The sequence below is a fragment of the Erwinia phyllosphaerae genome (assembly GCF_019132875.1).
GTDB classification, from domain to species: Bacteria; Pseudomonadota; Gammaproteobacteria; order Enterobacterales; family Enterobacteriaceae; genus Erwinia; species Erwinia phyllosphaerae.
The window spans coordinates 281,533-336,819 of record NZ_JAHSPF010000002.1 but is presented as its reverse complement, the minus strand read 5'-3'; the positions used below and the strand labels follow the sequence as shown (position 1 = coordinate 336,819).

Here is a 55,287-nt window from a genome sequence, read left to right as displayed (position 1 = left end):
GAATCATTGCTCAGTACGTTAAAAACGCGCGTGCTGGATTTGGTTATTCCCCTTATTGCCTGGTCAATAATCTATATTATTTATAATAAAGAGGTGAATGCCGATACCACGCCGGTCAGCCTGCTGGAGCTGCTCAGCAAGCCCGCCTACCCGCACATGTGGTTTATTTATACAATGATTTTGCTTTATCTGGTCACGCCGCTCCTTAATACATTTATTCAAAACGGCAGCCAGCAGCGCGTTAACTATACGGTTACCGTCTGGTTTGTGCTGGCTTCGGTCTATGTATTATTTGATAATGTGAAGGCTAACCTTCTGGAACACAAGGCTATTCCTGTGGCCAGCAATATCGATATGGTGGTGTATTTGTCGGGGTTTTATATTATAGGCGGGGTGGCAAGACGTTTTAATATTAATCCTAAGGTCGTTATTTCGGGCGTTATCTTTATTCTTTCTACCGTATTAACGGCGGTCATGACCTATTCGCTTTCCATCAGTACATTTGCGCCAAACGAGGTTTTCCTGTTCTACTCTGCCCCGACGCTGGTTGTCGTTTCGCTGGCAGGCTTTTTTATGCTGCTGAATGCGCCTTTCCAGTACGGCAAGCGAGCTATCAGAGTGGTGCATGGATTGTCCAGGCTGAGCCTCGGCATCTTCTTTGTGCACATGATGGTGCTGGAAGCAGTTCTGCGTTTACTGCACATGGAATTTGAAAGCTACTATTCTGCGCTGACGATCCCGCTTATCGCCCTGCTCTGCTTTCTGGTTTCTGCGGCGATTGTCTGGCTGCTACGCTTAATCCCCTGGCTGAGGCGCATTACCTGAATAGTCGAAAACGGCCGCGCATCCAGGCGGCCGCTCTTCCGGTAAGGCACCGGAACGCCACGGGCTGTCAGTATGCTGCTGCAGCAAATCTGTGTGGCTGATTGATTGCTCTGCGTGCAATCCAGTAAAGCAGGATCCTCTCTTCATCGCCGTCCTGATCCGCCATCGCTAATAGCTTGAGCGCCAGCGTAGCTTTGTTAACAGGCTGCCCGGTAATACTCAGGTCAACCACCGCTTTACCAATTATGGTGCAAACTTCTTCATCACTTGACGTAGGGATATGATAGTCGGTGCTCATTCTCTCCTCCTGTTTGATGTAAACTTTAAGTCTGGCAGAGCCTCGCAAGATTGCCATCTCAAAGTTGTTTTCTCTGTCGGCGAGCACCTTGCCGCTATATTTCGCTTTTCTGAGTAAAATCAGGAGGTGACCCTTGCCACCGTCATTTTTTGGTCACATTTGCTAACCACAAAACACATTGATACATACCTGTGTTTCTTTTACGCCGGATTTTCTGCCCTGGCGCGGGAAACCGGCGACATTTTTTGTCATCGTTTATTCTGAAAATGAGGTTGAGAATATAGATTCTACTGGCACTTATTTATGTCCAGCATTGCTATTTTTTCCTGGCCGGTCGCCGCCCTCCTTATTAAGATAATTCTGTAAATTTGAGTGCTCTCCTTTTATTCCCTGCCGCCCGGCTGCAAAAGGATTTTCTGCATCGGTCAGGCCAGCGCTGTTTACTTTAATAAAAGGTGGAACTGTTTGCAGAGGGCGTTAGTGGAAACGCGCTGAAAATTACTTTTTGCCTCTATTTGCAATGTCGAAATTTAAATCTAAGCTTTCCGGCAACAACACCTGTTTACACCCAAGGATAAATATAATGAAAAAAATCACCGCACTGGTTCTGTTTTTAACGATGGCAGGCAGCAGCAGCGCTTTTGCCGCACCAGCACCCGCAGCAGCAGGCGTTGCGGCCGGCAGCGAAGCGACCACCATGTCCAGCGGCAACTCTAACGCCGTCGGCGTAGGCGCGGTTGGCGCACTGCTGGGTATCGCTCTGGCCACCATGGGCGGTGGCGGCGGTGACGGCAGCAACGGTGCTGGCTCTACCACCACCACGACCACCACTACCGCGACGATGGCACCATAATCGCGGCAGGCCAGCTTGTTGACCGTAAACAGGCTGGCTGTTCCCCCTCGCCTCGGGACAGTTATCATCTTCGTCCCCGATCAGCTTTGCCCGCAGCCGCCTCGCTTTTCACCTATACTTGGGACTGATTTGGATTCACTATGGAGAGGCTATGTTAATCGGCTTCGTTTTACTGGTCAGCGCCTGCGGTCATGATGCCTGTGACGCCCTGCCCGTGTCTGACCATATTTTCCCCACGCGAGCTGCCTGCCAGCAGATGGCTAACCGTATTCACGAACGGCGGCCTTCTGCGGTGCTGTTATGCGGCGAGGTTTACCGTAATCACGGCGCTGAAACCACATCGGTTAACTAAGCAATCGTTTATCCCGCCTGGTTTTCCAGCGATCGATGCCTGCGCGAATTCAATTTATATTCACAAATAATGCAAGGTTATTTTCTGAGGCAAGATGCCAGGCTGTGCCTTTCGCTGGCGGTTGCGGCGGTTTTAGCAGTTATGACAGTTGCGGCAGATATGACAGGCCCGGTGCGCTCAGGCCATTTGCCAGGATTTACAGGTCCGGTTTGCTCAGGCCACTTGTCAGGATTGACAGGCCCGGTTTGCTCAGGCCATTCGCTAAGATTTACAGGCCCGATTTGCTCAGGCCATTTGCCAGGATTGACAGGCCCGGTGCGCTCAGGCCACTTGCCAGGATTGACAGGCCCGGTGCGCTCAGGCCACTCGCTAAGATTTACAGGCCCGATTTGCTCAAGCCACTCACTAAGATTTACAGACCCAGTTCGCTCAGGCCAGCATGCTCGTCAGGACGACGCCCCAGCGGCCAGTGGAATTTGCGCTCTGAAGGCTTTATCGGCAAGTCATTAATACAGGCATAGCGGCGCGACATCAGGCCGTTCTCGTCGAACTCCCAGTTTTCATTGCCGTAAGAGCGAAACCAGTTGCCGGAATCATCATGCCACTCATAGGCGTAGCGCACCGCGATGCGGTTACCTTCAAACGCCCACAATTCTTTAATCAGACGGTAATCCAGCTCTTTGGCCCATTTACGGGACAGAAAATCTTCCGCCTGCTGACGGCCATCAACAAATTCGGCTCGATTGCGCCACTGCGTGTCCCGGGTATAAGCCAGCGCGACCTTTTGCGGATCGCGACTGTTCCAGCCATCTTCCGCCAGGCGAACTTTTGCCATTGCGGTTTCACGGGTAAAGGGTGGCACAGGTAAACGACGTTCGATCTCAGCCATCAAAGCGCTCCTTAAGGTTTAGCTTTGTTCCGCATTGGCGTTTTCGTCGACATAACGGGTAACCGCCAGTAAACGATTGACGTGGGTAAGCAGCAGATCGACATCGGATTGCAAAAAGCTTTTGCCCGATGTGGTTGCCGTAACGATAGCGTTTTGAATATTGTCGGAAATCGTGGCTGCGTTATCCCCTTTACCAGCGGTTAGCAACAGCGCGGAAATCAGTAAAGACTGCGCCTCAACCTGAGCCGTCAGTTCTTTAGCGCTCACTTCAATCGTGGCCATTTTCATTAAAATATCGATAACCAGCTGCTTCATAATCTATCCCCGGAGTTTATTGTCTCAGAAATTACCATTACGTTCCGAAACGAGCAAACTGAAACAGCGTGAAAACCGCAGCAGGCTGAACCATGTACCGTATCCGGTATGACTTTTAGCCTGCCTGGTTGTTTTTTCGTACAAAACCGCTTTTTTCCTGCCGTTACACAATTATATTTCGCCGTTTCCTGGCTAAATGCCCAGCGTGGATTAAATTTATTGCTGTGATCCTTATCACACCACTATCACAATAATAATACTGGCAAGGGAGTAACTTGTGACTGAGACCTCAAACGGCGGTTCAGCCAGCGCGGCAGCCACGCCAACCGAACCGCTTGTAAAAGTTATCGCGTTTATCGCGACGCTTGGCGGTTTACTGTTCGGCTATGACACCGGGGTTATCGCTGGCGCACTGCTTTTTATGAAGCACGATCTGCATCTGACTTCGCTGACTACCGGCATGGTAACCAGCTTTCTTATCCTGGGGTCAGCTATCGGTGCCGTCTTTGCCGGACGCGTAGCCGACCGCTTCGGACGTAAAAAAATCATTCTCACCATGGCGCTGATTTTTATGGTCGGCTCGCTGGGTTGCGCTACCGCGCCCAACGTCGTCATGATGATTACCTTCCGCTTTATCCTTGGCTTAGCCGTTGGCGGTGCTGCGGCTATTGTGCCTGTTTATATCGCGGAGATTGTTCCGGCTAACCGACGCTGGCAGTTTGTGACGTTACAGGAACTGATGATCGTTTCCGGCCAGCTTATTGCCTATACCAGCAATGCCGCCATTAACGAAATCTGGGGCGGTGAAACCACCTGGCGCTGGATGCTGGGCGTCGCCTGCGTGCCTGCCGTCATTCTGTGGGTTGGCATGCTGTTTTTACCGGATACGCCACGCTGGTACGCCATGCATGGCCGCTATCGCGAGGCTCGCGACGTGCTGGAACGCACCCGCCATTCTCGTATGGTAGAAAAAGAGATGGGCGAAATCCGTAAGTCCATGAGCTCCAAAAGCGAGAAGAATGCGCTTCGTAAGAAAACCATTTCCACCTGGATGAAGCGGCTGGTCGCGCTGGGTATCGGCGTTGCCATGCTGCAACAGCTATCCGGCGTTAATACCATCATGTTTTATGCGCCGACCATGCTACAGGCGACGGGACTTGGCACCAATGCTTCGCTGCTGGCCACCATCGCTAACGGGGTAATTTCGGTCCTTATGACCTTTGTCGGCATTATGCTGCTTAGCCGTTTCGGCCGTCGCCCTCTGCTGCTGACTGGCCAGATCGGCTGTACCTGTACGCTGCTGGCTATCGGCCTGCTGACCTGGCTGATGCCGGAAACCGTCGACGGGCATCCGGACGTGTTACGCAGCTATCTGGTGCTGGCCGGGATGCTGGTTTTCCTTTGCTTCCAGCAGGGCGCGCTGTCGCCAGTTACCTGGCTGCTGCTGTCGGAAATGTTCCCGATGCGTATCCGCGGTATGGCTAACGGCATCTCCGTTTTTGCGATGCAGATGACTAACTTTGCCATCGCGTTTCTGTTTCCCACGCTGCTGGAGAAATTTGGCCTGACCAATACCTTCTTCGCCTTTGCCGCTATCGGCATTGCCGGCGGTATTTTCGCCGTGCTTTTCGCGCCGGAAACGCAGGGGAAAACGCTGGAACAGATTGAAAAACACTTTAAAAAGCATCTTCAGGACGACCCTGCCCCGCAGACGGGCAACTAAGCGATGCGCCAGGGAGGGCGCATTTCATCACTTTCTGACAGAAAAACCAGCCTGAACCTGCCAGGTTAACAGCAGGATTGACGGATAAAGAGGCCTGAAATGGGAACGGCGATATTTATGGTTTTGATGGTTTGCGGCTACTGGTATACCAGCCGCGACCTTTCGACACGCTTTAAAATCAAACGATCTTTCGGCTGGGACGTCTATTTCCTGGTTGCGCTTTATGGCTGTATCTTCGTTTTGCAGGGCCTCTTTGCTACCGCCCTGGTATGGCTGATTCTGCTTGCCCTCTCCAGCCTGTTTAACCTTATGCCAGGGTCAATCGGCGTTCATCATCATCACTGGCAAATCGAGTTTATGAACTGGAGCTTTTTAGGTATCCAGGCCCCGGTTGTAGTGATGCTAAGCTTTGCCGTCGCTTTTTGTCTTTATCGTTCTAACTGGTCCGGCAGCGCCCGGCTCAACAGCACCGGCCGAAAAAAACTGTATAAAGAGCTTTCCCGTTCTAACGGCGTGGAAGGTTTGCTGTTTCAATGTATGGAAGAAGGCGAACTGGCGTGGGTGACGCTAAAGTCGCGTCGTATTTATATCGGTATGGTGCATACCGCCTCTTATGAAACCGAAAACACCGCGAATATCGTAATAATCCCTATGCTGAGCGGCTATCGCGATGGCAAAACGCTGAACCTGTGCGTAGAGCATAACTACAGCAAATGGTATGCCGAACACGATATTACGCTGGATTCAGAACCGAAATCCGCTATGGCCTTCCGCAAAGTTATTCTGCTCGATCAGATAGAAAGCCTGTCGTTATTTGATGCGGCCAGCGCCAGCGCTCTGGCTTTCGACAGCGATGAGAGCAGGATTATTAAACCTGCTGAAGTCTGAACAAGGCATGCCACCAGCGGGTGGCATACGTCAGCCCAGCAGTAGCGTGATGAGCCAGAATCCGGCAAAAGTCATCAGCAGCGAGCCCATTACGTGGGTGATAACCGAGATCATCGCCCATAGATAGTTGCCCGCCTGCAGTAGCGTGACGATTTCCAGCGAGAAAGTAGAAAAAGTGGTCATTCCGCCGCACAGGCCGGTGGTAATTAACAGTTTCCAGCCGGGATCGAGCTGCGGGTGACGTAAAAACCACGCCGTTGCCGCACCGATGATAAAGCCCCCGACTAAATTAACCAGCAGCGTGCCGGGCGGTAGAGTGGGAAACAGAGCGTTCAGGCGTACGGCCAGTAGCCAGCGAATAACGCAGCCAGCGGAGCCGCCGATAATGACGGCAATCAGGGGTTTTATCATGGTGGTCCTCGGTACGGTGTGAGAAGAGCGTAAACATTCCATCTTCGCTTTGCAAGTCTCGCCCTGTCGCCGTTGTAGTGTCGCTTAGCCAGGTTAAGTAAGTTGAATTTACTGATTTTTATACGTTAATACATGGACTGCGCTACGCTTTTTAGCGTTGCGCTTAATGGAGGATGTCGCCAGCCTATGCGTTTTTTTGCCGTTCCCAAACAGGATATGCTGCTGGGTTTTTGTTGCCTGCCCGCGTTGATAGCTATTTATCTGGTCGGCTTCACTTTCCATCAGGTTCCGGCTGCCGGCCTGATGGCGGGCGGCGCGCTTACTCTTGCTTTTGGCGCGAATAAAACCTGGGGCAATTCTTCCTTCTCTTTGCTGTTCACTACCACGCTGGGCCTGGCTTTTTCTTCATGGCTTGGTTGCCTGACGGGAAACATCCTGCCGCTGTATATCGCTGTTGCCATGCTTTACGCCGGGATCTACGTAACAATGGCGAACGTTGACGGCAGCGCCTGGTGGATGCTGCTGCAATGGTCCATTGCCTATCTGGTCTCTGGTTATTTCGCCGGTTCGGTTGAACACGCGATGGACCGGGCGATGCTGGTGGGCGGCGGCGGCCTGGTGCAGATGGTTTTCCTCTACCTTGTTTTCCGCCGCTTTCCCTTTTATCTGAAGAACTTCTATCCGCGCGCGTGGGTGCGTTTTTTGCGGGTAACGACCGGCAAATATAAGCACAAAATTCATCTACAGTGGTCGGTATTTTTTGCGGTTTTAGCTATGCTGCTGGCGCTTTCAACGGTAGAAATTCTGCATCTGAAAAACGGTTACTGGGCAGGCATGACCTTGCTGATTTGCCTGCGCAACAACTACCGCGACTCGATATCGCGTGTACGGGCTCGCGTAATGGGTACGCTGGCAGGAAGTCTCTTTGCGGCAGTGCTTATTGATATCTACCATTCGCCTCTGTTTTTGGTCGGCGGCTTTCTGTTTTTTGGCTATGCCGCTTTTACCTGGTCCTACTCGCTGATTACTAAATCTTATTTCGTTTTTGCTTTTATCGTGACCGTCATGGTGGTGTTTATGATTGCCAGTCTGGGCACGTCGCAGATTGCTGTTGCCACCCATCGGCTGGAAACCACCACCATTGGCGGGATTTTTGCCCTGTTTGCCCTTACGCTAACGCGCCTGTTCACCCGCAAACAAATTTTGCTTAAGCGTTCCTCATCGGCCGACTGAAAGATACTGATTAGCCCCAGGGCATGCCCTGAAGCAATCCCCCCAGCGCGCCGAAAACTGGCAGCCGGGGTTAACTCATCGGCCCGTTTAGCTGACGGCTTGCTGCTCCTGCGGCTCTTCGCTATTAACCATGGCCGCCTGAATCTCTTCTTCATCCAGCGTAGGATTAAGCGCCGCCGCCAGCGGGGAGCTGGCCAGGCTGTCCGGGACAGCCACGTGAGGCGTAGGATTCTCCGCATTCTCCTGCTGGATTTTACTACGATGCCAGCTCATTCCCGCTATCGCCACTCCGCAAAGCGCGAAAAACAGATAGAGCATCTGACCGCCCAGCGGCTGCATCAACGCACCGGTCACCATCGGCCCAATACAGGCCCCAATACCAAAAGCCATCAGCAGACAGGCCGTCAGGGAAACGCGCCTTTCCGGTACCACGCTGTCGTTTGCCATTGCCACGACCAGCGGATAAAGAGAGAACTGCATCATGCTGGTAATAAACGCCGCGCCGGTTACCCAGACAAAGGTAAAGTGTAAAGGCAGCGTCAGCAGCAGAGCCGTCAGGGAGTAAAGCAGTGCGGTGCCGCCCAGTAAGCGATGGCGATTAAACCGGTCCGACAGCCAGCTGAGCGGGAATTGTGAAATCAGTCCCGCAAAAATAGTGATAGCCATAAATAAACCGGTTTGCCGCGTAGTAAAACCCAGCATGCTGGCATAGACAGGTGCCATACCGTAAAACGCGCCGACCGCCATCCCCGTTGCCAGAGTAATTAATAAAATGCGCGGGATAGTACGAAAAAAGTAGCCCAGCTCCATCGGTGCCGGCGACATAGGATGCGCATTGGTACGGGTAGTCAGCGCAATCGGCACCAGGCAAAGCGCAAAGCAGAGCGCCACGATCAGCAGGCTGGCGCTGCCTGAAGCGGCCTGGGTCATCAGGATTATCTGCCCGGATGACAGGCCCAGATAGGTCGCGACCATATAGAAGCCAAAAATCAGCCCGCGCTGCCCCGGCTCTGCCTGGTCATTCAGCCAGCTTTCCAACACCATATACTGACACATCATGCACAAACCAATGATCAGGCGTAGGAATATCCATACGGGCAGCCATTCAGTTAAGCCATGCCCCAATACGGATGCGGTAATAATGCCCGCACAGGAGACGTAAGCGCGAATATGGCCAACACGCGCAATCAGGTTGTGACCAACTTTTCCGCCAATCACCAGGCCGATATAGTTTGCGGCGGTGATGCCACCGATAAGCGTGCCGCTAACCTGTTCATGGGCAAGGCGCAAAGAAACATAGGTAGTAAGCAGGCCGGAACCAAGTAACATCAAGAGCGTGGTGGTATAGAGAGGCAAAAACGTGCCGAGGACTTTTTTCATTGCGGCTTCCTGTCACTTCATTCCAAAAAAGCAAACCTGAACCTTAAAAAGTAGTCGTGCTTTAGCGACTGCGGCAAGCTGTAAGCGGAGAAAAATAAGTCAGAAAGTAAAAAGCTTGCCGTCCCGCCTTTCGCTCAGGACGGCTGTCAGCTTAAATCGTACCGATAGCGCTTTTGTTATTGCCCTAAATCCCGCAGCTTGTTGCCTGCCAGCAGATTCTTTTCAATATGCTCCAGCGTGATATTTTTGGTTTCCGGCACCAGCAATATCGTAATAACAATGAACGCCAGATTAAACCCGGTATAAAGCCAGAAGGTGCCTGCCGCGCCAATGTTGCCCAGCAGCGTAAGGAAAGTTGCGCCGATAATCATATTCGCTACCCAGTTGGTCGTGGTAGAACAGGTAATGCCAAAATCACGGCATTTTAACGGCTGAATTTCAGAGCAGAGTATCCAGACCACCGGCGCCGCACTCATCGCATAGCCCGCAATACAGAGCATCGTCATCCCTACTGCCACCCAGGAAAGATTCATGGTGGCCTCGCCCTCGCCCACTTTCATCAGGCAGTAACCCAGCACCAACGTGGCGAAAGCCATCACCGAGAAGCCAATTTTCAGGATAGGTTTTCTGCCCGCTTTATCTACGGTAAATACCGCGATAAACGTAGCCAGCATAAAGGTGACGCCAACCACTACCGTCGCCATCATCTGCTGCTGCGTACTTTGAAAACCAGCCATTTTAAAAATCTGCGGCGCGTAATACATAATGATATTCATGCCCGTAAACTGTTGCATCGCCTGTAGCAGCATCCCCAGAAACACGGCGCGGCGCACGTTGCTGTTCTTACGAAACAGCGATAAGCCGCCCTGCTTCATTTTCAGGCTTTCACGAATCTCATTCAGTTCCTGTCGGGCTTTATCGGAAGTATCACGCAGCATACGCAACACCTCTTCCGCTTCCACGTGCAGGCCTTTTGCCGCCAGCCAGCGCGGACTATTAGGCAGAAAGATCACCATGATAAACAGGACAATGGCCGGAAGCGCCAGGATCCCCAGCATGGCGCGCCAGTTGCCGCTGTAGCTAAAAGCCGTATCGGATAAAAATGCCAGCACGATGCCAAAGGTGATCATCAGCTGATAGGTACTGATCATTTTGCCCCGGATATTTTCCGTTGCCATTTCAGAAAGATAGAGCGGCGCCGTATAGGAAGCGATACCCACGGCCACGCCCAGCAGTACCCGAAAAGCGAGTAATATTTCCAGGCTGGTCGACATGGCCGACCCCACCGATCCCACGATAAACAGCACCGCGCCTGCCATCAGGCTGTATTTACGGCCAAGACGATGCGAAACCCAGCCGTTACAGATAGCGCCAATTGCCGCGCCCAGCATCATGCTGCTGACTACCCACTCCTGCTGGTGGCTGTCTAAGGTAAAGTGCTGCGTGATAAAAGGCAGCGCGCCCGAAATCACACCGATATCCAGACCAAACAGCAATCCGGCCAGCCCTGCCGAAAACGAAATAAATATATTCATCCGGCGGACTTTATTTTTTTGCGCCTGTGGCAGCGCTAAACTGTCATTGATTGAAGCCATCATTACACTCCGGTTTTATCCTTGTCTGCCGGTAACATACAGACCGGAGCTTTCCGGAAGTTATGTTAAAGAGTCCACAGGCATGGATAAATCTGCTGTAGCAGGCCAGGATGTGATGGCGATCTCATTGTTTAGCGGCGCTCACGCCAGTTCTTGCGTGCTCGACCAGTTATAGCTCACCAGTCTGAGCACAATTTTTCCCGTCATTTCCCCATAACGCTGCTCGCTTCGCTGTGCAAAAAAGCGTTGTAAACGATCGGGTAAAACCGTCGCGTTATAGCGCAAAATTGTGCTGTGCCAGAAAAGCGGTGGCTCCTTTCCGCCATACCTTTGTTGCAGCAGCCCGGCCCAGTCAGAATCCTGTAGCTCGCGCCAGAACGCGGTTCGCTGCACGCTATTTTCCGCATCGGGGATACCGGCTATCAGCAGCTGATTGGGCAAAGCTACCAGCCGTAGATCCCGAACGCGTAAGGTTTGATGCAGATATTTTTCGGCTATTTTTCGCAGGCCACTAACGGCTTCGGGCTGACGATGGTTGTTATACAGAGCAGGCGTAATGGCAAGAAAGGTTAAATGAAAATGGTCTGGATGCATCACGTCGGCCAGCGGATCGCCCTGGCTTAGCTGTCCCAGCTCGGCCAGAAGTTCGCTTATCTGTGGGTTTAAAGCAGGCTGGATGCCGGTGGCAATAGCGCTCAAATTTTCCGGGTAAAACCCCGAATGCGTTTTTTGCTTAGGGTTTTCTTGCCAGATACGCTGCGTCTCTTGCGAGCGCTGCCGATAAATTTGCTCCAGGCTGGCGGCGACGTCAGACATGCTTTCCTCAATATGAAGGGACAAAATTTGCTATAGAGTGGAGGGAGTTTAGAAAGAATGAGCGGCCTTAGCAAAAGCAGAAAAACGAAATGAACTGCCCTCAACCTGCGCGGGCAGTCCACTATTCATCCTTTAGCAATCAGACATCCTCCTCCAGATCGTCGTCATCCTCTTCATATTCGTCGTCCTCTTCCTCATCCTCCTCTTCCAGAGGCGCATCGATTTCTTCATCGTCATCAAGCGGATCGACAATTTCATCGCTGCCTTCGGGAATATCTTCACGATCTTCATCTGCTGGATATTCAGCGTCATCAGGAACGGGTTCCTGGTAATCCGGACGTTCAGACATAGCTACCTCGATCAATCCACAGGGTCAGTTAACTATAGAGGCTGGGTATGAACATAGCCCGCGTTGCATCACAGATCCGATAAAATCAGCCGGGCTTTACTCTGGCAGTTTGTCGCCCGACTCCGGGGCCTCATCCGGGTTGTCTTTTTTGTCTTCCGGATCTTTTTCGATCCGGGTCAGGAAATATTGCTTCCCGCAATTTTTACGATAAACGCTGGCGTAAGGGGAATAAATGAACATGGCAATCTCCTGCATAGCGAATGAATACTCATTATAAACGCCATTTTAAGATCTGAGTCCCAAAAGCGCTGGAAACGAATCCGAAACCTTAGCGCAAAGCTGGTAACTTGTTCACTTGCCTGCTCTACTCATTTAACGGGTCTGTGCGCTTTATTTTTCAGGTCAACGCCTTAAGGGGAAAATCATGGAAAAAATCACGGTTCAGTATGGCACTTTAACCTTTCCGGCTGAATACAGCGAAACCAGAATCGGGAAGAACAACTTTGATAAAACAGTGCTTATTGCTAAAAATGAGCAAAGCACGGCATTGTTTAGCGGCGCGCTGCGGGAAACATTTAATTTTGATTCCGAGCGGCTGGGAGATGAAGAATATATTCTTAGCGATGAAGTGCCGCAGCATTTTATTTTTACCAATATTCCCGGTAAAACAAACAGTGCCGGTGACAAATAATATTCCCCTTTTAAATCAAAAATTTTAGCCATAAAAAAACCCGGCCGGAGCCGGGTTCGCTGAAGCGACAGAACTTACTGCAGCAGAGACAGAACGCCCTGTGGAACCTGGTTGGCTTTTGACAGCACGGAGGTACCAGCCTGCTGAAGGATCTGCGCCTTCGACATGTTTGACACTTCTGTTGCGTAGTCAGCATCCTGAATACGTGACTGAGACGCGGTCAGGTTGGTTACAGAGGTGTTCAGGTTGTTGATGGTGGATTCGAAACGGTTCTGAATCGCACCCAGGCCGCTACGTGCGGTGTCAACGTCCTTGATGCGCGCATCCAGGTCTGACAGGTCGCCGCCAGTCACGCTGAACGTTGCGCCCAGGCCAGAAGTCTGGAAGCCAGCGCCGGACAGGTCGATGCTGATCACGTTAGCGTCGGTAGAGTCGTTAGCACCAACCTGAATGTTTACGCTGCCGGTAGAGTTGAAGATTGCCGTGCCGTTAAAGGTGCTTGCCGCGCCGATACGGTTGATTTCAGACAGGCGTGCGTCAACTTCTTTCTGGATTGAGTCGATGTCGTCGGCGCTGTTGGTGCCGTTTTTCGCCTGCACGGTCAGTTCACGGATACGCTGTAAGTTGGTGTTGACCTCGTCCAGTGAACCTTCAGCGGTCTGGGTCAGAGAGATACCGTCGTTGGCGTTACGTGATGCCTGAGTCAGACCTTTGATCTGTGAGCTCATGCGGTTAGCAATCGCTTCACCCGCGGCGTCGTCTTTAGCGCTGTTGATACGCAGGCCGGAAGACAGGCGTTCGATAGCGGTGCTCAGAGAAGCCTGTGATTTGTTCAGGTTGTTCTGAGTGGTCAGTGACATAATGTTAGTATTGATAACGGACATGATCGTTTCCTTAAAATTTTACCAGGGTTCGGATACGGCGCCAGGATGCCCGTCACCGTCTGTATTATTTATCGTCACCACCTGGTAAAACTTTAAAACGAGTTGAGAAAAAGCAGGCAAAAAGGTCATTTTGATAAAAAACACTATATTATCAAATTCTTAGCATTTTACGCAGAGAGAGGTTAGCAATACTCAGGCTCGTATCGGTCGAAATTTGAGGTATGCTCTTGTATTCATGTACTAGCCATAAGGTTCAGAGAATGGTTTTTTCTACGATAGAAGATGTCAGAAGCCAGATTGATCGATTAGATAGCGAGCTGGTCAAAATTATTGCCCAGCGCGCCGAGTGTGTTAAAGCAGCCGCCGCGTTCAAAACCGATCGCTCAGCCGTTCGCGCCCCGGATCGTGTGCAGCAGGTTATAGATAAGGTTCGCAAGAAAGCGGTTGAGGCAGGACTTTCAGAAGTCATTATTGAGAAAGTTTACCGGACCATGATAAATGCATTTATTGAGTACGAGCTTGAGCAACACGAGCGGTTACAGCAGGAAAAAACTAACTCTGTATAGCAATTCCAAACAAGGGGGGAAGTAAGGCTGCGCTTGTGCCATGCCTCTTTATATTCCCCCCTGAAAGCGAAAGCGCTCAGGTCTGGACTTTTAATCCTCGGGATCCGTCAGCGTGGCCCTCATGCGAGGAAGACTCTGAGGATAGTTTTGCTGAATAAACTCAATCATTTTTTCCCTTACGTAACAGCGTAAATCCCAGGCCGTAGGGGAATTCTGCGCCGTCATCAGCATTCTGATTGTCATGGTCTTATCATCAGTATCGGTAACCTGAAGCACCTGGGTTTCCCGGTCCCAGAGTTTTGTCTCACTGAGGACTTTTTCAAAATGCTTGCGCAGAGGTTCTAACGGCATGGAATAATCAAGATAGAGAAAAACCGAACCTAAGATTTGTGCATTATTACGCGTCCAGTTCTGGAACGGATTTTCTGTAAAGTAGGTAATGGGCAAAACCAGTCGACGCAGATCCCAGAGACGTACCACCACATAAGTCAGGTTTATCTCTTCAATCCAGCCCCATTCTTTTTCAACCACAACCGCGTCATCGATTTTAATAGGTTGCGTAAAAGCTATCTGAATACCGGCAAACAGGTTAACGAGCGATTTTTGTAGCGCAAAACCAATTATTATTCCGGCTACCCCTGCACCCGCCAGGATTGTCGTGCCAAACTGCCGAACGCCAGGAAAGCTAAGCAGGATAAGGGAAAGACAAACGGTTACCAGGATAACGATGGCAACCTTTTTAACGTACATTATCTGCGTACGTATTTTTCGGGCGCGAAGATTATTTGAAAGATTAATATCATAGCGTATGAACAGCATATCCTGCGCCACGTTAATCAAGCGGATCAGAACCGAACAAAACGATAATATAATAAATATATGAATAGTGGATGTAATAAAGCTAATGGATTCAGGTTCAATATTTACATAATTAAGCCCTATGCTGATCAGCAATAAAGGAATAAAAAGAAACATTGATCCATGCAGATGCTTTTCAAGCGATTTAAACAGCTTTCTGTCTCGATTCTGCCAGTAGCGGATGAATCTGAGCAGCGTAAATCGCGCCAGAAACCCCAGTGCGAGGGAGAGCGTGACGAGCAATACAGCAGGCACCCATGATGGCGCGCCAGATAACTCACCAAATAGCAATGGCATCATTTTCCCTTACGTTAAGCCCACGACCTTTCGTCGTCAGGCAAGTTAAAAATCAGTAACCCTTTTCTTCCAGGTTATCTGCGGATTTCTTCTGTTCACCGCGCTCGCTTCTGGCACAAAGCGGACGCAGGTCTAATAAGCTTATACCCCTTTCGGCAGATCGGGAGTTTTTGCCGGTTCCCTGGCGATGTTTCATGGCTTTGTTTTTAATTTTATAGATAGATATCAGCAGGTTAAATGCTACTGAGGCCAAATGAATGCTTGTATCCTGACCGGGTTAGCATTCGGGAAATTCGGTCTTTGACAAATGCCTTTGTAGATTCGCGATCTACCATTCGATCGCCAGGCCCAGGACATCCCGTTAAGAGAAATACGACAGCCAGTAATCCAGCGGCGAGCGCTCGCGCTTTCATTCTGAGGGGATTTAATATGGATAAAATCAATAGAATAGAGATGACTGGTGCCGATAATAGGAATGAATTTTACAACATAACTTATTGATTAATAATAAATAATTGCAAATGTAAAAAATCACTTATACACAGAACTATACACATTGGTGGAAGCGTGCATGGTTGGACACTTCTTACGCTTCCTCTCCTCATCAGCCATTCACTGAGCCAAAACTCCCCTCACATTCACAAACCGCGTGACAAGTTAATCAAGGAAGTTGAAGTCTGGCACGTAAATGACTTTTTATTTTTTCCAGAAAGGTGCGCACGGTTTCTCCCCAGGGTTCAGGATAGAACTCTCCCTGACTGATGGTTTCAAACTCCTCTGTAAGTGCCTCATCATTTAGCGACAGTAAGTTCTCCGCCTCCTGACAAACTTTCTCTGCTGTTTTTTGGTTCTCAGTTTCTAAATAGCTGTCCAGTACTTCTTCTACCGTGTCACCAAACAAATCGTAATCCTGACCAAAGAACACCCGGATAAGCGTGCCAATATTTTTATAGCTTTTATTCATTGATAGTCAGCCTCAAAAAGAAGGATATGAAGTCAGAAGATAGTAGGGTTTGCCGTTAAACACTTTGCGGTGCAAGACAATCCTGACGGCATAAGCATCCAGACGAGTTGTACTTCCCTGCCTGAAGCCATAACCGACTACGGTTCGGGCCTGCCAGGTTAACTCAAGTATGCTTTCGCTTTTAGCCGCAGCCCAGTGGATTACTTTCCAGCGATTGGCTTTTAAACCGGCGCTTATGAATCTCTCTGCCTGCTCAACATTAACAAACGAACTTGCAAGAGGCGTTTTAGGGCTTCGTGCAAGACGCGCAAGCAAATCCGCTTCGGGAATATTTACATGCTTAGCAATAGTATGTCCGCCAGCCTTGATACCTTTGACGGCCTCATGCTCAGCCAGCTTCAACTTACCAAAGCGAACAGAGGCCACACGTGCAGCTCCGGCAGCAAATGCAAAAGCCATAGGAACAGAAACATCTACGGTCAAACCTATATTCATTGCGGTCTTATCATCAGCGCCAAGCTTCTTAGCCGTCGCAGCTGCCACCTGAAAAGTTGCTGTACGCGTATTTCTGCCTGTCAGTACCTGATTAGCGGCAGCGTGGATGCTATCCAGGCTATGTGCGCCAACTACAACGCATGCTGCTTTAGTCAGTCCGGTTGGATCTGGTGCTATGCATAGCGCGGTTGCTCCGGTTAATTCAAGCGTTCCTAATGCCAGATTCAGCCCACCGTATAAACGGTTACTGAGCGTTTCACCCTCAGTAACCGTTTTATCAGAGAGCGCAGCAGTAAGCTGAACCGGGGACATCACGATTTTTATGCCATCATCCATAATGAAATCTCATGTGAATAGTATATACGCGGTCAGATTGTATCCGCATTTCAGGTTTTAGCTCCACTGACAGCTAAAAAAAAGATTTTAGGGAAAAGTGTTCACCCTATTCACCTTTTTATTTTATATAATATATTCAATTAATTAAGTGGTAATCACTTCAATTGCTAGTCTTCACCACTGTTCACCTTCAGGCATAAAAAAACCGGCCGGAGCCGGTTTGGTTTTTTCGTATGGTATATGCATCGCAGCGCGGCAGCCAGTCGGCCTCACAGCCTTCACTCAGCTTCGCGGTTAAGCTGACTTATATACAATTCAGGAAAAGTTTATAGTTGCTATCGATGAAGCGCATCTAATTTTGCTAAACTTTCCTATGTTGAAGAATCAGGTTGGCACTACAATATCAATCTGTCTCTACATTGTCTCGCAGCTATACGACAAAAGCGGACAGAGATTTTGCAACCGTTGCCCTATCTTTTTTACGGTAATTTAAGTAAGCATAATATAAATTTTAAGACTGTGTTTAGTGAGAAAGATTTCTCAAATGCAAGTTTTCATGAAAAAAAATTTAAACATAAATATTAAATTGAGGCTTAGTTGAATGAAAACCGATTTATTTATTTCTTACGCATGGACATCAGAGGCCCATAGAGAATGGGTTAGATTACTTGCAAGCCATCTTGACCTCATTGGTTACACCGTTAAAATCGATGAAGGCGTTGACTATGGTTCAAGCTTGAATGGTTTCATGCAAGATATCATTGAAACTGCCCATGTGCTGTTAATTGTCGACGAAAACTATGTGGAGCGAGTCAATAACAAGCCTGATTCAGGAGTTGGCATTGAAAATAAGTGGATAAGAGAGGCATATATAAGTAAGCCGCCTACATGGTTATCAGTTGTTTTTGTTCAAAACACTGAGCGAAAACTACCTGATTGGCTTAATAAGCATAATCCAAAGGGCTTCGACTTTAATTCAAATTCTGATAAAAATGAATTCCCTGGATCTATTCAGGTCGATGCTATTTGGCGTTGGATTGAAGGATTACCAGCAGATAGAAAGCATGCTATTCCATTATCTGTCTATCATCAGCGTACAGCACGGCTTGAGCGTGTTGATATTTTTAATGACCCTACACATTATGCGAACCCGGCGCTTAATGGGAGCGAGCTTTTCCGATTCAAAGATCATGTTCACTATACAGTTGGTAATGGCGATTATCAGTTCAAAATAGTGTTTAGCGGATGCTCTGAAAATAGTGTCTATTTATACAGAGAGGGTGGACTAAAAGCCGTGGGGTTGATTACAGTTCCAGATTTCGATCCGCTTACTGTAGACTCTTTTCTAACCCCTGGCCGCTTTGTCTCACTAATTATTGGACAAAAAGCCGTTCTGCTAAACTCTAAAGGGGTTCTTTGTGTTATTAAGATTGATGAAGTTCAACAAGAGGTGAATTCTAAAGTCTATATTCCTGCACATGTGAAATTCTCCTATGAAATACTTGAAGGTTATTGATGATATGTTAGTGATGTATTCAACAGTACCTATGGTCTCGAGAATCGTCGCCTGAAACAGATGTTTGCCGACCTGAGTTTGGAATGTCGGGCACTGAAAGACGTTATCGAAAAAAAGTTTTAAAACTAGTGATAAAGCGTGAGCTCGTCAGCTATCTGGCTGCACAGTTTACGATGAGCATACGCCAAGCATGCAGTACGTTATCGCTGAGCAGGACGGTGTTTCGCTATCAACCGGGCATGCGACGTGATGAACCGGCAATCCGGGCTTTGACTGAACAGGCTGAACGCTATCCCCGCTACGGCTTTAAAAAGCTTTTTCAGGTGCTTCGCAGGCAGGGCCACGTCTGGAACCACAAGCGTGTACACCGGATTTACCGCCAGTTGAAACTGAATTTTCGGCGTAAGTTTAAACAACGTCTGCCGGTGCGAAATCCGGCTCCGCTGGCCACGCCGGAAGCGCTCAACCAAAGCTGGTCGATGGATTTAGTCATGGACGCGCTGGCCATCTGACCTGTGTGGACGACTTCACGAAGGAATGTCTGACAATTACCATCGTATTCGGGATTCTAGGCATTCAGGTCACGCGTATTTTGGACATTTTTGCACTATTTCGAGGTTATCCGGCAACGATAAGAACTGACCAAGGGTCAGAGTTCACTTGCCGCGAACTGGATCAACGGGCTTTTGAGCATGGTGTTGAGTTGCGCTTAATCCTGCCGGGCAGGCCAACGCAGAACGGATTTATTGAGAGCTTTAACGGACGATTTCGCGATGAATGTCTGAATGAGTACTGGTTCAGCGATATCGTTCACGCAAGGAAAATCATTAATGACTGGCGACAGGATTATAACGAGTGTCGTCTACATTCAATACCAAATTATTAGACGCCATCAGAGTTTGCAGCACGGTGGCGGAATGCAAAATGTGAAGGTAAACAAACCGATATTACTAACTGACGGTTGTATCTAATACTGGGGGGCAGGTCAGATGTAGATCAGTATCCTTATGGTACTTCCCGGTATCTTTAGTGGTCGTTGTCAACGGATGCTGGTATTACGTAAATAGAAATTCATACGAAAGGAAGCAAATCATGCCGAGAAAAACATTCTTTTCTTTTCACTATCAAGAAGATGCATGGCGTGCGTGGAATGTCAGAAACAGTTGGGTTGTGGGCGGAGATAAAGAATCAGTGGGATTCTATGATGCTAGCGTTTTCGAAGCATCACAAAAGGAAAGCGACAACGCCCTAAAAAATTTTCTACGCGACGGACTAAAAAACACGTCAGTTACTTGTGTTTTGGCTGGTCAGTACACTGCTAGCAGGCGTTGGGTTCGATACGAAATTGTACGCAGCGTTTTGAAGGGAAATGGTCTGCTGACAGTTGACATTCATGGCGTAAAAAACAATGCGAATATTTTGGGGAAAAAAGGAATCGATCCACTTTCCGAAGTCGGAGTTTACTGTTCGAACGGACAAATTTATTTTGCTGAAATCAAAAACGGTAAATGGGTAAAATACGAGGACTACACCTTGGCTATTCCTGCATCCGATCTATGGTTTACAGCCCCTACGACCTTGGGCGTAATTAGAGTTTCAGACCATGCCTTGAGATACGATTATGCAGCTCAGAACGGCAGATCAAACATATCTGGGTGGATTGAAACAGCTGCCGGACTTGCTGGTCGCTAGTCAACGTGAGCTCCTGCTTTTGTACTTTTTCAAGATGCCGGGAAGTTCACGGTGAACGGACTGATATGCGATGCCATATCCTGACTAATCTGTTCGGCTTTGAGCAGACAATTACGCCTCTAGACAAATATAGGGACTAAGAATGGCAATTAAACAACGCCTGGCGGGCGTACGAATCCATCTTTCGGGCTCGAACAAAGAGCAAAACGAAGATATTGACCATTTTGTGAGTAAGTTTGCGGCAAAAATCTTCGCCGAAGGGGGAACGATAGTACATGGCAGTCACCCTTCGTTTATCGCTCCTCTAAAAAAGGCTGCAGAAGGTTTTATTGATGCAGGTGGGGACAAAGGTGCGCTCACTCTGGTACGAGCAAAAAGCTTCGCTACAGCTCAGTACGCTGCTGAAATCGATGCTCAAGGAATGTATGCGGCTGTCGAGATAGTTCCGGCAGAGTCCGAAGATGGTAATCCGATAGGTGGTTTGACACCCATGCGTGATTGGATGGCCGATCGCTCAGATGCGATAGTTTGTGTAGGTGGCGCTTGGTGGGATATCAATAAAGCGAATGCGGGTGTACCCAATGAACTAGACACCATGCTGGAGCTTGGAAAGCCCGGGTTCGTCGCAGCTGGGTTTGGCGGCGCGATTGCTGGATATCTCAATGAAGATCCATCGCTAATAAGACGCCTGAAAAACGGACTGAGTCAAGAGGCTAACGAAGTAATTGCACGGGGCACTAATGTTGATTCGGTTGTCGATCTGATTGTCGAGCAGCTCAAAAATTTGCCCCTCTCACGGAGGAACGTAACACGAGGCCGAAATTTCCGAATTTTGGCTTTAGATGGTGGGGGACTGAGGGGCACATTTACTGCTGCTGTACTGGCCAAGTGGGATGATATGCTCAAAGCCGGCGGCGGTAATGGCATCATATCCCATTTCGATCTAGTTGCAGGTACATCGACTGGCGCTATTCTGGCCATCGGTCTAGCCCTTGGCCTGAACCCAAGTGAAATTCTGGCTTTTTACGAAGATAAGGGTCCCCAAATTTTTCCTAAGGATCGAAAGCTTAGACATTGGCTCAAATCCAAACATGATTCAACTACCCTGCGACAGCTACTTACAGAGGTGTTCGGCGAAAAGACCCTGGCTGCCGATTCATGCTGTCGCTTGGTCATACCTACTGTAAGAGCGAAACAGGGACAAGCAGAGGCGATAGTAACCCCTCACAGTCCAGATCGTACTGCGTATCGCGATATATCTGCCGTCGATGCGGCCCTAGCTTCGTCAGCAGCACCAACATTCTTCGACGAGTCGACATGGGAGGGGCCAATCGCCCTCGAAACGTTTCTTGACGGGGGGGTTTGGGCAAACAATCCTATTTTGCCTGCACTTGCGGAAGCTGTCAGATACCTAAAAATTCCACTGGATCGTATCGATGTACTGAGCATTGGAACACTCAGCAGCGAAAACGATTTTACTGACCAGTTGGGCAAGGGAAAAGCCGGATGGGCACCTCACAGCGCTGACCTGTTTTTTGCTGCACAGGAGCATGGCGCACTCGCACTTGCTGAAAGTTTCCTAGGACCCACTCGCCATTTGCGTATCAATCAACAAACCCCTGTCGAAATCAAGCTCGATGACAGAGAGGCAATTCAGGAAATGGCTGTACGTGGAAATGAAGCGGGAAAAGAATACTTTGCAGAAGTGCGCTCGAGGTTTTTTGATGGTCGTCTTGCTGAAGAATGGGATCGTTTTTAACCGGCACTTTGCGAGAAATCAGTTCACATAATCCCAAGCTGCTTTAAATAAATGAGGGTTGTATGTTCCTGGACTTGAAAGTTGAGAATGTCGTTGCGTCCGTTTCAGAATGGAGTGATTCTGACGTCGTATCCTATAAAGCGAAAAAAGACAACATTGCCATCAGGCTTGAAGAGTACCTGCTGAATGGTAACAACCTGCTAGATGCAGAGAAAATCCAGCAAAGCGTATTTCCAGAGACGGAGATTGACGTATTCATATCCCACTCACATAACGATGAAGATCAGGCAATCCGTATTGCTTTAAGCCTAAAAAAATTGGCTTGAAGCCTTTCGTCGATTCATGCGTTTGGGGCTACGCTGATGAGTTGCTTCAGAAGATTGATAACAAATTTTGTATCCCTTCGGGTTGGAAAAATTATAGCTACGCACTGAGGAACAGAACGATAACTAATGTTCACCTAATCCTAAACGCAGCGCTCCAGCAGATGATCCGTCGTTCTGAGCTTTTCATTTTTTTAGGTACGGAAAGTTCGATCAAGATTGATGAATACATGTCGGATAAGGAGCGACTTTCCTCTCCCTAGATTTTCTCCGAACTTATGTTTGCACAAAATGTAAAACGGACAGAGCGCAAGCAATTCGAACTTGGGGGATTGGAGATTTATGGGAAATTGAATGAGGCGGCTTTTGATAATAAACCTTTTTATTTGAGATGCTTACTTCCGCAGCCCACTTACTCGATGGATTATGAGCAGTTTATTGGATGGATAAGTACCTACTCCCAGCCGGATGCTCACGATAGCATTAGACGGATCCGCGGATTCGAACATATTGATAAGCTTTATGTGGAAATGGGGTTGATACGAAGCTACTAGAGGCACCTCGATTCAGATGAGATATCACACCTTTTGACAATAACTGTAATTGCATATAAGGGCGTTCATGCTTCCTATCTATCAACTTGCTGTTATAGGCTCCCCTTCAGACGCGCAACTTCGCGATTTGGAGGATGCGGTTTACACTGCAGTGGCGATGTACGGGCTACGACTCGGTCAGGAGATCAGTTGGGAAGTAGCTCCCAAGATGTTTACACCAAACCAGTTGCGATCAAGTGCGGTTGTATTTTTTGGAGGAGAAGGCGTAAATCACCCAAGTTTACAGAGTTTGCTCCGCAGCGGTACTCCTGTAATTCCAGTTGTATCCGATCTACGACATGTATCTGCGGAGATTCCTGAGTTACTGCGGCCGCTAAACTGTCTGGGCTACGTAAATGGCGGTGCTAAGCGTGTCTCGATAGCTCTTCTTGAATGCGCTGGATTGCTTCCGAAACAACGAAGGGTCTTCGTAAGCTACCGTCGGGATGAGGCCAGAGTTGCCGCGCTCCAGATGTTCGATGCTCTATCAGCACGCCATTTCGACGTATTCCTTGATACCCATAGTATTGCGCCAGCAGAGGATTTTCAGACCATGTTGTGGCATAGACTCTGCGATTCTGACGTGCTGTTGATGTTAGATACTCCTGACTATTTTAATAGTCGCTGGACATCAGCTGAGTTTGGGCGGGCTCTCGCGAAAGGTATCAGTGTCCTTCGAGTCGCTTGGCCTGAAACGAAGCAGTCTCGTGGATTGGGCACTGCAAGCCTCGCTGAGTTAGCTGAAGGTGAGTTGGACGGCGGAACAGGGCGTATCGAGAATTCCGCTATCGACCGCATCTGTCTTCAGCTTGAGTCGGTGCGTAGCAAAAGTCATGCTGTAAGGACTATCAACCTAGTCAGCAACTTGCGCATTGGGATTGAGGCCATAGGTGGTGAAGTCATTGGTATGGGAGTGGGTAGAGAAATCAAAGTTCGTCTGCCCACAGGTCGAATCATAGTGGTTTACCCGATGGTCGGGGTCCCGACGTCATCAACCATGCATGAAGCCTCAATGAACTATCCAGATGAATCAGTTGCTATACTGTATGACCATGTGGGGTTACATCCTCAGTGGCTAAATCATATGGATTGGCTCGGCTCGCACATTCAGGCAACAAAGTGGGTGAAAGCATGCGAGGCTGGCTGGCAGTTTGCAGATTGGGAGGTTTAAAAAGTGGATTCTATTTTTCTCTCAGCTAGCGTCCCGGTCAATGGACGCGGTGATTATTACGAAACTGCTGATCCGTTCCTGATTCAGTGTGCTGTACGTGAGTTTGCTATCGCGGTCGTAAGAAAAATGAAAATCGTATGGGGGGGGCACCCTGCAATAACCCCCATGATCTGGAGTATTTGCGAAGATCTGGACGTCGATTACACTCGCTCCGTTGTATTGTACCAGAGCCGATTTTTCGAAGGCCGGTATCCTGAAGAAAATGAGCGATTCGACAATGTCGTTTACACCAACGCAGTGCCTGATGATCTGGACGGCAGCCTACATCTTATGCGGCAGGAAATGTTATCTCGATGCGACTTAGTTGGCGCAGTTTTTGTAGGGGGTATGGAAGGAGTTCAGATTGAATATGAGCTCTTTAAGCAATTTCATCCTGATGCAATAATTCTACCGGTCGCCGCCCCAGGAGGCGCAGCACTGAGCCTGGCAAGAGATCATGACTATTTAGATGGAGGCCGTCTGGAAGACGTAGATTTCGCATCTTTATTCGATCGTTATCTAATCAAACCGCTATGCTCTCATTCCAATTAACAAGCCATGACATGTAATTGGGGTTGAGCGACTATGCGCCCGTAGGTATCGGAAGAGGTTGTAAGGGGGCAGGAAAAGGCGTTGCCCCTATTTGGATTAACCGTCTTCTTGATAGCTACCAGAAATGCTAAGTTAAAATCATAATGCAAAGCCCAATTTAACCGGTTTGCATAGCAAGTTTCTCTGTAGAATTTTGAATTACGTAACATGGTAAGATTACCAGTTGCTGGATGAAAATTGAGAATTTTAAATAATATCCAGAGTTAGAACCTGAGTACTTATTAATAGAGTTCACCAGTTCCCTGATCTACACGTTTATAGAAATCAGAGAACTGGCATGGATCCGATATAACTAAATTTTTCTCGCTATGAAACTCAGCGTCTATTTTTTTTATAAGCTCATTTGCGGGGATCGAGTTATCTAAGGAGAGCTTTATATAGTCTCTAATTCTGTGATAGCCAATCGAGTCTAAGTCTACATCAACGGCTTTATCACCAAAATAATAAAACCGCCTTGAAATCAACACTTGGTCAGTACGAGTATCTCGTTCAAGATTTGTCATATTGAATGTGCCATCAGCATTGCTATGATGTGAATCTTCTTGAATCCAATCATTATTGTCATCCTGATGATAGATATTATCCCCCAACATCTGCACATGACTACCATTTCTCGCTGGCTTTTTGATGGCGAATCTATTGACTTCCCAATAATCATTAAAACTAATTTTTTCAGTCACCTTCATTAGTAGAATACACTTTTTTCTAACCGATTTTAAATTAGAACCTCCAATCCCCAGAATCCAATCACCAATGTTAGCTGCCTTTCTAATTCTAGGTTTGCATGTTGCTAAGGTACACATTCCATGAAATGGATTAGGTGCAAAGCCAAAGTCTCGTGTTATTGCATAGGCATAAAGATAAGAGTTATTTTCTATTAACACACTACATTCCCCCCTTGCACTTTATCCCTATCAGTACCATCAGGCTTTTGAAAACTAGTTTTACCCTCAAGTGCACTGATAATTGCATCGCTTCTCCAAGCAACGATAGAGGTTGCATATTTTTCGAGATTATCTGGTAGTTTTACATCACCTTTTAAACCATTTTCATATACACCTATAATAGGTTTACCAAGCTGATGAGCTGCTTGAATTTCCCAATTCACCCATGGTCTTGTGTGTGTCTCTTTTCCGATAACTACTATAACTTGACCAGCCCATCTCATTTTCATTCTGAGCAAACGTGCTATCGTTCTATCACTGATCTTTTTTTCATCAGCACGTCTCTGATTTTCAGGTTTCATTCTGACAGAACTATTTCGTAGATGATAACCTTTTGCTGCAGCTAACCGCGAAACCCCATCAACACTGGCGTCATCTTTATGATGATGACTAACAAAAACATTTTTCTTAATTTCTTTATCCATTTTAAAATCCTTTCTTGACATTCAAGTTATCAGTTATCAAAATAGCCCCATATTTTTTTGATAATGATATTTTTGCTTTGGCCTTTTGCCACCAAACTTTGTTCTACATCTTTTGTCTATTTCGCAAGCGCCACTATTTTCCATATCCATTAATGTATATACTCTTTCTTTTTTCGGTAAAAAATGAAATATTTTTTCCATTTCCCACTCTTCATTATATTTTTCTGCAATATTGCTTTGGTTAATAGTGAACCAAAATAAACATTCTTCGCTGTTCATTCCTCCTCTATCAGAAAAAATCCAATTAATGCCTCTTTCGCAGCCAGGGCCAGAAATAACGAAGTTCATTTCTGTAAATGGAAAGTGAACTATATATGTTAAATCCACAAAGATTTGATAGGCAAGAAAATCGCCAATCCCAGCGAATGATTTAAGATGATTAAATACTTCTAACTGATTTTCCGCAGACTTTACTCCCTTTACTATTTCATCTTGGTTATAAAAAACAAACTTGATCATCCTGATAATCATGTTCATTTCCGTTTTATGTTCTTTTTCTTCTAAAAACCTTCCAAAATTAACTTTAGGTCCACCAAGTATATACGCGGCGCTAAAAAAAACATACTCTGAATTTTTTATTGATATGTCATGAGTTTTTTCTCTAATTACCTGATCAATATCAACAATGGTCATTCTCGAGAAATCAAACGGAGCGTTAATTTCATGTAAGGTCTCACTCTTGTTTATTACTCTAAAGAGAAATGAATTTAGAATTTTATTTTCGTAACTCACATTGTAATTTTTAATTACATTTACCAAAAGCCATTTCGTTTCTCTATCCCATGCTCTCTTGGTATTAACGAATTTATAATTCCTCAAAATTTCGTCGTCAGTCCAATAAGGTGGATTTTTAAGTATTTCCTTCCTGTAATATATAGAAGTCCTTTCTCGCTGATGATAAAACCATTCTCTGATAACATTTTGATTCAATATTGGCTTAGCGGTTTTAATTTTAGTTTCACTAACATTACAAAATAGTTCATCGTTTTTATTATCCATTAGATAGTTCCTCTTCAAAAAAAAACTTAAAACTATCTATTCCGCTTGTATTGTTATGAAAGTGATAATCTGCCTTTTCTTTATTCTCAGTTACATGATTGTCAATCTCATATTTTTTATAATCATTTGCGTCCCTTTCTATGTAGACTACAATAAACTTATTATCCTTGCACCATATGAACTCTTCATTAGACCTTATATCAGTAATTATTATTTTTCCATTAAATTTACCATTTGACTCCAGAAGATTTAACTCTTTTGATAGCATTCTAATAAATATCTTCCCTTCAATCTCTCTTAACTTATTTAGGCTTAACCATATATCTCTTGGGGAATAACTGATTAGTTCACCAGTCGATAAAGAAATATTTAGTGGGAGTGTTTTTTCTTCAGAAGGATAATCTTTTTCCATCCATGGGTATATGTAATGTGCTAATTTTTTGAGTTGATCACTAAATGATAACCTTGTAAACCCATGATTATGTATCAGATAATTTGCAAGAAAATCTTTCCCGCTACCTGATATACCCATGAAAGCAATTTTCATAGATTTCCTTTGTTGGACCTATTGAAGTAGTTTGAATTTACGCTTAAGTTGAAATCATAACTTAACTTAGCGCTCAATGCTATTGACTGTTCAAATCTAACTTGATATATATACGATAAAACAGCTTCTGCATATCCCCACAAGAGGTTATTTTCTATTTTTACAGAGTGTTTATCGAATATGTTTTTTAGATTAGCAACCTCCTGAGTTAAAGTTTTAATGTTATGAGGTGAGTCTGTTATCTTTGAATCAAGAAAAGAGACTATTTCACAGAATAGCATTTTTATACTAATTAATGATGATGGGAATGAAATTTCATCATCATTGACTAAATCTGTTATTTGCCTTTCCTTAAAGTTAAAGATATCTCTAGCTTGCTCTATCCTATTTTCATAAATATGCAGATTTGTTATTGAATGATGCAAATATCCCAGTGTGATTTGACTATCAACTTTTTGCTGTAGTATAGATAGAACTATATCCTGGAGTAAACTAAATTCAAAAATATTAATATTGCTTACACCGAATATCAAGTCCCCACTTCTTTGAATTATTTTAATGTTTAGTTTCTTATCCGGAGTAATAAAGAAATGAATTAAATTGTTACAGGGTATATCAACACTATTCTCTAAGTTGTATCTTTTTCTAAGACTGTCATTAGTGTCTCTGTCAGGCATGTATAAACTGATAACGGCTCGCCTAGTAAAAATCCCGTCATTTATGAATTGTTGTACAACGTTCTCTAGTTGCCCGTGAGCGTAGAGCCTTTCTCCATAAGCAGCTCGCCAAATGATTCCATCATCTGAATATTTAGGAGCTCTTGGCAGAAAAAAAGTTAAATATGGATGAATCCGATTATCGCCTGAAAAAACCCACATTGCCTCGGCGAAAGTTGAGAATATGTTATTTTTTCGACCGACTAAACTTAAATGCCTTGATCTTGGGTTCCGCAGGATCATACTAACATCATAGATTGTTACAGCACTCCCATTCCTAGTCGGTATGCTGACACCCTCAAAGAGTACTTTTTCTATGACTTTTATCATTAGATCGTTAATAGTTTCTCCGTAAATGGTGTGCATAACCAAACCTCATACAATGAAAGACCAATCCATTTATTGATAAATTTTGTTTGACTTTTTATATAAAACCTGCTCTCACCCTTGAATCATGGATGCCCGGGCGAAAATAATTCCATTTCAGTTAAGAATAAACTCGAATTCGCTAGCCATAGGAATGTCATAGTCAGCAAGTCACATCCTCACTCCAAGCTACCGCCCTCAGCTGCTTAAGCACTGCATGCGGTAAATATGCAAAAACATCACCCCGAGCAAACGAACTATCAAGCCCGCAATCAGATAACAAATAAAAATCTGATTTTATTTGTTACAGGATGATTAATCGAGTTGTTTGTGTTCAAAAATGCCCCTAATAAGTAAGAAGATGTGCAAAATTTGATGTAGATAACAATCCTCTAGCCATTTTCACTATAGAAAACAAAGGGCGCTATTATCTCATCCACGTAGTACAGGCTCGGTGCAAGTTAGTAAACTCTTAAACAAGTAGTGGCTTACATGGTTAAAGCAGCTTATTAAAAAATGAATCAGTTTGATAAAAGAATCCACGCCCGTTTCTTACTCAAAGCTGCCTGTTAATTTAGCAGGTTATTGGATGCATTTTTTGTTATAGATGACCAAGTAAATGCAAATGGGTAGTCAAATGAATGCCAATACTCAAATGGACGACTAGACATGTTTGAATGCCTGTGTATGTTGTTGTTGTAACATCCTTTCAACCTAACCGTGCAGGCCTGACAACGTCCGTAACAAGAAGTAGAAATATTGCCAAAAGGCAAGATAGGCGGGAGCTACAGGGTAACACGTGCTGTTAGCATACCCTTGCATTGAGCCACAAACAATCTCACTGTATATGCCACAGTTTTGCCACACTCACAACGCGCAAAAATACATATTCGTGTTAAAAAAAGCAAAACAATGCAACAGTAACCAGATGATTTTATTAGAAAAGATGGTGCCGATAATAGGAGTCGAACCTACGACCTTCGCATTACGAATTATAAGAACTGCATTTAACTAACTGAATTTAAAGTATTCAACCGCATTCACACTGGTAAGTTGATGGCACAAGATGAAAGATGCAGTTTTATGATTTCAGGTAATGGCACAAAAATGGCACGTCCAAAGTTTTGTCATAAAACCGCGACAGAGCTTCGCACGTCCCAAATCTGTCCCGCGGAGGCGGGTGTAAGAGGTGAGCTCACAGCAAGATTTTGATATAGTGCTGCCCCATCGAAATCAGGCATTACCTAGGCGCTTACGGAGCGGATGAGCGATGATAAAAGTTTTCTCCAGATACATGTCGGTCGGCGTGGTCAACACCGCGATACACTGGGCTGTTTAAAAAACGGAGATAAAAAAATGTCAAACTTTGCTTTGCTTAGATTATTTTTAGTTATATTCGGAGTGCTTGTATCGATTTGTTTTATTTTTAACGGTGGATGGGTGCCGGCATAGCAATGCAAAAAACCCGCCGAAGCGGGTTGCGTATACTTAATTTCATCAGGCTACATCAGCGCCAAGAATGAAGTGCCGTAACGCCTTCACCCCTTCAGCATTGTAGCGAAATGTCTCAACCTGTTTATCTGAATGACGTGATTTATCCAGAAAAAACTTGCCATTTAACTCTGTTTTCAAATTGTTAGCATTAGCCACGCGGCCTATTTTCTGAGACGAAACCCCTAGCATTACCCCTACTTCCCCAGCAGTATGATAGTGCTCGTCAATTACAGGTAGTGGGATTATGTCGCTGCCCATTAGCGGGTTTACCAGAGTCGCTACAATTACCTGATTAGCCGAATCGCCCAGCCTTGGGAACATAGCCATTAGGTCTCGAGCTGATGCAATATTTTTCTCCAATGCCATGGCTTTAAGTTGCTCAGCTTTAGCTAGCCTATACTCAACCAAACCATTGCCAGATTTGTTTTTTTCGATATGGGCAAGTTGCATTGCCTCAAGCTTATCAACCAGCGCACGGCGAACAGCCTTAGACTCTCTCGCCGCAACGCGGATAGCTTGCTTAATGGTCATTTCAGCAACTTCAATTTCAGAGCCGTTTTTTTGACCTACAAAAATTTTGTAGGTCTCCCCTTCTAACTCATCCTTGATGCGATCAATAAACACATTGTTGCGAACTGCCTTCTCATTGCATGAGATACGCGCCTGGTTGACCATTGTCAGGAGGGATTGGCTATCAATGGTTTTGTCCGTGACAACCGATCCCTGTACTGCTAAATTACTTGTAAGCATTAATTAGTACCTTTCGATTAGTTGATGTAGCCCGCCAGGTGCAACTGGCGGCTTTTCTTTTGTTAGGTTAGTGAATTCTTCCGGCCCTCAGGCTATGTAACACTCTCCAGTCATCATCTCTATAAGACTCCTCAACATGAGATGTTTCGCGCTCCAGAAGTTTTCTCGCCTTGTTAATAGTCCGACTGTATTCACGTGGCATTGAATAATAAGATCCTGCAAGCCTGTGCTCTGCAATACGCAAGAGCGGCTCTACTTCTTCAATCCTGTTTGCCATAACGGCCGAAGCTTTCCATAGCCAGCACAGGTCACGAAGTTCATCATCAGTAAACTGACTTGCTACTGGGGACTGGCAAGGCTGCTGATCTAAAACATCCAAAACCCAGCGGCGGAATTCCTTGGCGACCGGTGTGCGGGCGAACATCGCAATCAGATGCGCTCCGCGTAATGAGAAAACGCGCACCTTTATCCGGCGAGAAGAACCGTTTAAACCGTTGGTCACTGATTCAATGACCATTGTCATTCCCGGAGAAAACTCATCACTGTATTGGTTGAAAAGGTTGGTTACTGACTTAGTGCTGTTGTAATGAAGTGCCTTGGCCACATCAGCTGAAGTAAGCCAAATGCCATTCATGTTAGAAACTGGCGTCAGGTTGACACCGTGGAAGTTCATTTCAGATTTAGCTACAATGTTCATGTTGGTTTTCTCGCAAAGGTTAACCGGCAAATTAGAGGCCCTGACTGTTAGCGCAGTTGGGGCTTCGCTGTTTTTATTGATCACCTATCCTCTCCTCTCGCAAGCTCTTTGCTAAGCGCTGCACAATCGCAGAGTTAATCGAAATACCGTCCATATCTGCCATGCGGCGTATTTCTTCTTTCATTTTCTCAGGAAGGCGAAGCATGAACTTTTCGCTCTTTGCCTGTGTATACAGCTGATCCATGTATGTATCCTCAGTGATGTCACCGTGACATGATGTCAATATGACTCAATTGCTTGATGGTGTCAATGTGATAGCATTAAAAAAAACACTAATCTTTTTGAGTAGGCTATGAGTGAGAAGCAAGTACGCGATTACGATAAATTTATGCTTAGACTTCCTGAGGGAATGAGGGAAGCAATAGCTGAGAGAGCGAAATTTAATGGTCGGTCGATGAACTCTGAGATAGTGCAGATCTTGCAGGATGCATTGGATTTATCGCCTGAGCAGGAAGTATCAGGCGCCATTGATAGAGCGTACTTTGCTGAGTTAGAAAAAATGAGTAATGATGATTTAGAAAATTGGTTTAAGGCAATTAAAGAAAACACAAAAGCTCTAAATGAATCAACTAAATTGATAGTGGATTTAAAAAGGAAGAGAGATGAAAAAAAATAGAACATCAATGAAGCCGTTAATATCTTTATTATTTTCAATATCATTGACGTCATCTTTTGCTAGCGCTGCTAGTATAGAGGTTTATAATTGTGATGCAAACATTTACACAGATAATGGCGGCGGTAATGCAGTATCTGAGATAAGAAAGAATGACATCACATTGACCGTCAATTCAAATACTGTAACCTTCTCGCAAAACACATCAAATTACACATCATCTTTTCACATGAAAAAGAAACCAGATAATTCATGGCTAGGGTTTGATTCTGCTGGCTCTTACTTAATCAGAAACCCTAATGGCTACTATTCGCTTTCTTTTACAATTCCAGACATGAGAAATATGATAATAATTGCTGAGTCGTGCAAGAAGGTGGGGTAATTTACTTTATCATTATGAGGATGCTTTTATAGCAAGTGCATAAGGGCCCGTAGGAACGTTTGTCGCATCAGTTTTACGAATGATGAATTCGAGAGATCTGGATGTGCTGTTATCCCGGTTATAAGACGCATATAGCAGATAATCACCAAGGAAAATCACCTCGGCTATCCTTGGTCTGGTCTTGAACAAGCCATCAGGCACGCTCACGGTTAGCGTTTGATAGCCTGCTGCTATAGAAAATGTTTTCGTTACCTCAGTGATCCAAAGGTCGTTATCCTTAACGGTATCGCTAGCTCCATCATCAACATTGGTTGTCACTGAAGCGGTGAATACGTTGTTCCGGATCCTCACGCCAGATGCAGTGCTGGCGACTGATACGCCGGTTAGCAGGCTGTCAAAGGTGTTATTCGTGATCAATGATGGGTAATAAGCACCCTGCTGGCTCGCACCCGACGTCCCCTGAATCGCAACACCGATGTAGCGACTTGAGTTGCCGCCATAAATGTTGTTGCTTGAGAAAACCACGTCGTAGCACGTATCGAAATCAGCCATAACCCCCGTGGTGGTTGTGTCGTTCAGAAAGCCTATAAACATGTTATTGCTTGCAGTCACAAAGCCAATTCGCTTAAAGGCAATCGGGTAAGTTGCTGTGAATTGAGAATTAGTAATGTGCGCCTCTGTCTGCCCATCCGTTAGTGAAGAGGCATCCCAGCTAATTCCATATTTGCAATTGAACACGTTGAATGCGTTAAAGAAAAGCCCCTGAATATATTGATTTGCTTTTAACGCGGTTTCTTTAAAAAATACCCGGACATTGTCAATGGTGTGCTGAGCAGAAACATCGTCAGATGTCCCCTGGTAAAGGACTCCATATCCTTCAAACCCTTCTGATTTACCGAAGATGGTTATATCACGAATAGTGCTGCCGCCGGTTCTCTTGAGAAGAATGTCCGTTCCCCACTGCGTTGAGTTTGTAACAGTGCCACAGAGGACGAGATTAGCAAGGGTTACATCACCAGCAGGAATGCCGGTTTGTTGCTCCTGATCTACACTAATACCAGTACCGGTATTATATTGGTTTGTTTGAAGCATCAGTCCAGAAATATGTACAGAGTTAGCTTGCCACTCCTGTACCCCAGCGGTCGTTATGTTAATACCTGCTGATGTACCAATCCATTTTAGAATTGTTGTCGCCGGTGCGTCACCGAGAATAGCCAGATTTTTCCCTGAAGGTATGCTGATACTTAACGCTGAGGAAAGGTAATAAGTTCCTGATGGGATTTTTAACGCAAAACCCTCACTCATCGCGGCGGTAATAGCCAGATTAAAAGCTGATGTATCATCGTCAACACCATTACCTTTAGCCCCATAACTTTTAACGCTCCTGTGTTCGCTGATCCAGTCCTGAAGATTTCGGCTGTCTGGTGAGCTTATCGTTACTTGGTTGGCCGGTACGAGGCTATCTTTTATTCTAATGTCAGAAACGTTTAATACTACTGAGTCATCAGTTGGAGATATTTGGTCTACGCGTAAAAGGCTCATTTAATTTCCTGTTTATCTAATTCTTCTGGCGAACATGTATCCATTACCCGTGCAACTACCACTTGAGAAAGTGACATTTACATTCAGATATATGGTTTGATTTGCTGAAATGTTATATCTGCGCCTTGGTGCGGTAATGCACTGCACAATTGCAGAGAAGGCCGTCGACATCTGGAATCGGAATGGAACCGCATCTATTGCTGTGGTTGCCGAGTTATTTCCAGCTGTAATGGCAGTAGCCCCAGCGGTAGGGTTAACGTAAAAGATGCTTTCTATTTCCCAGTCACCAGGCGTCAGGGTAAGGCTGCATAGTGATGCCGTGGTTTGAGTAGTGAGTGTCACCGCACTACCAGTCACACTCATTGTTTCGCCAACTTCGGTTGCTGGCGCAGTGCTGGCGTCGGTGACACCAACTTTGCTGGCGACAACCTGCTTACCACCTGCTGTAGAGCCATCACCGGCATAAAGCTTGTTTGTAGTGGTGTCTAAAACCAGCTCACCACTAAGTGGCGTATATGCCGCTACCTTCGCGGTTACGCCGCGTTTAATCTGGATTGAAGTAGCCATTCAGCCTCCGTTACGACAGAGTGCCGAGGTCTACGGACCCCAGTGTTAGCGCTATGGAAACGTCCGCCGAACCATCAATGGATGCAGATCCGGTTGCCGCGCCCGTCAGGGTTATCGTTCGCGCCGTACTCCATTTCGGTGCAGAGATAACGGTGAGGGGCTTACCACCAGCGGTGGTGCCATCACCAATAACCAACCGGTAATTATCCGTATCGATAACCAGCTCTCGCGCCAGCGGCGTGTATGCGGCGACCTTAGCGGCGGTGCCGCCTTTTAATTGCAGTGAAGCTGCCATGTTTACCTCTTAAAGTTCGCCGTAATCGGTATTGATGCCGGACTCGGTAACCTGACGACCATTAGATATCGTCCAGTAAGAACCATCAGGGATGGTTACCGCCTGGCCTTGAGCGATGGTTATGTCAGGCCCAAATGACCATGCGTTTTTGTTTTCGGGGATGGTGACGCTGTTACTGATGGTCTGGCCGTGCCAGCTGATTTCTGAAAAGGCGCTTGCTTCGAGTGGGACGTTGCCAGTGAGCTGATCCTGAATACTCGCATCCGCCTCCTGCCGTGATTTGGCCTCAGCGGCAATCTGCTTTGAAAGGCTTTCATCTGCGGTAATCCGGGCTTCTGACTCAGAAGAAACAGCGCTGTCGGTGTAGTCTTTAAATCCTTCAACTTGCCCGTCTACGTAGCTTTTATTTGCTGCATCGCTATCGCTTACCGGATCGGATACATTGCTGATTTTGTTGCTTTTCGCATCGAAGTAGTCGGAAAAAAATGACGGCTTATGTAGCGCCAGAGAGTCGAATCGCCATCCATATTCCTGAATCAGCATCGTCAGCTTATCCAGCGCCGCCTCATGAGAAGCTGCAGGGAACTTTCCGTTCTCGTAATATTTCGTCTCCTGCGTCACGGGCGGGTCGCGATACAGCAATATCTTTGAGCCTGTACCGGGCGCTGAGTTGAACGTTGCCACCCCGCCAGCACTATCACCCGCACCGGTAACGCTAAAATCATCGCCGTTCAGGGGAGATGAAATGACGCCATCAGCATTTGAGATAAAGCAGGAAACATCGCTGTTAAGCAGAAAGTAAAAGGGCAAAGTGAATGAAGTGGTGCTTCCGTCCCCGGAATACTCCTCATAACTCTGCGAAGAGGAAACAGTCATTGCTTTTCTCCAGGCGTAAAAAAACCCGCCGGAGCGGGTTTGTGTATTAGCTTATTGCCCTAACGGTTTTGTGTATTCCCCAACGCCTGGGGAGCTAAGGCTGCCGGACGGGTCGTAAAAGTATTGCTGCCCTTTCTGGTCTGCGTACTTCCTGAGCCTCCGCTGATAACCTGGATTGAGCGCCTCTGCTGCATCGTTAAAGAAAAGATGGTCAACAGCGGCTTTCGTATACCAGTAGTTCAGGGGCGCTATCTGCTGCCGGCCAAAGCGAATCGCCATGTAACCGGCTTTGTTTGGATCGGTAGGTGCGGTAAAGGCAATTTTCCCCAGTGTTGCCAGGTCGCCAAATATCGGTACCGCGCTTGAACTATGCCCGCTGTTATCGCCGCTCACCGCGTCGTACATGCTGGTTATCAAGTCCTGGACCATCGCAAAGCCGCCAGCCACCGCCATTGCCCGTCCGATTGTGCGCCAGTCATCAAGTGGTGGCGGGTTTTGCCCGTTCGTTAAAGCCTGAGCGGCCAGCGCCATGTAACCGAAACCCAGCGATGTTGCTGCCGTAGCCGCGACGTACCCGACGCGCGTAGTTCCTGATTTTCTGCTGAGGCGATCAAGCATATGCGCGGTCTGAATAGCACCGGCATTTTTGAACAGCATCACCTGTTTAGTCAGGGCGTTGGTACGTCCGCCAGCACTCATGATCGTCTGCGCGGTCAGGTTGTGCTCTGAGGTTACGATGTCGCCACCCATGCGAACAAAGCCCATCATGCGAGACTGTAAACGCATGGCATCATCCGGGCTAAGGCCCAGCGCCGAAACATCGGAAACGTCGTGGATATCATGACCACGTAGAGATTGACGCGGCAGGTTGACGATGTGCTGCCAGTCCTGCTCTGTAATCCCGGCGTTGTTCAGTAGCGATCGCTGGCTGTCATCAAGCTTGCCCCATGCGCGTTTAGACCAGTCAGCCAGGGCAAAAGCATGCGATGTCTGACCGGCCCGGCGCGCGGCATTGGTCCAGGTATCCAGCAACGTGTATTTCATCGTGGCCTGAGCGTAGCGGCTCATGGCATTACCGATATTGAAACGGCCCTGCGTCATGATCCGCTCTGCACCCTGCCGAGCTGCCAGCGTGGCCACCTCGGCACCAATACCAAACTGCGACGCCTCTTTAGGGCTGAAAGCTGTGCGCAGGATGGTACCAATATTACCCAACTGACCCACGTCAGCCATATTAAGCAGAATGCCTGGTGTATCCTGGAACGGCGCGCGCAATGCGGTACTCGTCAGCTTTGTTGCTGCCTGATATGCGGTCAGCGCACTGCTTATCCGGTCAAAAGTGGTGAAGTCGTTATTGTTGTTAGCCATCTGCCGGAAATATGCGTCAGGGCTGAACGCACCACGCGTCGCGCCTTTCACGCTGCCATCGCCATCAAACACAGCACCCGGCATCTGGCTGTCGCGTTTCATGGCCGTGTCGCGCAATGTGGCAAAGGTCATGCCGGGGTTAGGCCCAAGCTCGTTTATCATCGCTGAATCACGCGCGGAGCGGTTCAGGTGTGAGAAGAACGAAGAGCCCAGAGAGCGATCGCTAAACTGGCGGTTGTACTCAATAACTGCGTCAGCATCGCGTAGGTGAATCTCGCGATGACTGGCGTTAAGCGAACGGGCGATGTTTGAGCTACCGAAACCAGCGCTGGCATCCTTCGCCAGACCCTGGTCGTCCAGAGATATTTTATTCACACCATCAGTAACCAGCGTGTCATACATCTTCTCGACCACGCCTTGCAGAGACTTGTCGTCCAGCTGCTGCCCTGCATCGCTCAGGTACTGTTTGCGGTCAAGGTTCTTCATCATGAAACTGACCCATGAATCCTTTCCGATCCGCTGCATAACGGTTGGGTCATGTGCCTGCGGAGCGTAATTATCCAGCTTGCCTACCGTGCCGCCAGCCCGGTTACGCGCCTGCCGGTAACCTTCCATCGAGTCAGACCACTTCTGCGCAAAAGCTCGCGCACCGGCATTGCCCGTGTTTTGACCGTAAATCTCTTTCACCACATCACTGAAATACGCATCGCTGCGGCGGTTGCCAAAGTCCACGCCTAACCCGCCGACCTTAGCCTCTTTGAGCATGTCACCAAAGCCCCGAACTGCTACCTGTTCAGCGCCGCGCAGCGTGTTATCCACGCCCTCCAGCACGTCGATTAGCGCGTTGCTCCACTTGCCTGGCTTGTCCTTTCTCACTGCAGCCAGATCATTCATCCGGCGCGCAGCATCTGAAATTGCCGAGATTTGGCGTAGCTTGCTGCGTGCCTGGCTGTCTGCCTGAATCTGCTCCTGGTCACGCACCCAATTTCCGATCGCAATGGTACGCTCGTCCGGAGACATTCCCTGCCATGCGGCGCGGTCACGGCGGGCCAGAACTTTAGCACCCTCATGCATGCGTGAATCGATGCGCTCAACGGCCGCTTTGGTCAGCTTTTCTGGCTTCCCGCTCAGCTTTGACAGGTGCTCTTCAACAGCCTGTATGCACTGTGGTTTCATATTAATTCCCGTATTTCAGCGCGCACGCGGCGGCCACGTCGTAAACCTGCGAGTTTTGATGCGCTGCCGTATGCTCAGCTTCAATAGCCTCAAGATGTGGAGCAATGGCGTCAGCCAGTTCAGGATGGGTTTCACGCAGCGCTTGAACCTGCTCGCGCACCGTATCGAATGGCTGCTCGTTATGCTCACTGATAACTCCCGGGCGAGGCTCTGTGCTTTGTGGTTGCGGGATTCCCTGCTCGTCGGATGACTGCGCGACCCTGTCAATCTTCTGAGTGGCGTTATCGCTTAGCTGCCCGCGCTCCACGTTGCCGGTATCAATATCACTTCTGGCGAGAAAGGTTTGCCCATCGTTGATATGGTCGGAAACATCTACAGCCTTTCCGGCATGCACTGACTCGTTTGCCGAATCCATCGCCATGACGTGGCCAGCTTCCGCGTGCGCGTCAGTAGCGAGTCCGGGCGCAGACTCTGTGACGTAGTTGTCATGGATAAGGTGAGCGACTGACGCATCATCATGGACGCTGGACAGGCCGGGTAAGTCGGGCGATTCCGTTCGGTGTCCGCCACCAATCAAACCAAACGCGCCGCCGAGCACAAACTCAGTTACGCGGCTGGCCGCATCCGCCTGGCGCATCTGCCGAGCCTGATCGTGAAAACCAGCATCATCAAGAATGGCCGCACGGCCCCACCGATCTGCTTCCCCTGTAGCGCTGTTAGCCAGGCCACCAAGCACAAACCGGGAACCATAAAGCATCGCTCCTTTACCGAATCCGGCAAAGCCCGGAATGGCCGCGCCAACGCCACCAGAAAGGCCGCCGACATCGCTGTAGTTTTCGAGGTCTTCACCAGTCAGCCCGATCTTAGCGCCTTCCGCATGCGCTTCCGTCTGACCTTGTGCAGCGGCGAGAACGATACCGGCCGCCGGGTTAACGACCATTGCTGCCAGTGATGGCACCTGCTGCGCCAGCCCGCCAAGAATTGTACCGACCGCGCCGACCTGCTCACTGTCAAAACCCTTGTACTGCGGTAACTGAGACTCAGTCGGTGGTGCCGCTTCTACTGATTCCTTTCCTGCGCGTTCCGTTTCTTCACTGCCGGTGATTGCTGCGCCCGCCAGCATCTGTGCGCCGGATACCCTCATCTGCGCGTTACCGGTAGTCGCAGCGATGCGCGCCAGAGATGTCCCGGCGTTACTCAGGCCGGTTGAAACACCTTCACCGATGCCCTGCAATGCGCCTGCATCGATGTGCTTCAGGCTTTCTCCGCCGTTCTGCTCCAGCGTATCGTTCAGCTGTTTATCGTATAGCAAGCTCATTTGCTTACCTCAATGACTACCGGCCGGCCGTTATCCCCGATGACTTTTCGCTGTGATGCGGAGTTAATCAGGATCTGGTTGCCGTTTACGTCTGGTGTGAAGGTGTAGGTGCCGTTACGCAGGCCGTTACTGACACTTTGCGAATACTCACCCAGCGCTTTGATGCCGCTGTTGATATTGTCCTTGTAGGCATTCGCATCCGTGCCCGGCGGGGCAATGATTGAGGCACTACCAATTTTCAAAGGCGTGCCGATTACTTTATGAAGGGCGTCACTATCAGGCCTGCGGCTCAGGTCTCCACCACTACCAACATGATATGACTTCACAACCGGCAATAGCTGCTGAACCTGCGCAGTGCTCAGGCCTGGATATTCAGATTTGATAGCGGTCATCGTATCCTCATCAAATCCAGTGCCAAACTTCACCTTTGCTGCGCCGTCAACAGGATTAATTAACCGGTTGCCGCGGTCTACGGCCAGAGCTGTTGCATAGCCAGCAGGCGTATTTGCCAGACTTGCCACTGCCGACACCTGCAGCGAATCACCGCCAACTTCCCGCGCTAGCCTTGTGGCTATCTCCGGAGAGCTACTGGCCTGAGTATTTCGCCAGAACTGGATGCGCTGGTCTGGCGTCATGCGAGCGTAGGAGTCCTGCGTGTTGTGCAGTTCGTCCGGAGTCATCAGGTTCTTTCCAGCGGTCGGGCCGTATTTCTGTGCAACGGCATCAGAGTTTACCTGGCGTTGCAGCAGTTGCTGGCCCCACGCACCTGGCTGGTCGATAGCATCACCGGCATTCAATGGCTGAAGCGGCTGGCCTGAATCCATAGCACCCACAGCCTGCGGGTTCTTCTGGATATCGGTGCGTCGCTGGTCAATACCGCGCTGTACAGCATTCAGCACTTTGTACTCAGTTTCCGACCCGCCATTCTGTTTCAGGTCAAGACGCATCGTATCCAGCTGCTGCTGAGCCTGCGCTGGCGGCATGGTAAGCAACTGCTGAGTTTTCACCATTGCTCCACGCAGCACTTCTGCTGCGCCGTCGTACTGCGTTCCCTGCACCGTGTTGGTATAGTTCTGCCAGTCCGTCTGCGACGGGATTTCACCGGTAGCGATTCGGTTCTGCATGATATCGCTGGCGTGGGATGCCGCCGTCTCGCGCTTGGCCGCCAGTGCCGCCTGCTGCGTCTGCTGCGCTATCTGGAATGCTATAGCCCGATCATTGGTAGCCTGCGCCATTCTGTAGAGCGATTGTGTTTGCTCCATAGAAAGGTGACCGGTGTTTACGCCGGGTGCCAGCGCGCCGGGGTTGTCCACAGCATTCCACGCGCGGTTAGCCTGGCCATCATCAATGTTGCCGGAGTAACCTTCCTTCTGCGCCATCGCCCTGGCAATGCTGGTCATCTGCTGAGGGTCGTTCGGGTTCAGCTTCGCGTCAGCCGGGATGCCGGTCTGTTTACTCACAAACTGCGCATACTGCACCGGGTCGTTATTATCAGAGCTTGGTGCCCAGCGATTAACCAGAGAGTTGAGCGTGTCATCGCCATTGTTGATATGGTTGCGCATCAGCTTCAGGCCAGCGCGTAGGCCATGCTCAGGGGTGTCGAATTGCTCGAAACCAGAGCCGTTATCACCACCCTTGCCCAGCCAGTTATTGCTGGTTGAATAGCGGAGGTTTAACGGGTTGTTGTTGCGGTTGGCCAGCGTCCCAGATGAGCCTTTCGCAGCGGCATTGTCGAAGCGCTGCTGCTGAATCTGACTCATCAGGTGATCGGATGCGTTATTAGCCGCCCACAGGCCTTTAGCGTATTCCCATGAGTTCAGGCCCTTCTGCTGCATCTGCGCTTTAACAGCAGGTGGCAGATCGCTGTCATTGATGCTTTGCAGCCAGCTTTGCTGGAGAGCCTGAGAGCCGTTTGGATTTTGCAGCAATTGCGAACCGATCTGCGAAGCCGTGTCTTCGAAGTTGGTTATTTTAATCTGCGTGGCCTGGTTCTGGCCCCAGTTTATGGCCTGATTCTCTACCTGTCCGCGCGCCTGTGCCCAGCGAAGCGTATAGTCTTGCTTCTCAGAGTCGCTAAGTTCCGGGTGGTTTGAGAAGAAGTCCTGCTCATGCTGCTTGGCGATCTGCTGCGCAGCCGGAATGTAGTCAATGCCGGTCTGTGATTTCTGCTGTGCATCGTTCAGTGACTGGCTTAATGCTGACTGCGAATTGACGAAATCAGTCATGTACTGCGTATTTTTTACAGCGGCCTGCTGCTGGCCAAGGCGAACTGCGGCGTTAGCGAAAGAGTCAACGCCCTGCTGAAACATCTGGTTGTCAGTGGTTTGCGTAGGCGTGTTGATAGTCGAAGGGCCAGCGGCACGGATGCCAACCTGCTGCTGATAAGTTGGTATTCTCGCCATCTCGCAACCTTATTTTTTGAGTAGGGATTGTGTGCCGTAGAAAGAGCCAGCTGTTGAAGCAGCGCCGCCGAGAAGGCTGAGCAATCCAGCCTGCTGTGATTTCGCTGATGTGCGTAGCGCGCTGGCCTGGTTGTTCAGGTTGGCAATTTGCGATCGCCCGTTGTAGTCAGCGTTAGCCGCGTCCATTTCGGTATCAATCGCCGTAGAGCGCTGGATTAATGCGTTAGTTCCACCCGAGCCAGTTCCGTTATCAGCGAAGCCTGCCGACTGTTGCGCCAGTACCTGATTACCCTGGTTGCGTATTTGCGAAACCTGAGAGCCAGTCTGTAGGGCGACGTTGCCCGCCTGCTTATCAAGAAGGTTGGCATTTAGCCTGCTTTGTGACGCTGCATTGTTCGCGCTGCTTATGCTGCTCAGTGCGCTTAGTCCGGCTGCGCCACCGGCTATCCATGGTGCTGCTGCTGCGGCCATTATTGCCTCACTATGCTGTAAGATTTGGCGTCCGTGCCACCCGGCATAACCCGGCGCAACGTGCCTTCATATTCAAATCCGAGTAACTCCAGCCAGCGGTCTGCTTCTGGCGTAGTGCTCAGCGTTTCAATGCGATCGTAATCATCGCGGACAGCACCTATCAGGCGAGAGGCTGCGCGATAGAGCTTTGTCCACTGGTGCGGCATGCCCTCGGACACAATCATGTGCAGATAGGCCCGACCATCATTTACCGGCAGCAGGCCACCGATAGCTACAATTTCGCCATCGTGAATGCCGGTAAAACAATTACCGGTCATCAGATACTCGCCATATTCAATGGTCAGGTCGAGATACTGCTGGCATGCCTGCGGCCTGATGCACAGGACGTGCTCAGGTTTGAAGTCGATTATTTTCATTCGCCGGATGTCCACGCGCGCGGGTATATCGCACAGATTGTCATGGGTAGAGGCTGGCTTTGTGAAATCTTCAGGCAGCCGCTCAGGTTATAATCGCCGGGCCAGTCGATGGTTTTCATGTCTGAATAAGCGCCAGGCACTGCATCCATCATGTCGTTGTAGTCGCGGGTTTCGATTGTATCCGCATGCCTTCCATCTTCGTCAGAAACGGTGCCGCCCAGCGAATTAACAAAGAGGATGGCCGCCTTGTTTACGCGCTTTATTTTTGAATCCTGAAACGGCAGCGTGACCAGCTCGGACGTAAATGGCAGTCCGACATTAACGATTGACGCTGACCACTGCAAAGCGATCGCGCCGTTTGTCACTACGGCATCAGGATGCGTAGCCCCATCAGTGGTTACCGAAACCGTCTCACCTTCTAGGTGATTAAGCCCACTGACCGACGTTACCGCCGCGCCGCTATACGTTAGCCCACAATCGACGTAAAACGATTCGGCAAGGGTTTGCGTGTACGCGTCCCAGGATGGTTTCATAAACTCAATGTAGCGGCGAGAATCCCCGTTTATCGTGCGCCGAACCACCAGCCATAAATCATCTCTGTCACCATCCGGATCCGGTATCGTGGCGACAGACTCAACCACACCATCAACGTCATGGCGGTGCCAGCCGGTCACTTCCTGCTCGGCGTTATACGTCAGTGCCACCAGCTCGCCGTTAGTGAGCGCCACCCATACAACGTTATCCGGCTCCTGCTGCCAGGCGAAATCGACAATGCCGGTAGAGGTTATGTGCTCCGCCAGTACAGACAGGTCAGTAGAGCTGTAAGAGCCGCTCTGATAGTCAGCTGTCACCGCCCTGACCTTCCGACCAGCGCGCTGCACAAACAGAACTGTGTTGCCAACAACAATTGCATTAACGCCTTTGGAGCCATAACGCGACTCCTGGACTATCTGGATATTGTCAGGGCCAAACGCGCTTGTGGTGGTCGATGGTGAGCACGTTAGTTCGCTACTGGCTGTGCCGACAATCAACGAGCTGCTGGCAGCCATCCACTGAATCGTATTCGTGGAGTCAGCCTCGAGCTGGACGTTAATCCCATCATCGGACTGAACCTCATAGCCGTCGCTCATGGCCGTGAAGTTTTCATAATCCGACGCTACTGAGAACCAGAGCTTATTTCTCCCGGCAAATGCCAGGCGGCTTTTGTAGAAGCACACCTTTGAAGGGAAGCCTTTGGTATAAGACCAGTCTCCCTTGGCCCATTTTGATGTAGCGAATGCTGAGGTCGCGATCGTCGGAGGGAGTTCTTTTATGACCTTTCCTACAGCAATGCTTGAGCTTGGGACGGAGGTGATTAAAACGATACCCCAGCCACCATTCGCATAGCGCCACGGCACTCCGTCCTTTCCATCAACATGCGTTCCAGCAGTCCACGTTGGCTGGGTTGAGCCGGTTGTTTTTGACGCCATCGCCTCATAGTACTTTCCGTCTGAGCGGCAAAAATCATTTACGCCAAAAGATTTTCCTGATTCCCACGCCCCAACTCCGGCAGCAGATGATCCTGAAGAGTTATAATCAGTTGATGCCTCTATGTAAAAAAGAGACCCTACAAGCCCGGTATCAAATATTGCTGCATTGGCAGTAACGGTTACAAGGTTTGAGTCCGTGATGGTTCCGTCCGCAAGAGGCTGACCATTAGCTGACCACGGACGCCAGCGATCGGTATAAACCAGCACGCCTTTATCACTGTTGATATCCGCGAACGGGCCACCAGCTGATGCGTAATCGAAAGCCGCCAGCGTCCAGTTGGTGTTACTGTTTCGGCTTAGTTTGTACGGCGGAACGTTACCGCTGTAGCAGCAGATATAGATAACGTCACCGCTTTGCACCATAGACAGGCCAAAGCCACCATCATCATTAGTCAGGTCGTCTGCCGTGTATGGCGCGCCAACCTGAAGCGCATTACCAGAAGCATCAAGCGCTACGCCGTGATCGGAATAAAACTTGATGTACCCGGGGCCGAATTCCAGAATGAATGCCTGCGTGGTGTTGTACTCAAAGCGGGCCAACCAGACCTTTTGGCCTGAGTCTTTTACCTCACTTACAAAGTACGTGCCGCCACGACGCTCCGCCGGGCCTTGCGAGCGAGGGATAAAATTCAGCATCCTCTTGCACCCGCTCTTCCACTTCTGGAAGTCGGTCTGTGCCAGCATGAGCGGTGAGAATTCGCCAGCGTTGAAGCTGTTAATAGCAGGAGTGGCTGATGGCATCACAACCTCGACGTATACCAGGATGTTTCCTGTTGCTGGATTGGTGGTCGTTCAATAGCGCTGACCTGCCGCGCCTGGCTAATCGCTGTGGTGTAAGCCTGCAAGGCTGCCTGCTTCTTAGTGGAGGACTGCGTGATTGATTCACAGATTTCCACTGCCAGCGCACAGGCGAATGCTTCAGCAAAGGCTGAGTCGTAAATTGATGGGTCAGTCATACGCGCGCCATAGCGCAGGTAAAGTGGCGACTCAATGTCTGCAAGGATTTTCCGCCCTTCAACCTGATAACGCGGCACCGGCATATGCCATTCGCATCGCCAGTCGTGGTGAATATTGTCGGTTACCATGTCAATGCGCAGGCAGTCTGCCGGAAGCTGATATTCGAACTGGTATCCGTGCACTGGCTTTTCCACCAGCGCAGGCAAGGCGGCGCGCTTAATGGCAAACGACCACCGGTACACACGAAGCAGGTTATCAAGGACGCCATCATAAACAGCCTCAATCGCGCGCGAGGCTGCGTTGTTGTCCGTCTCGCTCATCAGCCTTTCGCTGCCCAGCTTGGTCAAAGCCCGATTTATAATTAAAATTTTTGTTGTCATGCGCATTTCCCTCCACTAAAGAATGGGGAGAATTCGCCGTAATTGATTATTTCTGAACGAATTCTGCAAGCTACTGCGTCAATGAGATTTTCGAACGCACCGTTAGTCTTCTCTTTACCAGCCTCACTGGTTTTAACTACCCACTTACCCTTTCCTTTGTGCCACGATACGCCCGGGAATCCACTGGTGTTGTTTGAATAAATAGAGTTGTTCATTCTATTTTCATCAAAAGTTGCATCACGCAAATTTGATATTCGGTTGTCATCTCTTACCCTGTTAATGTGATCAATATTGTTTTTAGGCCATTTTTTATTCACGTAAAAGTACGCAAGCCTGTGAGCTTTGTAATATTTGCCTTCGATTGCTATGACGATATAACCGTTTTTTTCTTTTGAGCCAGCAGTGGTTCCTGACTTGATCCGCATGCGATTAACTTTCCATGTAAACAAACCGGTAGCTGGGTCATACGAGAGCATTTCCAAGAGTCTTTTATGGCTTATCTTTGTCGTCATATCTCACCAAACAAAAAGGGGCCGAAGCCCCTGTGATTCAACGCAACGCCTTAAACGGTGTAGTTACGGTTATAGGCGCGCCATGCCGAAATGTCTTTGGTGATGAACGCCGAGAAAGCACCAGCGGTCAGCGGGCCAGTAGACACGGTGTAACGCACACCGAGGTAACGCAGGTATGCAGCGTTAACGCCAGAAGGCAGCTTCACAGCTGACAGCGTTTTGCCGCCTGTCATATCGGCCAGCTGCCACGTTGCGCTTGTCCAGTGAACGGTTGAGCTGGTCAGTCCAGCGGCTGCGGACGACTCCAGCGTTACAACGACAGTGGCCGCGCCTGCTGCTGTTGCCGTGGTATCGCACTGAAGTACCAGATAAAGGTCTTCACCCGTACCGATATCGACGCCGGAGTTGTAGTTAAAGGCCGGGTTCAGGTCGGCCACGTTTGTAGAAATAGCTGTGGCAGTTACTGCCTGGCTATCAGAGAACTCAAGTTGTTTATCAACCCACATTGTCAGGCTCCTTAAACGATTCGGGTTTCGGCGATGCCCAGCGCATCGACACGACGCACAGGCACTTCGCCAAAGCGCACAACAGGCTTACCGCCAACCTCGTCGTAAGACAGGGTACCGGAAGCCACTTTGTTGACGGTCTGGCGACGCAGGAAGCTGCGGACGCGACGGTTAACGTAGAAGGCTGGGTTGACGCCAGTCAGGCTGTGGATCATCTCAGTACCCTGAGTCATCAGGTCGATGATGTCAGCGCCGCTGGCTGCGTTTTTGGTCAGAGCGGAAACGTCGATGTTTGCGATGCGAACCACGTAACGCCAGTCGTGCAGCGCCAGGCCACAGTCCCAACCGTACAGGTCCATCAGCGCGCGGTAACGGTAACCGTTGGCATCAAATGCGTCATCTTCGCCCAGGTCACGATGACTCAGGCCAGCGGTGGAACCTTTAGGGTAAATGCCGTGAACGGTGTTAGCACCCCAGCCAACCAGCCAGATAGAGGTCAGGTTAGAGCCTGTGCCGCCTGCGTCGATGATGTTGACTTTGTTTGCGCCGCCAGCGGCGATAGCACCAAAGCGAGGGCCGAGGCCGGTAAATGCTTCAGGCGTTGAGTTAACGTCGCCATACAGCATGGTCTGCTGGAAGCGCTGGTTCATTGCTTCGATGAAAGAAGTGGCTTGCAGGAGGCGGAATGAGCCTTTGTTACCATTCAGGTTCGCCAGCTTCACGTCGATTTCAGAGCGCGCTTCCAGCATTGCGCACGCTTCGTCGATCTGTGCAGTGGTGGCTTTACTTGGAGGTACGCCGCCATTCAGTTTACGAAACACAACGTCAGGCAGGCCGGTACGCGTTGTGATGCGGTGACCGGTAGGCAGGTTACCCTCAAACCACGGGATGTCTTCCAGCATTTCGTTGTTCTGGTTCAGAAGCTCCGCCACTGCCGCAGTACTGCCATTCGGATCCAGTGTCTTTGCCACGTCGAGCAAAGTGTACTTTCCGGATAGTGTAGCCATTAATAATTCTCCAATTGTTATTGCATGTCAGGCCAAAGGCGCTGAGCGAGGGAAATCTCACCGCCTTGCGGGGAGCTTTTGGTTGCTACTGATTTGTCTTCGTTAATGGCCGCGCCGATCTTGAGGAACATCTTTGCGATAACGGGACTATTTATGAGACCGGACTTATCCAGCATCTCAATGAATTCAGGCGGGGCGAACGTGTTGACGGCCTTTGCCATTACGGCTTTGTTCTCTTCGAACTGCGCGCCCCATTCCTGCTTGATAGACGTCAGGTCTGTTTCAGCCTGCTTCGTCATTGCCGCCTGCTGTGCTTCAGCCTGCTGCGTCTGATGTGCGTTCCACTTCTCAGCCAGCCCTTGAGCTTGCTGTTTATTAAGGCCCAGCTCGTGCATCCAGCCAGATGTCTGCTTGGCAAACTCTCCATCCTGACCTTCAGGCACTGGCAGCTCATACCCCTCTGCGCTCTCAGGGCGACCCAGCTTGGCGTAAACTGCCGCCCAACCTTCCTTGTCACCAGCTTCTGGTAGCGCCGCGAGGAATGGCTCTGGCGCTGCTTCTGTTGGTGGTGCTTGCGTAGCTGGCGGCTGACCGCCGAGCAGTGAGGTGGTTTGTGCTGGCGCTTCAGTTGTGGTTGTGGTTGTCGCTGTGGTCGTGTCGCCACCAGCCGGAGCGGACTCCGCGCCAGCCAGGTCACGCTTGACGTTGAAGAAGTCTGATAACTTAAACATTCTCGTTCAGTGCCTCGTTGAGAATCCGGATTGCCTCAATAATCTGAGCCTCGTCCAGAGTAGTGAAGTTAATAATCCTGTGAGCTATTTCCCGGCGACCCTCAGCCAGCATTGTTGCGTGCGTATCCACTGTCCCGCTGATTTTTGAGATAGCTACGGAGCTTTTCAGGAGTTTGGCGAAATCCATTAGGTCGGCTACAACCATCTGCTGGCTCATGGTTCGTCCGCGGTGCTGCCCGAAGACATCCCGGTAAGCCCTGGACAGGGCTAATTCCCGAGCCTTTTGATATCGCTCGGTGATTAATTCCTTTCTATTCATAATTTTTACTGAGGTGCGGGTAGCGGTGAGTTAAATTTCTGCTGGGCTGAGGCCAGACTGTCTGCTGCCTGCGCAAGTGGCTGGGCTGATTGCAGTACGTTTTGCAGCTGCTGCTGCTGAATCTGCTGCGCCTGCATCTGCTCTTCCTCTTCCTTGTCCATAATGAGCGAGCGAGGCATGCCGTTGATATCGGCAAAGTCGCGCAGGATGTCGCCCATCTTGAACAGGCCCATGATGTCGGGTTTGGATTGCGCTATCGATGCGGCAACCTGCAATGTCTGAGCGATACCAGTGCCTTCGTCAGCACGCTGCATGCGAATAAGCGGTGACTTGTATTCGATGTCGAATTCTGCGCCAGCGTCAATCAGCTGCTGCGGTGGCTGAGGAAACAGCCCCATACGCGCACAGATATCAACTTCACGCTCAATCATTGGCCCGAGCTGCTCTGACATAATTCGTCCCATCGTCGGGGCCAGTAGCTGCCCTTTCTCCTGCGCACGCAGCATTGCCTCGGTGGCGGTCATTTCTGAGTTCTGAACCAGAATCTGAAACAGCGTCACCAGGAACACGTCGTTAATCAGCTGGCGCTTCTGCTCCATCATCTCCATGCCGAGCTGAGGCTGAGCACCGGTGTTAAACGGGATGGCCAGCGGACTACCCTGAGCACTCACTGCGCCAGAGTTAATGCTGCCAGGCACCAGAGAGAACGCATCGAGTGCGCCGTCATCCGCTACCAGAACTGGCGGCCGGTTGGCAAGCTGAGCGCCAATTAACGTTTCCTTGTTCATCTCGTTTAACACTTTGATATCAGGAAGCGCTGTCATGCCCGGCCCGCGACCGTAGGTTTCACCAGGTGATTTGTAGTAGCGGCCAATGCAGTACGGCATCGTGTGGTAGCCACCCTGTCGCACAATCTTCTTGCCGGAGATGCTGATATAGAGCGACGTCCATGGCATGCCGTCAGGGCCAGGCGCTGGCTCGCCGTTGACATAGCGCACGTTATCGTTAGGCCCGACGCGGTGGAGGAAGTCGTAACGCTCCATCGGGGCATTCTCAGCAGCACGCTGAATGTTGTCCGGGAGAGCATCCTTGCCAAACTGCTGCACAGCCTGTCTGGCGGTCAGCGTGAACCTGCGATGGACGAGGTCGACGATGCCCTGATAGTTTTCTTCGAAGTAGATTTCCTGAAGTGGGTAGCAGATATAGCGCGTGCCTTTGCCGGGAAGCTCGTCAACGAAGATGCAGCCATTGCCAAACGCGCCCTGAGATACGTAGTTCTCACTCATCTGGTTGGCGAAGTTGGCCGCAGGTGCGTAGCGAACACGAAACAGGATGCGGGTGCATTCTTCGAAATACTCCTGCACCTCGTTATCTTCAGCAAAGCGCTCGTTCTGTAGCCCGTGCCACGTCTGCGTGCGAGGCGTTACGACCGACTCTACAGCAGCAGCAAAGCGTTCCAGTGCGAGAATAGGCGTTGAGTCGATGGCTTTCTCTGCGCGTTTAGCTCCATCCTGCTTTTTCTTCCTGAAGCCAGAGGCACGCGGTAGGCAGCGCTCGGCCACCTCCTCCCAGTGCTCCTCCCACGTTTTGCGCGATGTCTCCATCGTGTGCTGGTCGCGCATCACCTGGTTAATGAGTTCTTCCTGGCTCTTATCCATCTTACCCACCTAAAAGAGTTTTCTGTCCTGACGAGTTGTCTGATATCGAACTGTCGCCACCGGCACCAGTTAACAGGTTGGCGTTAACGCCTTTGCGCTGGCGTCGGCGCAGGAGGTCGTCAGCCTGATTCAGCGCGTCGTCCGTATTCACCGGGTCAGCCGTTTTGATAGTGGTTGAGCCAGTGCTACCCAGCCCAATAGCCGACGTGACCCCGCCAATTACGGAGCCGATTGCTTTAACTGCTTCACCCATAATTCACCCGAAGAGGTTGTATTCAGTGTTTGCCATGCGCGGCCGGTTTGATGCGCGGCGCTCAGGGCGGTATTTGTCGGTGCCAACAGCAAGGTAGCGGAAGGCGTCAGCGGCGTGAGACGTCCAGTCATGCAACGGTCGCGGCTTGTAGGACTTCGCTTTGTCGTCCCACTCACGCTGATACTGAGCCAGAGCATTCAGGCCTTTCTCGCACTTAGCCTTGTCGAACCAGCAGCGCGGTAGCATCATGCGCACGGCGTTAATGCCGTCATCGACGCGGCTGGCTGGCAGTGCCTCAACCTTCACCCCAAGCTTGCGTAACGTCTCGAATCGTGTCGTGCCGGTGCCAAGCTCGGAAGCCATGACATCGTGCGGCAGGATGTGACGCTCGTAGCTGTAAGGCTTGTCCTTGATGACTTTCGCGTAGTGATCGAGACCAACGCCCGACGCTTCGTAGAAGTCGATGATGCGCATCTCTTTACCGATAAGCTGAGCGAACCAGATGGCCGTTGAATCGCCGATACCCAAATCCCAGGCGGTGTACACAGGGAATGATGGGTCGTATGGCACACTGGTAACTCTGCCGTCTTTGGTGGCGTCAGCCAGCATGCGCGAGTAGTAAGCGCCAGGAATGGCAGCGTCCCATGAACAGAGATACTCCTGCTCATAAAGTGCCTTCCCTTCTTCCTCACCGCGTTCATCAATCATCTCGGCTAGCTCGTTTGCCAGCACTTCAGGCTTGATGTGGCCGGTAGTCTCAGCGGAGAGATGCTCAGCAAACCAGCCATCGCTTTTCTCTGCGCCGAGGAACAACTTGTGAAAGTGGTTGCGGCCACGCGGTGTAGAGATGAATAAAGCCCAACCGCCGTTTTCCGCCAGTATCGGACGAAGGAATGCGTAAGCATTTGGGTTGCTCAGGGCGTATTCCGAGAAGACAACGCCGAGGTAAGCGGAGCCAATCAGCGCTGAATAGTTGTCAGAGCCAACCACCTGCCACGTTGAACCGTTGATGAAAGTAATCTTCATCTCGTCAGTGCGGATAGATGCGCGGATATCTTCAGGGAATGCTTCGTCGATACGGCGGCGGCCAGTGTGTGGGTTTACTGCATCCCATATTGCACGGCGCGCCTGGTTGGCTTGTGGCAGGCAGTGAATATAGTTGCCGACTTTGGTCATGCATTGAATGGCTGACCAGTGAAGGCAAAGGTCATCTTTACCAGCACGACGCGGCCAGCAGACTACGGCACGCTTGATTCCTGATTCGAGAGCGCCCCATAGCGGTATCTGGTAATGACGAGGCGACCAGTTGTTAGGTAGATTTATCTCCATCTGGCGTGAACCTCTTAATGTTGACTGTCAGGCCCATTTCGCCGGATTGCTCTACTTCCTGCTTATCGCGCCATTTGGTGCGCTGCCGGTTCTTGAGCCAGAAGATCATTGCGGTAGTGTCGCCAGGAATATGCTTCTCAGCCTTCACCTCTTTGAAGCCATCAGCAGTGGTTTCTTCTCGCTTCTCTGTGGTTGTGTAACCCATAGCGCGGTTGAAGAGGTTGTTAACCACATCTGCGTCAGCAAACTCCTTGCCCTTTTTTATGGCCTCTGAAAATTCAGGTTGATTCTTCTTCCACTCATAGATGGTTGACACAGCCACCTCGAAGAATTCAGCCAGCTCCTCATCGGTATGACCGAGCAAGCACAGTTTGCGAGCCTGCTCGGCATACGCCTCTTCGTACTTGGTTGGTCTTGCCATTTGGAGTTTCCTGCTGGTTGGATAGATATAACCCTCGGCAATGCCGTTACCGGCAACCGATGATTCAGTGTGAATGTTCTGTCAAAGGCACTCAGTGAATGCCTTTTGCAGAGCTTTATAAATTACTTGTCGTCTGAAGTAGCATCAGGGTAAACGACGCCTTCCAGCGTTTCCTTCAGGCGCTGTACGCGTGCGCTCAACTCGTCAGTATGAATGCCGGGTGTCTTTGCCAGTGATACTGCCGCTTCGTGCAGTGCTTCCTGAATCTTTGCCTGTTGCTCTTTCTTTTCAGCTGCGGTAGCCATGTTTGCTCCTTAAGAGATTGCGGCAGCAGTAACGACGCCACCGGATACGGTAAGAGTTAACGTGCGGGTTGCTGTGCCGATCGCAACGAGAATTCCGGCAGTTACCGGGATAGATAATGCCTGTGTGTTCGTAACGATGGCTGTTGTTGCCGGTAGAGAGACAGAATTCAGCACGCTTTGTGCGATGGCTGCTGTGCCTGTCGCTGATACGGTGCCAGAGCTGTTTTTCACCGGGATGGTTTGCGCATTGGCAATTATCGCCTGGTAGCTGTCGACGTCCGTATCGTTGCCCTGATACATCATCTGGTAGAAATCCTGCGGGCTGCCGTTGGTGATGCGCAGATAACCCATAGGTTTCCAGCCGTCACTCATTGCTGAGGTGAGCTGTTGGTTCATTCCGCCATAATCGTTGGCGTGTAATATCTGACAGGCAGTAATAGCCATTGGTGAGCCTCCGTTTTAAAAAAGGATTCTCCCTGGCAAAGCGTTAACTGGTCGCTTTGGAAACTTTAATGACGGCCGTAGATCCAAGGGTTGCCATTAACCACAGCTTGAATGGCGGCCCTACGTTGAGCACGCTGTCAGTCTGGTGCCATACGGTAGAGGTCTGGCTATCTGCGTAGCCGACATAGCCAGATTCGACAGTGACGTGAGCGTAGTTTGTGCCGTCGGTCAACTGCACCGGCGTGGAGGTCAGCGTGATTTTGTCCGACATTTTTATTTATGCCTTATATTCGATGTGGGTCATGTAGCGAGTTCCCCAGTCAAGTGCAGAAACAGGAACAGTCACTGTGCTGGCGCTGCCAAAACTTAGCGTTTGCGTATCGCCGTTGCTGTAGTAAATAACCACTGAGCTGGCGCTACCGTACTTACTGATAACCACCGTAGAGGCTGCCCTGGTGAGCTGCTGGCCGGTTGGTGAAATCATAGGGGATGAAACAATGCTGCCTGATTCAAGCTGCGCTCCAGCAGATAGCAGGCCATCCGACGTAACCTTGCGATACACAGAGGCTGTGAAGCTTCCCGCCGGCACACCAGAGCAGCGCGCCAGAAGGTAATCAGAGGAGCTTGCCCGCGCAACGTACCAGCGGAGCAGTGCTGATGCTGAGTTAGTGAATTGTCTTTTAATCAGCGTCCATGCTGCAGGCGATCCACCATCGGTGGCTGCTGCGATAAACGCGCTCGTTCCTTCCGAATACACGGCGGTGAGAGAGCTTGCCGTGCTGGACACCGCCGAGGCGATCCCCATATCCGATTGCATCACTGTCGGAACTGAGCTTCCGTAGTTCCAGTCGTACGCCGTTGAGCCAGTCGGCCCCACGTTTCCATACTCGACGCCAGGCACATAGTTTGTTGCTGCTGATTCCGGATCGTGACGACCGACCGGCACGCCGCTTTTGTATTCGAGCGGCCACACGTTAGCTGTGGACTGCTTTAACGAGCCATCGCTGGAGATGTAAGAGTGTGAAGGGCCGGTATACGTCACCCTGCTATCGAGCGTTTGCGCGAGCAGGTTGATGATGTTTGCTGTGCCGCGCAGATTACCAAGCGACAATGCACCAGGAACCCACAGGCCTCTTGCCGTTGCGCCACCGATTACAGGGCTGTGATGAAGGTTAATCATATTCCCCCTGCAATCGCCTCATTCAGTTGCTGAAGGCTTATAGTCCCATCAGACTCATCCTGCAAGCGCTGAAGGATTCCCCAGTTTTCTTTTGATTTTATTGTGAAAGCCTGGCGCGCAGCTTCTTCTGACTCATATACACCAGGAAGCCACCCGCCCTCATCAGCGATCATCCAGCCCTTTTCTTTCGGCGCTAGGTTGTACAATTTTTCTACCATCAAAGCCTCGCTACCAATTTTTTACTGTGCGGTGATAATGGCATTATCAGAGCCACTCGTGAATGGCTCTTGTAATGCTAATCGCCGTTAAGCTGCTGCTTCAGCGCTTGCGGTCGTGCCGTCCGTTGCGCTTTGGTCTGCGGCTGCGTCACCGGTGCTGGTTGGCTCAGTGCTGTCAGCGATGATACCGAGGCTTTTGTACTGTGCCGTTAAAGCATCGGCCAGCCCTTCAGTTTTCTTTTCGGCCAGCTTGCTGACGATCAGCGCCTGCACTTCGGAATCCTGAAGAACGGTCTTCAGTTCATCTGCGGTTACTTCTACGGTCATGGTG

At 49.3% G+C, this 55,287-nt stretch carries 63 protein-coding genes and 1 pseudogene (1 of these 64 only partly in view); 17 read left to right on the top strand and 47 right to left on the bottom strand.

The annotated features are described in order from the left end of the window. Positions 1–825, top strand: partial view of an acyltransferase gene (locus KUE00_RS04925; protein WP_246758453.1) — the 3' portion only. 192 nt of this gene lie to the left of the window's left edge; the window shows 825 of its 1,017 coding nt (coding positions 193–1,017); its start codon lies off the left edge, out of view; the stop codon is at positions 823–825. Positions 826–892: 67 nt separating this feature from the next. On the opposite strand, the gene KUE00_RS04920 is transcribed toward KUE00_RS04925, so the two are convergent. After that, on the bottom strand, positions 893–1,123 hold the full coding sequence (locus KUE00_RS04920; protein WP_246758452.1) for a hypothetical protein: 231 nt from the start codon (positions 1,121–1,123) through the stop codon (positions 893–895). A 583-nt stretch (positions 1,124–1,706) separates the two neighbouring features. Between KUE00_RS04920 and yjbE the strand changes: the two genes are divergently transcribed. Further along, positions 1,707–1,976 carry an exopolysaccharide production protein YjbE gene (gene yjbE / locus KUE00_RS04915; protein ID WP_281434489.1) on the top strand — a complete coding sequence of 90 codons (270 nt, stop codon included), beginning with the start codon at positions 1,707–1,709 and terminating at the stop codon, positions 1,974–1,976. Positions 1,977–2,127: 151 nt separating this feature from the next. Beyond that, entirely contained in the window at positions 2,128–2,328 is a 201-nt protein-coding gene (locus KUE00_RS04910) for a hypothetical protein (RefSeq protein ID WP_246758451.1), read from the top strand. A gap of 412 nt (positions 2,329–2,740) precedes the next feature. Here the strand turns inward: KUE00_RS04910 and KUE00_RS04905 are convergent, their stop codons facing one another. After that, positions 2,741–3,217: a nuclear transport factor 2 family protein gene (locus KUE00_RS04905; protein WP_246758450.1), complete on the bottom strand. Its 477-nt coding sequence runs from the start codon at positions 3,215–3,217 to the stop codon at positions 2,741–2,743. A gap of 18 nt (positions 3,218–3,235) precedes the next feature. Further along, positions 3,236–3,532, bottom strand: a complete 297-nt coding sequence (gene iraP / locus KUE00_RS04900) for an anti-adapter protein IraP (RefSeq protein WP_246758449.1) — start codon at positions 3,530–3,532, stop codon at positions 3,236–3,238. A gap of 277 nt (positions 3,533–3,809) precedes the next feature. Here iraP and KUE00_RS04895 point away from each other — a divergent pair, with 277 nt between their 5' ends. Beyond that, positions 3,810–5,255, top strand: coding sequence for a sugar porter family MFS transporter (locus tag KUE00_RS04895; RefSeq protein ID WP_246758448.1), 1,446 nt, complete (start codon positions 3,810–3,812; stop codon positions 5,253–5,255). 99 nt (positions 5,256–5,354) lie between these two features. After that, positions 5,355–6,143 carry a hypothetical protein gene (locus tag KUE00_RS04890; protein ID WP_246758447.1) on the top strand — a complete coding sequence of 263 codons (789 nt, stop codon included), beginning with the start codon at positions 5,355–5,357 and terminating at the stop codon, positions 6,141–6,143. 30 nt (positions 6,144–6,173) lie between these two features. Here the strand turns inward: KUE00_RS04890 and crcB are convergent, their stop codons facing one another. Next, positions 6,174–6,554: a fluoride efflux transporter CrcB gene (crcB, locus tag KUE00_RS04885; protein WP_246758446.1), complete on the bottom strand. Its 381-nt coding sequence runs from the start codon at positions 6,552–6,554 to the stop codon at positions 6,174–6,176. A gap of 186 nt (positions 6,555–6,740) precedes the next feature. Between crcB and KUE00_RS04880 the strand changes: the two genes are divergently transcribed. After that, the gene (locus KUE00_RS04880) at positions 6,741–7,787 is read left to right on the top strand and encodes an FUSC family protein (RefSeq protein WP_246758444.1); all 1,047 of its coding nucleotides are present in this window, start codon (positions 6,741–6,743) and stop codon (positions 7,785–7,787) included. Between the two features lie 87 nt (positions 7,788–7,874). On the opposite strand, the gene KUE00_RS04875 is transcribed toward KUE00_RS04880, so the two are convergent. The 5 genes from KUE00_RS04875 to KUE00_RS04855 all read right to left on the bottom strand — a co-directional run bounded on the left by KUE00_RS04875 (position 7,875) and on the right by KUE00_RS04855 (position 12,167). Next, positions 7,875–9,167: an MFS transporter gene (locus KUE00_RS04875; protein ID WP_246758443.1), complete on the bottom strand. Its 1,293-nt coding sequence runs from the start codon at positions 9,165–9,167 to the stop codon at positions 7,875–7,877. A gap of 176 nt (positions 9,168–9,343) precedes the next feature. Then, positions 9,344–10,762 carry a sugar porter family MFS transporter gene (locus KUE00_RS04870; protein ID WP_246758672.1) on the bottom strand — a complete coding sequence of 473 codons (1,419 nt, stop codon included), beginning with the start codon at positions 10,760–10,762 and terminating at the stop codon, positions 9,344–9,346. Positions 10,763–10,903: 141 nt separating this feature from the next. Next, on the bottom strand, positions 10,904–11,578 hold the full coding sequence (locus tag KUE00_RS04865; RefSeq protein WP_246758442.1) for a hypothetical protein: 675 nt from the start codon (positions 11,576–11,578) through the stop codon (positions 10,904–10,906). Between the two features lie 139 nt (positions 11,579–11,717). Then, the gene (locus tag KUE00_RS04860) at positions 11,718–11,927 is read right to left on the bottom strand and encodes a hypothetical protein (protein WP_246758441.1); all 210 of its coding nucleotides are present in this window, start codon (positions 11,925–11,927) and stop codon (positions 11,718–11,720) included. 96 nt (positions 11,928–12,023) lie between these two features. After that, positions 12,024–12,167 carry a hypothetical protein gene (locus tag KUE00_RS04855; protein WP_246758440.1) on the bottom strand — a complete coding sequence of 48 codons (144 nt, stop codon included), beginning with the start codon at positions 12,165–12,167 and terminating at the stop codon, positions 12,024–12,026. 184 nt (positions 12,168–12,351) lie between these two features. Between KUE00_RS04855 and KUE00_RS04850 the strand changes: the two genes are divergently transcribed. Continuing rightward, the gene (locus KUE00_RS04850; protein WP_246758439.1) at positions 12,352–12,618 is read left to right on the top strand and encodes a hypothetical protein; all 267 of its coding nucleotides are present in this window, start codon (positions 12,352–12,354) and stop codon (positions 12,616–12,618) included. A 74-nt stretch (positions 12,619–12,692) separates the two neighbouring features. On the opposite strand, the gene KUE00_RS04845 is transcribed toward KUE00_RS04850, so the two are convergent. After that, positions 12,693–13,502 (bottom strand): flagellin N-terminal helical domain-containing protein, encoded by an 810-nt coding sequence (locus KUE00_RS04845; RefSeq protein ID WP_281434488.1) that lies wholly within the window; start codon positions 13,500–13,502, stop codon positions 12,693–12,695. A 260-nt stretch (positions 13,503–13,762) separates the two neighbouring features. On the opposite strand from KUE00_RS04845, the gene KUE00_RS04840 reads away from it, so the two are divergent. After that, a complete protein-coding gene (locus tag KUE00_RS04840) occupies positions 13,763–14,068 on the top strand; it encodes a chorismate mutase (protein WP_246758437.1) in 306 nt (101 codons plus the stop codon). Between the two features lie 90 nt (positions 14,069–14,158). On the opposite strand, the gene KUE00_RS04835 is transcribed toward KUE00_RS04840, so the two are convergent. The 3 genes from KUE00_RS04835 to KUE00_RS04825 all read right to left on the bottom strand — a co-directional run bounded on the left by KUE00_RS04835 (position 14,159) and on the right by KUE00_RS04825 (position 17,018). Beyond that, positions 14,159–15,223: a mechanosensitive ion channel family protein gene (locus KUE00_RS04835; protein ID WP_246758435.1), complete on the bottom strand. Its 1,065-nt coding sequence runs from the start codon at positions 15,221–15,223 to the stop codon at positions 14,159–14,161. 661 nt (positions 15,224–15,884) lie between these two features. Next, a complete protein-coding gene (locus KUE00_RS04830; RefSeq protein ID WP_246758433.1) occupies positions 15,885–16,187 on the bottom strand; it encodes a contact-dependent growth inhibition system immunity protein in 303 nt (100 codons plus the stop codon). Positions 16,188–16,199: 12 nt separating this feature from the next. Then, positions 16,200–17,018, bottom strand: coding sequence for an RNase A-like domain-containing protein (locus KUE00_RS04825; protein ID WP_246758431.1), 819 nt, complete (start codon positions 17,016–17,018; stop codon positions 16,200–16,202). 601 nt (positions 17,019–17,619) lie between these two features. Between KUE00_RS04825 and KUE00_RS04820 the strand changes: the two genes are divergently transcribed. From KUE00_RS04820 to KUE00_RS04790, 7 genes and pseudogenes are all read left to right on the top strand, one after another. Continuing rightward, positions 17,620–18,534, top strand: a complete 915-nt coding sequence (locus KUE00_RS04820) for a toll/interleukin-1 receptor domain-containing protein (protein WP_246758429.1) — start codon at positions 17,620–17,622, stop codon at positions 18,532–18,534. Between the two features lie 39 nt (positions 18,535–18,573). Next, a pseudogene (locus KUE00_RS04815) lies at positions 18,574–19,492 on the top strand (IS3 family transposase); the annotation flags it as partial. A 134-nt stretch (positions 19,493–19,626) separates the two neighbouring features. Then, on the top strand, positions 19,627–20,226 hold the full coding sequence (locus tag KUE00_RS04810) for a TIR domain-containing protein (RefSeq protein WP_246758427.1): 600 nt from the start codon (positions 19,627–19,629) through the stop codon (positions 20,224–20,226). 142 nt (positions 20,227–20,368) lie between these two features. Continuing rightward, positions 20,369–21,985: a CBASS cGAMP-activated phospholipase gene (locus tag KUE00_RS04805; RefSeq protein WP_246758426.1), complete on the top strand. Its 1,617-nt coding sequence runs from the start codon at positions 20,369–20,371 to the stop codon at positions 21,983–21,985. Positions 21,986–22,047: 62 nt separating this feature from the next. Continuing rightward, positions 22,048–22,311, top strand: a complete 264-nt coding sequence (locus KUE00_RS04800; RefSeq protein WP_246758425.1) for a hypothetical protein — start codon at positions 22,048–22,050, stop codon at positions 22,309–22,311. Between the two features lie 618 nt (positions 22,312–22,929). Beyond that, entirely contained in the window at positions 22,930–24,072 is a 1,143-nt protein-coding gene (locus tag KUE00_RS04795; RefSeq protein WP_246758423.1) for a Thoeris type III anti-phage system protein ThcB4, read from the top strand. Positions 24,073–24,075: 3 nt separating this feature from the next. Beyond that, positions 24,076–24,663, top strand: coding sequence for a Thoeris type III anti-phage system protein ThcA (locus KUE00_RS04790; protein ID WP_246758422.1), 588 nt, complete (start codon positions 24,076–24,078; stop codon positions 24,661–24,663). A gap of 281 nt (positions 24,664–24,944) precedes the next feature. On the opposite strand, the gene KUE00_RS04785 is transcribed toward KUE00_RS04790, so the two are convergent. The 8 genes from KUE00_RS04785 to KUE00_RS04750 all read right to left on the bottom strand — a co-directional run bounded on the left by KUE00_RS04785 (position 24,945) and on the right by KUE00_RS04750 (position 31,965). After that, the gene (locus KUE00_RS04785; protein ID WP_246758421.1) at positions 24,945–25,607 is read right to left on the bottom strand and encodes an Nmad2 family putative nucleotide modification protein; all 663 of its coding nucleotides are present in this window, start codon (positions 25,605–25,607) and stop codon (positions 24,945–24,947) included. Continuing rightward, entirely contained in the window at positions 25,601–26,092 is a 492-nt protein-coding gene (locus KUE00_RS04780) for a TIR domain-containing anti-phage protein (protein ID WP_246758420.1), read from the bottom strand. The genes KUE00_RS04785 and KUE00_RS04780 overlap by 7 nt, the downstream gene beginning before the upstream one ends. A 36-nt stretch (positions 26,093–26,128) precedes the next feature. After that, positions 26,129–27,151 (bottom strand): nucleotide kinase domain-containing protein, encoded by a 1,023-nt coding sequence (locus KUE00_RS04775; protein ID WP_246758419.1) that lies wholly within the window; start codon positions 27,149–27,151, stop codon positions 26,129–26,131. Continuing rightward, positions 27,144–27,698: an ATP-binding protein gene (locus tag KUE00_RS04770; RefSeq protein ID WP_246758417.1), complete on the bottom strand. Its 555-nt coding sequence runs from the start codon at positions 27,696–27,698 to the stop codon at positions 27,144–27,146. The genes KUE00_RS04775 and KUE00_RS04770 overlap by 8 nt, the downstream gene beginning before the upstream one ends. Further along, positions 27,695–28,780 (bottom strand): thymidylate synthase, encoded by a 1,086-nt coding sequence (locus KUE00_RS04765; RefSeq protein WP_246758415.1) that lies wholly within the window; start codon positions 28,778–28,780, stop codon positions 27,695–27,697. The genes KUE00_RS04770 and KUE00_RS04765 overlap by 4 nt, the downstream gene beginning before the upstream one ends. Positions 28,781–30,277: 1,497 nt before the next feature. Beyond that, entirely contained in the window at positions 30,278–31,024 is a 747-nt protein-coding gene (locus KUE00_RS04760) for a hypothetical protein (RefSeq protein WP_246758413.1), read from the bottom strand. Positions 31,025–31,091: 67 nt separating this feature from the next. Then, the gene (locus tag KUE00_RS04755; protein WP_246758411.1) at positions 31,092–31,805 is read right to left on the bottom strand and encodes a P22AR C-terminal domain-containing protein; all 714 of its coding nucleotides are present in this window, start codon (positions 31,803–31,805) and stop codon (positions 31,092–31,094) included. Then, positions 31,795–31,965, bottom strand: a complete 171-nt coding sequence (locus KUE00_RS04750; RefSeq protein ID WP_246758410.1) for an Arc family DNA-binding protein — start codon at positions 31,963–31,965, stop codon at positions 31,795–31,797. The genes KUE00_RS04755 and KUE00_RS04750 overlap by 11 nt, the downstream gene beginning before the upstream one ends. A 108-nt stretch (positions 31,966–32,073) precedes the next feature. On the opposite strand from KUE00_RS04750, the gene KUE00_RS21820 reads away from it, so the two are divergent. Both KUE00_RS21820 and KUE00_RS04740 read left to right on the top strand, forming a co-directional pair. Next, positions 32,074–32,397 carry an Arc family DNA-binding protein gene (locus KUE00_RS21820; RefSeq protein WP_281434487.1) on the top strand — a complete coding sequence of 108 codons (324 nt, stop codon included), beginning with the start codon at positions 32,074–32,076 and terminating at the stop codon, positions 32,395–32,397. Then, positions 32,384–32,776 carry a hypothetical protein gene (locus tag KUE00_RS04740; protein ID WP_246758409.1) on the top strand — a complete coding sequence of 131 codons (393 nt, stop codon included), beginning with the start codon at positions 32,384–32,386 and terminating at the stop codon, positions 32,774–32,776. The genes KUE00_RS21820 and KUE00_RS04740 overlap by 14 nt, the downstream gene beginning before the upstream one ends. A gap of 12 nt (positions 32,777–32,788) precedes the next feature. On the opposite strand, the gene KUE00_RS04735 is transcribed toward KUE00_RS04740, so the two are convergent. The 26 genes from KUE00_RS04735 to KUE00_RS04610 form a co-directional block, all read right to left on the bottom strand. Further along, a complete protein-coding gene (locus tag KUE00_RS04735) occupies positions 32,789–34,318 on the bottom strand; it encodes a glycoside hydrolase family 55 protein (RefSeq protein WP_246758408.1) in 1,530 nt (509 codons plus the stop codon). Positions 34,319–34,330: 12 nt separating this feature from the next. Continuing rightward, positions 34,331–34,885 (bottom strand): hyaluronate lyase N-terminal domain-containing protein, encoded by a 555-nt coding sequence (locus KUE00_RS04730; RefSeq protein ID WP_246758407.1) that lies wholly within the window; start codon positions 34,883–34,885, stop codon positions 34,331–34,333. A gap of 10 nt (positions 34,886–34,895) precedes the next feature. Then, entirely contained in the window at positions 34,896–35,180 is a 285-nt protein-coding gene (locus KUE00_RS04725) for a hyaluronate lyase N-terminal domain-containing protein (protein WP_246758406.1), read from the bottom strand. 9 nt (positions 35,181–35,189) lie between these two features. Then, positions 35,190–36,056 carry a hypothetical protein gene (locus KUE00_RS04720; protein ID WP_246758405.1) on the bottom strand — a complete coding sequence of 289 codons (867 nt, stop codon included), beginning with the start codon at positions 36,054–36,056 and terminating at the stop codon, positions 35,190–35,192. A 51-nt stretch (positions 36,057–36,107) separates the two neighbouring features. Continuing rightward, positions 36,108–38,600 carry a hypothetical protein gene (locus KUE00_RS04715; RefSeq protein WP_246758403.1) on the bottom strand — a complete coding sequence of 831 codons (2,493 nt, stop codon included), beginning with the start codon at positions 38,598–38,600 and terminating at the stop codon, positions 36,108–36,110. Position 38,601: 1 nt separating this feature from the next. Next, the gene (locus KUE00_RS04710) at positions 38,602–39,918 is read right to left on the bottom strand and encodes a hypothetical protein (RefSeq protein WP_246758402.1); all 1,317 of its coding nucleotides are present in this window, start codon (positions 39,916–39,918) and stop codon (positions 38,602–38,604) included. Beyond that, complete coding sequence (locus KUE00_RS04705; protein WP_246758401.1) at positions 39,915–42,320, bottom strand: hypothetical protein; 2,406 nt, start codon at positions 42,318–42,320, stop codon at positions 39,915–39,917. The genes KUE00_RS04710 and KUE00_RS04705 overlap by 4 nt, the downstream gene beginning before the upstream one ends. A gap of 9 nt (positions 42,321–42,329) precedes the next feature. Continuing rightward, the gene (locus KUE00_RS04700; RefSeq protein ID WP_246758400.1) at positions 42,330–42,791 is read right to left on the bottom strand and encodes a hypothetical protein; all 462 of its coding nucleotides are present in this window, start codon (positions 42,789–42,791) and stop codon (positions 42,330–42,332) included. Continuing rightward, on the bottom strand, positions 42,791–43,207 hold the full coding sequence (locus KUE00_RS04695) for a GNAT family N-acetyltransferase (RefSeq protein ID WP_246758399.1): 417 nt from the start codon (positions 43,205–43,207) through the stop codon (positions 42,791–42,793). Before KUE00_RS04695 ends, KUE00_RS04700 begins: the two co-directional genes overlap by 1 nt. Further along, positions 43,204–45,477: a phage tail protein gene (locus KUE00_RS04690; protein WP_246758398.1), complete on the bottom strand. Its 2,274-nt coding sequence runs from the start codon at positions 45,475–45,477 to the stop codon at positions 43,204–43,206. Before KUE00_RS04690 ends, KUE00_RS04695 begins: the two co-directional genes overlap by 4 nt. Beyond that, positions 45,477–46,073, bottom strand: a complete 597-nt coding sequence (locus tag KUE00_RS04685) for a phage connector family protein (protein ID WP_246758397.1) — start codon at positions 46,071–46,073, stop codon at positions 45,477–45,479. The genes KUE00_RS04690 and KUE00_RS04685 overlap by 1 nt, the downstream gene beginning before the upstream one ends. Further along, complete coding sequence (locus KUE00_RS04680; protein WP_246758396.1) at positions 46,070–46,585, bottom strand: HNH endonuclease; 516 nt, start codon at positions 46,583–46,585, stop codon at positions 46,070–46,072. The genes KUE00_RS04685 and KUE00_RS04680 overlap by 4 nt, the downstream gene beginning before the upstream one ends. A 50-nt stretch (positions 46,586–46,635) precedes the next feature. Continuing rightward, positions 46,636–47,091: a Bbp16 family capsid cement protein gene (locus tag KUE00_RS04675; protein ID WP_246758395.1), complete on the bottom strand. Its 456-nt coding sequence runs from the start codon at positions 47,089–47,091 to the stop codon at positions 46,636–46,638. Between the two features lie 11 nt (positions 47,092–47,102). Continuing rightward, positions 47,103–48,098, bottom strand: coding sequence for a major capsid protein (locus KUE00_RS04670; protein ID WP_246758394.1), 996 nt, complete (start codon positions 48,096–48,098; stop codon positions 47,103–47,105). A 17-nt stretch (positions 48,099–48,115) separates the two neighbouring features. Next, positions 48,116–48,829 (bottom strand): hypothetical protein, encoded by a 714-nt coding sequence (locus KUE00_RS04665; RefSeq protein ID WP_246758391.1) that lies wholly within the window; start codon positions 48,827–48,829, stop codon positions 48,116–48,118. Beyond that, entirely contained in the window at positions 48,822–49,148 is a 327-nt protein-coding gene (locus KUE00_RS04660) for a Bbp19 family protein (RefSeq protein ID WP_246758389.1), read from the bottom strand. Before KUE00_RS04660 ends, KUE00_RS04665 begins: the two co-directional genes overlap by 8 nt. 5 nt (positions 49,149–49,153) lie before the next feature. Then, complete coding sequence (locus KUE00_RS04655; RefSeq protein ID WP_246758388.1) at positions 49,154–50,806, bottom strand: portal protein; 1,653 nt, start codon at positions 50,804–50,806, stop codon at positions 49,154–49,156. Position 50,807: 1 nt separating this feature from the next. Next, positions 50,808–51,059 (bottom strand): hypothetical protein, encoded by a 252-nt coding sequence (locus tag KUE00_RS04650; RefSeq protein WP_246758387.1) that lies wholly within the window; start codon positions 51,057–51,059, stop codon positions 50,808–50,810. A 3-nt stretch (positions 51,060–51,062) separates the two neighbouring features. Continuing rightward, positions 51,063–52,235, bottom strand: coding sequence for a terminase large subunit (locus KUE00_RS04645; RefSeq protein ID WP_246758386.1), 1,173 nt, complete (start codon positions 52,233–52,235; stop codon positions 51,063–51,065). 133 nt (positions 52,236–52,368) lie between these two features. Continuing rightward, positions 52,369–52,809 (bottom strand): terminase, encoded by a 441-nt coding sequence (locus KUE00_RS04640; RefSeq protein ID WP_246758385.1) that lies wholly within the window; start codon positions 52,807–52,809, stop codon positions 52,369–52,371. A gap of 122 nt (positions 52,810–52,931) precedes the next feature. After that, a complete protein-coding gene (locus KUE00_RS04635; RefSeq protein ID WP_246758384.1) occupies positions 52,932–53,114 on the bottom strand; it encodes a hypothetical protein in 183 nt (60 codons plus the stop codon). 9 nt (positions 53,115–53,123) lie between these two features. Next, positions 53,124–53,558, bottom strand: coding sequence for a hypothetical protein (locus tag KUE00_RS04630; protein ID WP_246758383.1), 435 nt, complete (start codon positions 53,556–53,558; stop codon positions 53,124–53,126). A 43-nt stretch (positions 53,559–53,601) separates the two neighbouring features. Beyond that, the gene (locus KUE00_RS04625) at positions 53,602–53,829 is read right to left on the bottom strand and encodes a hypothetical protein (protein ID WP_246758381.1); all 228 of its coding nucleotides are present in this window, start codon (positions 53,827–53,829) and stop codon (positions 53,602–53,604) included. Positions 53,830–53,835: 6 nt separating this feature from the next. Then, positions 53,836–54,738, bottom strand: a complete 903-nt coding sequence (locus KUE00_RS04620) for a hypothetical protein (protein ID WP_246758380.1) — start codon at positions 54,736–54,738, stop codon at positions 53,836–53,838. Further along, complete coding sequence (locus KUE00_RS04615; protein WP_246758379.1) at positions 54,735–54,956, bottom strand: hypothetical protein; 222 nt, start codon at positions 54,954–54,956, stop codon at positions 54,735–54,737. Before KUE00_RS04615 ends, KUE00_RS04620 begins: the two co-directional genes overlap by 4 nt. 87 nt (positions 54,957–55,043) lie before the next feature. Next, a complete protein-coding gene (locus tag KUE00_RS04610; protein ID WP_246758378.1) occupies positions 55,044–55,283 on the bottom strand; it encodes a hypothetical protein in 240 nt (79 codons plus the stop codon). Positions 55,284–55,287 lie beyond the last annotated feature (4 nt).

Excerpts from the sequence above, each read along its gene's own strand:
- KUE00_RS04920 (WP_246758452.1), bottom strand. The coding sequence starts at position 1,123 with ATGAGCACCGACTATCATATCCCTACGTCAAGTGATGAAGAAGTTTGC.
- KUE00_RS04845 (WP_281434488.1), bottom strand. The coding sequence starts at position 13,502 with ATGTCCGTTATCAATACTAACATTATGTCACTGACCACTCAGAACAAC.
- KUE00_RS04740 (WP_246758409.1), top strand. The coding sequence starts at position 32,384 with ATGAAAAAAAATAGAACATCAATGAAGCCGTTAATATCTTTATTATTT.
- KUE00_RS04725 (WP_246758406.1), bottom strand. The coding sequence starts at position 35,180 with ATGGCAGCTTCACTGCAATTAAAAGGCGGCACCGCCGCTAAGGTCGCC.
- KUE00_RS04615 (WP_246758379.1), bottom strand. The coding sequence starts at position 54,956 with ATGGTAGAAAAATTGTACAACCTAGCGCCGAAAGAAAAGGGCTGGATG.
- KUE00_RS04670 (WP_246758394.1), bottom strand. The coding sequence starts at position 48,098 with ATGGCTACACTATCCGGAAAGTACACTTTGCTCGACGTGGCAAAGACA.
- KUE00_RS21820 (WP_281434487.1), top strand. The coding sequence starts at position 32,074 with ATGAGTGAGAAGCAAGTACGCGATTACGATAAATTTATGCTTAGACTT.
- KUE00_RS04680 (WP_246758396.1), bottom strand. The coding sequence starts at position 46,585 with ATGACGACAAAGATAAGCCATAAAAGACTCTTGGAAATGCTCTCGTAT.
- crcB (WP_246758446.1), bottom strand. The coding sequence starts at position 6,554 with ATGATAAAACCCCTGATTGCCGTCATTATCGGCGGCTCCGCTGGCTGC.
- KUE00_RS04910 (WP_246758451.1), top strand. The coding sequence starts at position 2,128 with ATGTTAATCGGCTTCGTTTTACTGGTCAGCGCCTGCGGTCATGATGCC.
- KUE00_RS04660 (WP_246758389.1), bottom strand. The coding sequence starts at position 49,148 with ATGAATAGAAAGGAATTAATCACCGAGCGATATCAAAAGGCTCGGGAA.
- KUE00_RS04720 (WP_246758405.1), bottom strand. The coding sequence starts at position 36,056 with ATGACTGTTTCCTCTTCGCAGAGTTATGAGGAGTATTCCGGGGACGGA.
- KUE00_RS04630 (WP_246758383.1), bottom strand. The coding sequence starts at position 53,558 with ATGGCTATTACTGCCTGTCAGATATTACACGCCAACGATTATGGCGGA.
- KUE00_RS04780 (WP_246758420.1), bottom strand. The coding sequence starts at position 26,092 with ATGGATAAAGAAATTAAGAAAAATGTTTTTGTTAGTCATCATCATAAA.
- KUE00_RS04830 (WP_246758433.1), bottom strand. The coding sequence starts at position 16,187 with ATGAATAAAAGCTATAAAAATATTGGCACGCTTATCCGGGTGTTCTTT.
- KUE00_RS04820 (WP_246758429.1), top strand. The coding sequence starts at position 17,620 with ATGAAAACCGATTTATTTATTTCTTACGCATGGACATCAGAGGCCCAT.
- KUE00_RS04855 (WP_246758440.1), bottom strand. The coding sequence starts at position 12,167 with ATGTTCATTTATTCCCCTTACGCCAGCGTTTATCGTAAAAATTGCGGG.
- KUE00_RS04690 (WP_246758398.1), bottom strand. The coding sequence starts at position 45,477 with ATGCCATCAGCCACTCCTGCTATTAACAGCTTCAACGCTGGCGAATTC.
- KUE00_RS04800 (WP_246758425.1), top strand. The coding sequence starts at position 22,048 with ATGTTCCTGGACTTGAAAGTTGAGAATGTCGTTGCGTCCGTTTCAGAA.
- KUE00_RS04795 (WP_246758423.1), top strand. The coding sequence starts at position 22,930 with ATGCTTCCTATCTATCAACTTGCTGTTATAGGCTCCCCTTCAGACGCG.
- KUE00_RS04715 (WP_246758403.1), bottom strand. The coding sequence starts at position 38,600 with ATGAAACCACAGTGCATACAGGCTGTTGAAGAGCACCTGTCAAAGCTG.
- KUE00_RS04875 (WP_246758443.1), bottom strand. The coding sequence starts at position 9,167 with ATGAAAAAAGTCCTCGGCACGTTTTTGCCTCTCTATACCACCACGCTC.
- KUE00_RS04760 (WP_246758413.1), bottom strand. The coding sequence starts at position 31,024 with ATGCTTACAAGTAATTTAGCAGTACAGGGATCGGTTGTCACGGACAAA.
- KUE00_RS04890 (WP_246758447.1), top strand. The coding sequence starts at position 5,355 with ATGGGAACGGCGATATTTATGGTTTTGATGGTTTGCGGCTACTGGTAT.
- KUE00_RS04655 (WP_246758388.1), bottom strand. The coding sequence starts at position 50,806 with ATGGATAAGAGCCAGGAAGAACTCATTAACCAGGTGATGCGCGACCAG.
- KUE00_RS04695 (WP_246758399.1), bottom strand. The coding sequence starts at position 43,207 with ATGAAAATAATCGACTTCAAACCTGAGCACGTCCTGTGCATCAGGCCG.
- KUE00_RS04635 (WP_246758384.1), bottom strand. The coding sequence starts at position 53,114 with ATGGCTACCGCAGCTGAAAAGAAAGAGCAACAGGCAAAGATTCAGGAA.
- KUE00_RS04625 (WP_246758381.1), bottom strand. The coding sequence starts at position 53,829 with ATGTCGGACAAAATCACGCTGACCTCCACGCCGGTGCAGTTGACCGAC.
- KUE00_RS04880 (WP_246758444.1), top strand. The coding sequence starts at position 6,741 with ATGCGTTTTTTTGCCGTTCCCAAACAGGATATGCTGCTGGGTTTTTGT.
- KUE00_RS04700 (WP_246758400.1), bottom strand. The coding sequence starts at position 42,791 with ATGGCCGCAGCAGCAGCACCATGGATAGCCGGTGGCGCAGCCGGACTA.
- KUE00_RS04650 (WP_246758387.1), bottom strand. The coding sequence starts at position 51,059 with ATGGGTGAAGCAGTTAAAGCAATCGGCTCCGTAATTGGCGGGGTCACG.
- KUE00_RS04640 (WP_246758385.1), bottom strand. The coding sequence starts at position 52,809 with ATGGCAAGACCAACCAAGTACGAAGAGGCGTATGCCGAGCAGGCTCGC.
- KUE00_RS04735 (WP_246758408.1), bottom strand. The coding sequence starts at position 34,318 with ATGAGCCTTTTACGCGTAGACCAAATATCTCCAACTGATGACTCAGTA.
- KUE00_RS04860 (WP_246758441.1), bottom strand. The coding sequence starts at position 11,927 with ATGTCTGAACGTCCGGATTACCAGGAACCCGTTCCTGATGACGCTGAA.
- KUE00_RS04645 (WP_246758386.1), bottom strand. The coding sequence starts at position 52,235 with ATGACCAAAGTCGGCAACTATATTCACTGCCTGCCACAAGCCAACCAG.
- KUE00_RS04835 (WP_246758435.1), bottom strand. The coding sequence starts at position 15,223 with ATGCCATTGCTATTTGGTGAGTTATCTGGCGCGCCATCATGGGTGCCT.
- KUE00_RS04750 (WP_246758410.1), bottom strand. The coding sequence starts at position 31,965 with ATGGATCAGCTGTATACACAGGCAAAGAGCGAAAAGTTCATGCTTCGC.
- KUE00_RS04865 (WP_246758442.1), bottom strand. The coding sequence starts at position 11,578 with ATGTCTGACGTCGCCGCCAGCCTGGAGCAAATTTATCGGCAGCGCTCG.
- KUE00_RS04775 (WP_246758419.1), bottom strand. The coding sequence starts at position 27,151 with ATGGATAATAAAAACGATGAACTATTTTGTAATGTTAGTGAAACTAAA.
- KUE00_RS04665 (WP_246758391.1), bottom strand. The coding sequence starts at position 48,829 with ATGTTTAAGTTATCAGACTTCTTCAACGTCAAGCGTGACCTGGCTGGC.
- iraP (WP_246758449.1), bottom strand. The coding sequence starts at position 3,532 with ATGAAGCAGCTGGTTATCGATATTTTAATGAAAATGGCCACGATTGAA.
- KUE00_RS04905 (WP_246758450.1), bottom strand. The coding sequence starts at position 3,217 with ATGGCTGAGATCGAACGTCGTTTACCTGTGCCACCCTTTACCCGTGAA.
- KUE00_RS04870 (WP_246758672.1), bottom strand. The coding sequence starts at position 10,762 with ATGGCTTCAATCAATGACAGTTTAGCGCTGCCACAGGCGCAAAAAAAT.
- KUE00_RS04770 (WP_246758417.1), bottom strand. The coding sequence starts at position 27,698 with ATGAAAATTGCTTTCATGGGTATATCAGGTAGCGGGAAAGATTTTCTT.
- KUE00_RS04705 (WP_246758401.1), bottom strand. The coding sequence starts at position 42,320 with ATGGCGAGAATACCAACTTATCAGCAGCAGGTTGGCATCCGTGCCGCT.
- KUE00_RS04850 (WP_246758439.1), top strand. The coding sequence starts at position 12,352 with ATGGAAAAAATCACGGTTCAGTATGGCACTTTAACCTTTCCGGCTGAA.
- KUE00_RS04825 (WP_246758431.1), bottom strand. The coding sequence starts at position 17,018 with ATGGATGATGGCATAAAAATCGTGATGTCCCCGGTTCAGCTTACTGCT.
- KUE00_RS04675 (WP_246758395.1), bottom strand. The coding sequence starts at position 47,091 with ATGTGGGTTGATAAACAACTTGAGTTCTCTGATAGCCAGGCAGTAACT.
- KUE00_RS04730 (WP_246758407.1), bottom strand. The coding sequence starts at position 34,885 with ATGGCTACTTCAATCCAGATTAAACGCGGCGTAACCGCGAAGGTAGCG.
- KUE00_RS04620 (WP_246758380.1), bottom strand. The coding sequence starts at position 54,738 with ATGATTAACCTTCATCACAGCCCTGTAATCGGTGGCGCAACGGCAAGA.
- KUE00_RS04805 (WP_246758426.1), top strand. The coding sequence starts at position 20,369 with ATGGCAATTAAACAACGCCTGGCGGGCGTACGAATCCATCTTTCGGGC.
- KUE00_RS04840 (WP_246758437.1), top strand. The coding sequence starts at position 13,763 with ATGGTTTTTTCTACGATAGAAGATGTCAGAAGCCAGATTGATCGATTA.
- yjbE (WP_281434489.1), top strand. The coding sequence starts at position 1,707 with ATGAAAAAAATCACCGCACTGGTTCTGTTTTTAACGATGGCAGGCAGC.
- KUE00_RS04710 (WP_246758402.1), bottom strand. The coding sequence starts at position 39,918 with ATGAGCTTGCTATACGATAAACAGCTGAACGATACGCTGGAGCAGAAC.
- KUE00_RS04810 (WP_246758427.1), top strand. The coding sequence starts at position 19,627 with ATGCCGAGAAAAACATTCTTTTCTTTTCACTATCAAGAAGATGCATGG.
- KUE00_RS04765 (WP_246758415.1), bottom strand. The coding sequence starts at position 28,780 with ATGCACACCATTTACGGAGAAACTATTAACGATCTAATGATAAAAGTC.
- KUE00_RS04685 (WP_246758397.1), bottom strand. The coding sequence starts at position 46,073 with ATGACAACAAAAATTTTAATTATAAATCGGGCTTTGACCAAGCTGGGC.
- KUE00_RS04610 (WP_246758378.1), bottom strand. The coding sequence starts at position 55,283 with ATGACCGTAGAAGTAACCGCAGATGAACTGAAGACCGTTCTTCAGGAT.